Annotated in this window: 60 protein-coding genes, 1 tRNA gene and 2 pseudogenes (1 of these 63 only partly in view); 30 read left to right on the top strand and 33 right to left on the bottom strand. The window is 41.9% G+C overall.

Features of this window, described 5'->3' with window-relative positions; all coding sequences use genetic code 11:
* Positions 1-1,966, bottom strand: partial view of a bifunctional 23S rRNA (guanine(2069)-N(7))-methyltransferase RlmK/23S rRNA (guanine(2445)-N(2))-methyltransferase RlmL gene (gene rlmKL, locus CU053_RS01600; RefSeq protein WP_233263306.1) — the 5' portion only. The gene continues 242 nt to the left of window position 1, outside the view; 1,966 of the gene's 2,208 nt are visible here — the first part of the coding sequence; the start codon lies at positions 1,964-1,966; the stop codon falls past the left edge of the window.
* A gap of 202 nt (positions 1,967-2,168) precedes the next feature.
* On the opposite strand from rlmKL, the gene CU053_RS01595 reads away from it, so the two are divergent.
* The 10 genes and pseudogenes from CU053_RS01595 to CU053_RS01550 all read left to right on the top strand — a co-directional run bounded on the left by CU053_RS01595 (position 2,169) and on the right by CU053_RS01550 (position 10,298).
* Positions 2,169-3,305, top strand: coding sequence for an aminotransferase class I/II-fold pyridoxal phosphate-dependent enzyme (locus CU053_RS01595; RefSeq protein WP_100550570.1), 1,137 nt, complete (start codon positions 2,169-2,171; stop codon positions 3,303-3,305).
* Positions 3,293-4,079, top strand: a pseudogene (locus CU053_RS01590) (amidohydrolase). Before CU053_RS01595 ends, CU053_RS01590 begins: the two are co-directional and overlap by 13 nt.
* A 207-nt stretch (positions 4,080-4,286) precedes the next feature.
* On the top strand, positions 4,287-4,523 hold the full coding sequence (gene rpmB, locus CU053_RS01585; protein ID WP_100550571.1) for a 50S ribosomal protein L28: 237 nt from the start codon (positions 4,287-4,289) through the stop codon (positions 4,521-4,523).
* Between the two features lie 29 nt (positions 4,524-4,552).
* Positions 4,553-4,708, top strand: a complete 156-nt coding sequence (rpmG, locus tag CU053_RS01580; RefSeq protein ID WP_100550572.1) for a 50S ribosomal protein L33 — start codon at positions 4,553-4,555, stop codon at positions 4,706-4,708.
* 182 nt (positions 4,709-4,890) lie between these two features.
* Positions 4,891-4,967: transfer RNA gene (locus CU053_RS01575), tRNA-Met, on the top strand.
* 106 nt (positions 4,968-5,073) lie between these two features.
* Positions 5,074-5,538, top strand: a complete 465-nt coding sequence (gene rimP, locus CU053_RS01570; protein WP_100550573.1) for a ribosome maturation factor RimP — start codon at positions 5,074-5,076, stop codon at positions 5,536-5,538.
* 28 nt (positions 5,539-5,566) lie between these two features.
* Positions 5,567-7,048: a transcription termination factor NusA gene (nusA, locus tag CU053_RS01565; RefSeq protein WP_100550574.1), complete on the top strand. Its 1,482-nt coding sequence runs from the start codon at positions 5,567-5,569 to the stop codon at positions 7,046-7,048.
* A 10-nt stretch (positions 7,049-7,058) separates the two neighbouring features.
* The gene (gene infB, locus CU053_RS01560) at positions 7,059-9,734 is read left to right on the top strand and encodes a translation initiation factor IF-2 (protein ID WP_100550575.1); all 2,676 of its coding nucleotides are present in this window, start codon (positions 7,059-7,061) and stop codon (positions 9,732-9,734) included.
* Positions 9,735-9,736: 2 nt separating this feature from the next.
* Positions 9,737-10,147 (top strand): 30S ribosome-binding factor RbfA, encoded by a 411-nt coding sequence (gene rbfA / locus CU053_RS01555; RefSeq protein ID WP_100550576.1) that lies wholly within the window; start codon positions 9,737-9,739, stop codon positions 10,145-10,147.
* Positions 10,140-10,298, top strand: coding sequence for a PD-(D/E)XK nuclease domain-containing protein (locus CU053_RS01550; RefSeq protein ID WP_158106918.1), 159 nt, complete (start codon positions 10,140-10,142; stop codon positions 10,296-10,298). The genes rbfA and CU053_RS01550 overlap by 8 nt, the downstream gene beginning before the upstream one ends.
* Before the next feature lie 91 nt (positions 10,299-10,389).
* On the opposite strand, the gene CU053_RS01545 is transcribed toward CU053_RS01550, so the two are convergent.
* The 24 genes from CU053_RS01545 to CU053_RS01430 form a co-directional block, all read right to left on the bottom strand.
* On the bottom strand, positions 10,390-10,938 hold the full coding sequence (locus CU053_RS01545) for an HlyD family efflux transporter periplasmic adaptor subunit (protein WP_267901792.1): 549 nt from the start codon (positions 10,936-10,938) through the stop codon (positions 10,390-10,392).
* A 424-nt stretch (positions 10,939-11,362) separates the two neighbouring features.
* Complete coding sequence (locus CU053_RS01540) at positions 11,363-12,970, bottom strand: site-2 protease family protein (protein ID WP_158106917.1); 1,608 nt, start codon at positions 12,968-12,970, stop codon at positions 11,363-11,365.
* 15 nt (positions 12,971-12,985) lie between these two features.
* Positions 12,986-14,323 (bottom strand): efflux RND transporter periplasmic adaptor subunit, encoded by a 1,338-nt coding sequence (locus CU053_RS01535; RefSeq protein ID WP_158106916.1) that lies wholly within the window; start codon positions 14,321-14,323, stop codon positions 12,986-12,988.
* Positions 14,324-14,325: 2 nt separating this feature from the next.
* The gene (locus tag CU053_RS01530) at positions 14,326-15,381 is read right to left on the bottom strand and encodes an efflux RND transporter periplasmic adaptor subunit (protein WP_100550581.1); all 1,056 of its coding nucleotides are present in this window, start codon (positions 15,379-15,381) and stop codon (positions 14,326-14,328) included.
* 96 nt (positions 15,382-15,477) lie between these two features.
* Positions 15,478-16,677 carry a cell division protein FtsZ gene (gene ftsZ, locus CU053_RS01525; RefSeq protein ID WP_100550582.1) on the bottom strand — a complete coding sequence of 400 codons (1,200 nt, stop codon included), beginning with the start codon at positions 16,675-16,677 and terminating at the stop codon, positions 15,478-15,480.
* Positions 16,678-16,721: 44 nt separating this feature from the next.
* A complete protein-coding gene (gene ftsA, locus CU053_RS01520; protein WP_100550583.1) occupies positions 16,722-17,957 on the bottom strand; it encodes a cell division protein FtsA in 1,236 nt (411 codons plus the stop codon).
* Between the two features lie 381 nt (positions 17,958-18,338).
* Entirely contained in the window at positions 18,339-19,073 is a 735-nt protein-coding gene (locus tag CU053_RS01515; protein ID WP_100550584.1) for a cell division protein FtsQ/DivIB, read from the bottom strand.
* Complete coding sequence (locus CU053_RS01510; RefSeq protein ID WP_100550585.1) at positions 19,070-19,978, bottom strand: D-alanine--D-alanine ligase; 909 nt, start codon at positions 19,976-19,978, stop codon at positions 19,070-19,072. Before CU053_RS01510 ends, CU053_RS01515 begins: the two co-directional genes overlap by 4 nt.
* 17 nt (positions 19,979-19,995) lie before the next feature.
* The gene (gene gltX, locus CU053_RS01505; RefSeq protein ID WP_100550586.1) at positions 19,996-21,423 is read right to left on the bottom strand and encodes a glutamate--tRNA ligase; all 1,428 of its coding nucleotides are present in this window, start codon (positions 21,421-21,423) and stop codon (positions 19,996-19,998) included.
* Between the two features lie 50 nt (positions 21,424-21,473).
* Positions 21,474-22,286, bottom strand: a complete 813-nt coding sequence (locus CU053_RS01500; RefSeq protein WP_100550587.1) for a hypothetical protein — start codon at positions 22,284-22,286, stop codon at positions 21,474-21,476.
* Positions 22,287-22,311: 25 nt separating this feature from the next.
* Complete coding sequence (gene gmk, locus CU053_RS01495; RefSeq protein ID WP_100550588.1) at positions 22,312-22,902, bottom strand: guanylate kinase; 591 nt, start codon at positions 22,900-22,902, stop codon at positions 22,312-22,314.
* Positions 22,903-23,796, bottom strand: coding sequence for a UTP--glucose-1-phosphate uridylyltransferase GalU (galU, locus tag CU053_RS01490; RefSeq protein ID WP_100550589.1), 894 nt, complete (start codon positions 23,794-23,796; stop codon positions 22,903-22,905).
* 17 nt (positions 23,797-23,813) lie between these two features.
* Positions 23,814-24,557 carry a lysophospholipid acyltransferase family protein gene (locus tag CU053_RS01485; protein WP_100550590.1) on the bottom strand — a complete coding sequence of 248 codons (744 nt, stop codon included), beginning with the start codon at positions 24,555-24,557 and terminating at the stop codon, positions 23,814-23,816.
* The gene (gmhB, locus tag CU053_RS01480; RefSeq protein ID WP_100550591.1) at positions 24,554-25,105 is read right to left on the bottom strand and encodes a D-glycero-beta-D-manno-heptose 1,7-bisphosphate 7-phosphatase; all 552 of its coding nucleotides are present in this window, start codon (positions 25,103-25,105) and stop codon (positions 24,554-24,556) included. Before gmhB ends, CU053_RS01485 begins: the two co-directional genes overlap by 4 nt.
* A 20-nt stretch (positions 25,106-25,125) precedes the next feature.
* The gene (gene fdxA / locus CU053_RS01475) at positions 25,126-25,449 is read right to left on the bottom strand and encodes a ferredoxin FdxA (RefSeq protein ID WP_100550592.1); all 324 of its coding nucleotides are present in this window, start codon (positions 25,447-25,449) and stop codon (positions 25,126-25,128) included.
* A gap of 86 nt (positions 25,450-25,535) precedes the next feature.
* Positions 25,536-26,369, bottom strand: coding sequence for a hypothetical protein (locus CU053_RS01470; RefSeq protein ID WP_158106915.1), 834 nt, complete (start codon positions 26,367-26,369; stop codon positions 25,536-25,538).
* 10 nt (positions 26,370-26,379) lie between these two features.
* Positions 26,380-27,204: a type I methionyl aminopeptidase gene (gene map, locus CU053_RS01465; protein ID WP_100550594.1), complete on the bottom strand. Its 825-nt coding sequence runs from the start codon at positions 27,202-27,204 to the stop codon at positions 26,380-26,382.
* A 147-nt stretch (positions 27,205-27,351) separates the two neighbouring features.
* Entirely contained in the window at positions 27,352-29,277 is a 1,926-nt protein-coding gene (locus CU053_RS01460; RefSeq protein WP_100550595.1) for a lytic transglycosylase domain-containing protein, read from the bottom strand.
* Positions 29,278-29,528: 251 nt separating this feature from the next.
* The gene (locus CU053_RS01455) at positions 29,529-29,780 is read right to left on the bottom strand and encodes a DUF2442 domain-containing protein (protein WP_100550596.1); all 252 of its coding nucleotides are present in this window, start codon (positions 29,778-29,780) and stop codon (positions 29,529-29,531) included.
* Positions 29,761-29,997, bottom strand: a complete 237-nt coding sequence (locus CU053_RS01450; protein WP_100550597.1) for a DUF4160 domain-containing protein — start codon at positions 29,995-29,997, stop codon at positions 29,761-29,763. Before CU053_RS01450 ends, CU053_RS01455 begins: the two co-directional genes overlap by 20 nt.
* Before the next feature lie 121 nt (positions 29,998-30,118).
* Positions 30,119-30,853 (bottom strand): glutathione peroxidase, encoded by a 735-nt coding sequence (locus CU053_RS01445; protein WP_100550598.1) that lies wholly within the window; start codon positions 30,851-30,853, stop codon positions 30,119-30,121.
* 282 nt (positions 30,854-31,135) lie between these two features.
* Positions 31,136-32,101: a methionyl-tRNA formyltransferase gene (gene fmt / locus CU053_RS01440; protein WP_100550599.1), complete on the bottom strand. Its 966-nt coding sequence runs from the start codon at positions 32,099-32,101 to the stop codon at positions 31,136-31,138.
* Positions 32,102-32,116: 15 nt separating this feature from the next.
* A complete protein-coding gene (gene fvfA, locus CU053_RS01435; RefSeq protein WP_100550600.1) occupies positions 32,117-32,533 on the bottom strand; it encodes a Francisella virulence factor A in 417 nt (138 codons plus the stop codon).
* Positions 32,534-32,614: 81 nt separating this feature from the next.
* Positions 32,615-33,616: a FecCD family ABC transporter permease gene (locus CU053_RS01430; protein ID WP_100550601.1), complete on the bottom strand. Its 1,002-nt coding sequence runs from the start codon at positions 33,614-33,616 to the stop codon at positions 32,615-32,617.
* 130 nt (positions 33,617-33,746) lie between these two features.
* On the opposite strand from CU053_RS01430, the gene minC reads away from it, so the two are divergent.
* From minC to CU053_RS01380, 10 genes are all read left to right on the top strand, one after another.
* The gene (gene minC / locus CU053_RS01425; protein WP_100550602.1) at positions 33,747-34,430 is read left to right on the top strand and encodes a septum site-determining protein MinC; all 684 of its coding nucleotides are present in this window, start codon (positions 33,747-33,749) and stop codon (positions 34,428-34,430) included.
* 58 nt (positions 34,431-34,488) lie between these two features.
* The gene (gene minD, locus CU053_RS01420; RefSeq protein WP_407643786.1) at positions 34,489-35,343 is read left to right on the top strand and encodes a septum site-determining protein MinD; all 855 of its coding nucleotides are present in this window, start codon (positions 34,489-34,491) and stop codon (positions 35,341-35,343) included.
* A 1-nt stretch (position 35,344) separates the two neighbouring features.
* Positions 35,345-35,644: a cell division topological specificity factor MinE gene (gene minE / locus CU053_RS01415; RefSeq protein ID WP_100550603.1), complete on the top strand. Its 300-nt coding sequence runs from the start codon at positions 35,345-35,347 to the stop codon at positions 35,642-35,644.
* A gap of 11 nt (positions 35,645-35,655) precedes the next feature.
* Positions 35,656-36,441, top strand: coding sequence for an ABC transporter ATP-binding protein (locus tag CU053_RS01410; RefSeq protein WP_199244173.1), 786 nt, complete (start codon positions 35,656-35,658; stop codon positions 36,439-36,441).
* A gap of 10 nt (positions 36,442-36,451) precedes the next feature.
* Positions 36,452-37,222, top strand: a complete 771-nt coding sequence (mlaE, locus tag CU053_RS01405) for a lipid asymmetry maintenance ABC transporter permease subunit MlaE (RefSeq protein ID WP_100550605.1) — start codon at positions 36,452-36,454, stop codon at positions 37,220-37,222.
* Between the two features lie 7 nt (positions 37,223-37,229).
* A complete protein-coding gene (gene mlaD / locus CU053_RS01400) occupies positions 37,230-37,727 on the top strand; it encodes an outer membrane lipid asymmetry maintenance protein MlaD (protein WP_100550606.1) in 498 nt (165 codons plus the stop codon).
* Complete coding sequence (locus CU053_RS01395; RefSeq protein ID WP_100550607.1) at positions 37,724-38,479, top strand: MlaC/ttg2D family ABC transporter substrate-binding protein; 756 nt, start codon at positions 37,724-37,726, stop codon at positions 38,477-38,479. The genes mlaD and CU053_RS01395 overlap by 4 nt, the downstream gene beginning before the upstream one ends.
* On the top strand, positions 38,451-38,771 hold the full coding sequence (locus CU053_RS01390) for an STAS domain-containing protein (protein ID WP_158106914.1): 321 nt from the start codon (positions 38,451-38,453) through the stop codon (positions 38,769-38,771). The genes CU053_RS01395 and CU053_RS01390 overlap by 29 nt, the downstream gene beginning before the upstream one ends.
* A 15-nt stretch (positions 38,772-38,786) precedes the next feature.
* Entirely contained in the window at positions 38,787-39,047 is a 261-nt protein-coding gene (locus CU053_RS01385) for a BolA family protein (protein ID WP_100550609.1), read from the top strand.
* 90 nt (positions 39,048-39,137) lie between these two features.
* Positions 39,138-39,572 carry an MAPEG family protein gene (locus tag CU053_RS01380; protein WP_100550610.1) on the top strand — a complete coding sequence of 145 codons (435 nt, stop codon included), beginning with the start codon at positions 39,138-39,140 and terminating at the stop codon, positions 39,570-39,572.
* A gap of 28 nt (positions 39,573-39,600) precedes the next feature.
* On the opposite strand, the gene CU053_RS01375 is transcribed toward CU053_RS01380, so the two are convergent.
* Positions 39,601-39,927: a helix-turn-helix domain-containing protein gene (locus CU053_RS01375; protein ID WP_100550611.1), complete on the bottom strand. Its 327-nt coding sequence runs from the start codon at positions 39,925-39,927 to the stop codon at positions 39,601-39,603.
* A 582-nt stretch (positions 39,928-40,509) separates the two neighbouring features.
* Here CU053_RS01375 and rpsA point away from each other — a divergent pair.
* The 3 genes from rpsA to CU053_RS01360 all read left to right on the top strand — a co-directional run bounded on the left by rpsA (position 40,510) and on the right by CU053_RS01360 (position 44,088).
* Entirely contained in the window at positions 40,510-42,171 is a 1,662-nt protein-coding gene (gene rpsA / locus CU053_RS01370; protein WP_100550612.1) for a 30S ribosomal protein S1, read from the top strand.
* A 312-nt stretch (positions 42,172-42,483) separates the two neighbouring features.
* Positions 42,484-42,804, top strand: coding sequence for a TusE/DsrC/DsvC family sulfur relay protein (locus tag CU053_RS01365; protein WP_100550613.1), 321 nt, complete (start codon positions 42,484-42,486; stop codon positions 42,802-42,804).
* Positions 42,805-44,088 carry an MATE family efflux transporter gene (locus CU053_RS01360; RefSeq protein ID WP_233263304.1) on the top strand — a complete coding sequence of 428 codons (1,284 nt, stop codon included), beginning with the start codon at positions 42,805-42,807 and terminating at the stop codon, positions 44,086-44,088. It begins immediately after the preceding gene.
* A gap of 44 nt (positions 44,089-44,132) precedes the next feature.
* Here CU053_RS01360 and CU053_RS01355 read toward each other — a convergent pair whose 3' ends face one another.
* The 3 genes from CU053_RS01355 to CU053_RS01345 all read right to left on the bottom strand — a co-directional run bounded on the left by CU053_RS01355 (position 44,133) and on the right by CU053_RS01345 (position 47,103).
* Positions 44,133-45,377 carry a dicarboxylate/amino acid:cation symporter gene (locus tag CU053_RS01355; protein WP_100550614.1) on the bottom strand — a complete coding sequence of 415 codons (1,245 nt, stop codon included), beginning with the start codon at positions 45,375-45,377 and terminating at the stop codon, positions 44,133-44,135.
* A gap of 96 nt (positions 45,378-45,473) precedes the next feature.
* Positions 45,474-46,220, bottom strand: coding sequence for a class I SAM-dependent methyltransferase (locus CU053_RS01350; RefSeq protein ID WP_158106913.1), 747 nt, complete (start codon positions 46,218-46,220; stop codon positions 45,474-45,476).
* A gap of 1 nt (position 46,221) precedes the next feature.
* A complete protein-coding gene (locus tag CU053_RS01345) occupies positions 46,222-47,103 on the bottom strand; it encodes a tyrosine recombinase (protein WP_100550616.1) in 882 nt (293 codons plus the stop codon).
* Between the two features lie 41 nt (positions 47,104-47,144).
* On the opposite strand from CU053_RS01345, the gene CU053_RS01340 reads away from it, so the two are divergent.
* A complete protein-coding gene (locus CU053_RS01340; protein WP_100550617.1) occupies positions 47,145-47,828 on the top strand; it encodes a thiamine diphosphokinase in 684 nt (227 codons plus the stop codon).
* A gap of 28 nt (positions 47,829-47,856) precedes the next feature.
* On the opposite strand, the gene asnS is transcribed toward CU053_RS01340, so the two are convergent.
* A complete protein-coding gene (gene asnS, locus CU053_RS01335) occupies positions 47,857-49,260 on the bottom strand; it encodes an asparagine--tRNA ligase (protein WP_100550618.1) in 1,404 nt (467 codons plus the stop codon).
* A gap of 199 nt (positions 49,261-49,459) precedes the next feature.
* On the opposite strand from asnS, the gene glyQ reads away from it, so the two are divergent.
* Positions 49,460-50,350 (top strand): glycine--tRNA ligase subunit alpha, encoded by an 891-nt coding sequence (glyQ, locus tag CU053_RS01330; protein ID WP_100550619.1) that lies wholly within the window; start codon positions 49,460-49,462, stop codon positions 50,348-50,350.
* Positions 50,351-50,367: 17 nt separating this feature from the next.
* On the opposite strand, the gene CU053_RS01325 is transcribed toward glyQ, so the two are convergent.
* Positions 50,368-50,553 (bottom strand): CBU_0585 family protein, encoded by a 186-nt coding sequence (locus CU053_RS01325; RefSeq protein WP_100550620.1) that lies wholly within the window; start codon positions 50,551-50,553, stop codon positions 50,368-50,370.
* Positions 50,554-50,892: 339 nt separating this feature from the next.
* Here CU053_RS01325 and CU053_RS01320 point away from each other — a divergent pair, with 339 nt between their 5' ends.
* On the top strand, positions 50,893-52,302 hold the full coding sequence (locus CU053_RS01320; protein ID WP_233263303.1) for a potassium transporter TrkG: 1,410 nt from the start codon (positions 50,893-50,895) through the stop codon (positions 52,300-52,302).
* Here CU053_RS01320 and CU053_RS01315 read toward each other — a convergent pair whose 3' ends face one another.
* Positions 52,303-53,343, bottom strand: a complete 1,041-nt coding sequence (locus tag CU053_RS01315) for a type IV pilus twitching motility protein PilT (RefSeq protein WP_100550622.1) — start codon at positions 53,341-53,343, stop codon at positions 52,303-52,305.
* Between the two features lie 46 nt (positions 53,344-53,389).
* Here CU053_RS01315 and CU053_RS01310 point away from each other — a divergent pair, with 46 nt between their 5' ends.
* From CU053_RS01310 to CU053_RS01295, 4 genes and pseudogenes are all read left to right on the top strand, one after another.
* Entirely contained in the window at positions 53,390-54,085 is a 696-nt protein-coding gene (locus CU053_RS01310; protein WP_100550623.1) for a YggS family pyridoxal phosphate-dependent enzyme, read from the top strand.
* A gap of 11 nt (positions 54,086-54,096) precedes the next feature.
* On the top strand, positions 54,097-54,762 hold the full coding sequence (locus tag CU053_RS01305; protein WP_158106911.1) for an SGNH/GDSL hydrolase family protein: 666 nt from the start codon (positions 54,097-54,099) through the stop codon (positions 54,760-54,762).
* A gap of 104 nt (positions 54,763-54,866) precedes the next feature.
* Positions 54,867-56,147 (top strand): annotated as a pseudogene (locus CU053_RS01300) (IS256-like element IS4502 family transposase).
* The gene (locus CU053_RS01295; protein WP_100551244.1) at positions 56,137-56,643 is read left to right on the top strand and encodes an SGNH/GDSL hydrolase family protein; all 507 of its coding nucleotides are present in this window, start codon (positions 56,137-56,139) and stop codon (positions 56,641-56,643) included. The pseudogene CU053_RS01300 and the gene CU053_RS01295 overlap by 11 nt, the downstream one beginning before the upstream one ends.
* A gap of 38 nt (positions 56,644-56,681) precedes the next feature.
* Here CU053_RS01295 and CU053_RS01290 read toward each other — a convergent pair whose 3' ends face one another.
* On the bottom strand, positions 56,682-57,539 hold the full coding sequence (locus CU053_RS01290; RefSeq protein ID WP_100551243.1) for an SPOR domain-containing protein: 858 nt from the start codon (positions 57,537-57,539) through the stop codon (positions 56,682-56,684).
* Positions 57,540-57,671 lie beyond the last annotated feature (132 nt).

The following is a 57,671-nucleotide window of genomic DNA, read 5'->3' as shown; positions in this document are numbered from 1 at the left end:
TACGCTTTGAATTGGAGAAGGTTGGGGGATCTAAAAAGATCACATCAAATGTTTTAGCAGATTTCACCGCTTCTTTTAACCATGACAAACAATCTGCCTGAATAAATATATGTTGATTCAGATCAAGCTTATTAAGGGTAAAGTTACGTTTTCCCCACTCTAAATACGTTTTTGACATATCAACGCTGATCGTTTTAGCACCCTGCAATGCGGCTTCAACGCTCGCGCTGCAGGTATAAGCAAACAGATTCAGCAAAGTTTTATACTGTGATGACTTCGCAATAATCTGACGCATTTTGCGGTGATCTAAAAATAAACCTGTATCTAGATAATCATCAAAATTTACATAGAACAAGGCGCCATATTCTTTGACTACATGAAATGTATTCGTCGTCGCCCGCTTTTCATATTGGTTTACCCCCCTTTGACGTTGTCTTATCTTCAGATGAATATGGTCATACTTTACCTTAAGTACTTCTGCAACATGATAAATGGCTTGTAACAAGCGCTTTTGTGCCAGCTTCTCATCAACACCTTTACCCATCTGATATTCCTGTATGTGCACATGGGTATTATACAAATCAATCGCTACAGCATATTCTGGCAAATCAGCATCATAAACGCGGTAGCACTCCAAATCCTGCTGTTTCGCCCATTTCTGTAATTGTTGATAATTCTTCGTCAGGCGATTCTTAAATGCCTCATGAGCGTCATCCTGTAAAATAGCATTAGCTGCCTGACGCTTTAGTTTTTGTGTAGGTGATTCACGTTTCATTACCCATTCATCACTTACTTCAAACTGGTATAGCACCGTTTCCAGCGCGCCGTTGAAAAATTTATTTTGCTTGTTTGATCTTAATCCCAGAGCTTTTACAGATTCGCTTGCGGCACTAAAAATCGCAACACGCCAACCTGTAAATGCTTCGATTAAAGCCTTGCCAAAACATCTAAATAAATGGTTTAACTTTTCGGGTTGTGCGTGGTATAAGCGCTCGCCATAAGGTGGATTAGTAAGTATCAAACCCGTTTTAACACCAGGCTTATTCGTTAAATCTCTGATATCCTGGCATGCCAATTCAATATAATCACTTAATCCAGCCGCCTGAATATTTTGCCTGGCCTTATGCAATATTTCTTCATCGTAATCATAACCAACCAGTTTAATCTTCTGTCTTTGCGAACCTTCCATCTGCTGCGCGTGTGTATCTGTTTTCAGCTGTTGCCACAAGCTTGCATTAAAATCATGCCAGTGCGTAAAACAGAAGGTTTCACGTCGCAAGTTTGGCGCAATCTGATATGCCATCATCGCAGCTTCAATTAAAATAGTCCCAGAGCCACACATAGGATCAAGCAACACAGGCTCATCAGTTTGCAGCATATCAAGCCAGCCACTTTTAATGAGTAACGCCGAAGCCAGTGTTTCTTTTAAGGGCGCTTCTCCTTGTCCCAAGCGATAACCTCTTTTATGCAAGCTCTCGCCGGTAAGGGATAAATAACTCATCATCATCCCTTTTTGAAAGTGAATCGCAATCACAATATCTGGGTTATCAAGACTCACATCAGGTCTAACCTCCATTTGATCGCGGAAATAGTCAACAATGGCATCCTTGGCTTTTTGAGCCGCAAACTGAGTATTATTAAAGGCGCTATGTTTGCCTGAAACTTCTATTTTTATGGATTTTTCCACAGCAAAATAGCTGCTCCATGGCAAAGCATAGAGCTCATTATAAAAGTCCTCAGAACTTTCAAATTTGGCACTGTGTAATTTTCGATGTACCTGGTTCGCCAGTCTCGACCATAAGCACACTTTGTAGGCAACACCCAGGCTTGCCACAAATTCAACACCAGAAAGCTTCTCGTGAGCCTCTGTAACACCGAGCATTAAAAGCTCTTCTTTCAGTAAAAGCTCGATGCCTTTGGCACAGTTTGCAAAAAATATGAGGAGGGAATCTTGCTCAGTTGTCAAAGAAGAATTCATCTGAAATTATCATGCACATAAAATTGAATCTGCGGATTATATCACTGCTTAATCGGTTTACGTGAGTTAATTTTGATTGGATGCCAAATGAGTACTAGCGATCTCATGAGTGCCATGCCCGAAAACTCCATAGTAGTTCGCATAAATTTGCTTTATGCTATGAACCACAAGCACTTCACCCTAACGATTCATGATGAATTTTAAGCCTTATATCAACACTGCACCATCCATTTTTGGCAAAATGTCTGCCATTGCTAAAGCGCATAATGCGATTAACTTCACCCAGGGCGCCCCTGACTTTAAAACACCAGATTGGCTAATGGAACGCCTTGAATACTACACAAGATCTGGATTTAACCAATATGCGCCAATTCCAGGAACCCTTAGCTTACGAAAAGCTATAGCACAGAAGATTAAGGCGTGCTATGACATCACAACAGTTCCAGAGGACAATGTTTCAATATGTTCAGGCGCCATTGAAGCAATATTTGCCCTTATCAGTGCAGTGATTAACAAGGGCGATGAAGTCATCTATTTTGATCCCGCTTTTGATGCGTATCCTGCCATTGTGGCATTCAATCAGGGAGTTAGCCGTCGCATCCCTGTACAGGAAAATGCCGACATTAACCTTGAACTTTTAGCGCAGAGCATCAACGATAAAACAAAATTAATCATTCTCAATTCACCCCACAACCCCATGGGCGGAGTCATTACTCATGCACAATATCAAGCCATTGCACACCTGATCAGGGGCAAAGATATTCTCGTTTTAAGCGACGAAGTGTACGAGCATATATATGCTGGCGAATCATACACCAGTGCCTTACAAATTCCTGGTTTAAAAGACAAGCTGATTGTCGTGCAGTCCTTAGGTAAAACATACAACCTGACTGGTTGGCGTTTAGGCGCCTGTATTGCCCCTAAACAAATTATAACTACCATTAATGCAGTCAAGCAATTTACAAGCTTTGGCGCACCTCACCCAATGCAGTTGGCGTTAGCCGATGGGATAAATGCACATCCTGAGTATTGGCAAGAATTACCTAAGCTTTATCAAACACAACAGCAAAAACTCGTCGACGGTTTATCTAGCAGCCGCTTTAAGCTCCTTCCCTGGTCAGGATCACCTTTTCAAATTCTTGACTATAGTGCGGTTTCAAATGAAGATGACTTTACATTTTGCCAACGCTTAATCCAGGAATATGGCGTTGGTCTTGTGCCGATTTCGTCACTATACGAAACACCAAAACAAGGCTTGGTACGCTTATGTTTTGCAAAGTATGATGATGCGTTATTAGAAGGGGTAAAGCGATTATGTCAAGTTTAAAAGTAGCAGTGATTCAATCAGATCTCGCCTGGGAAGATAAAACAGCAAATTATGCACATTTTGAGAAAGTGATTAGCAGCATAAACCCTTGCGATTTAATCGTATTACCCGAAATGTTTAACGTTGGTTTCACTCCCAATCTGGCAATTGCGGTCACTGATCAAAATGAGATCATCACCTGGCTTATGCAGCAAGCACAAGCTAAAAATGCGGCAGTCACTGGCAGTGTCGTTGTTTTAAATGATGCCCAAAAACCTGTTAATCGCCTTTATTTTTATCACGCCAGGAGGTGGCATATGGCATTATGATAAATGCCACTTATTTGTTTTATCCGATGAACACAAATTGCTCGATGCGGGCAATAAACGTGTGATCGTCACCTATAAAAATTTCAGAATTCTGCTGAGCATCTGCTTTGATCTACGTTTTCCCGTCTTTAATTGCAATAATAATGACCATGATCTCTTACTCAACGTTGCCAGTTGGCCAAGTAAACGACGCAAGCACTGGGGTTCACTTTTAGTTGCACGCGCTATTGAAAATCAAGTGTATGTTGTTGGATGTAACCGCGTTGGCACAGATGGTTTAGGATTTGATTACAGTGGCGACAGTCTATGCGTTCATTTCGACGGTGAGATCATGGCGAAGCTTCCACCTAAAACCCAAGGTGTGCTGTGTCATGAGTTTGATAAGCAAGCCTTAAATGAATATCGTGCTAAATTCCAGGTGCTCGCCTCACAAGATAAATACTCACTCCAACTCAACCAAGTCTAAATATCCCAAACTTAGCAATTGTAAGCTACCACTGTTGGTGCTAGAATGCGCGACGAATTGTCACGATCTGGCAGCTTGGTGCTTTTTGTGGAAAAAGTATGATATAGATTCCGATTGCCTTTGCGTCGTTTTTTTGCTATAAAGTTGCCCCTTGAGAATTTAACAATTATAACTATTTTAATTTACAGCAATTGACTGGAGGATAACATGTCTAGAGTTTGTATGGTCACAGGCAAACGCCCACTAACGGGCAATAAAGTGTCGCACGCGCAAAATAAAACCAAGCGTCGCTTCTTACCTAACTTACATTCACACCGTTTTTGGGTTGAAAGTGAAAACTGCTATGTTCGTTTACGTGTAAGCTCAAAAGGTATGCGCATTATCGATAAAAAAGGGATCGATTTTGTTCTGGCTGATCTTCGTGCCCGCAACGTAAAATTCTAATTCATTTAACAGTTTAGGAGTAAATTAACATGCGTGATAAAATCAAATTAGTTTCAAGTGCAGGCACCGGTCATTTTTATACAACGACCAAAAATAAGCGCACCATGCCAAACAAAATGGAAATCAAAAAGTTTGACCCCGTTGCTCGCCAGCACGTGCTTTACAAGGAAGCCAAAATTAAATAACCATTGAATTAGACTATTCTCTATTTATTATAACCCACACTATCGTTTCATCTTTTGCAATACGCCCCACACAATGCGTCATTATGAGCAAAGCTATTGTCAATGCCCAAAATAAATCTATTAAAAACCCAAACTTTGGTGTTGCAATTTAGGAAATAGTTGTTAATATGTGTCGCAGTTGACGCGGGGTGGAGCAGCCTGGTAGCTCGTCGGGCTCATAACCCGAAGGTCGTTGGTTCGAATCCAGCCCCCGCTACCAACCAAAATGATTTTAAAAGATTGCGGGCCCTCATGGGCCCTTTTGTTTTGCTGAATAAAAGGGACTCATCGTAGTCCTTTTTTTATATCCCAAGGGGTGTATTGGAATGTTAATTGACCAGTTAAAAGAGCTTATTGCGCCAGAAGTGGAGAGCCTTGGCTTTATTTTATGGGGTATTGAAATGGATGCCTATTCCACAGATACCGGCAGAATGACCTTACGCATATTCATCGATCATGAAGAAGGTGTTTCTATTGATGACTGCCAGGAAGTAAGTCAGGCAGTAAGTGCAATTCTAGACGTCGAGGATCCCATTAGCACGCCTTACGCTTTGGAAGTTTCTTCCCCTGGGATTAATCGCCGTGTATTTAATGTGACACAAGCGAAAGCTTTAGAAGGCTTTGAGGTGAAAGTGCAACTGCATCACGCAACAGAGAATAATCGTCGCCGATTTAAAGGGGTTATCCTATCAGTTGAGAATGAACAGATTTTAGTTAAAACGGAAGAAAGTGAAGAAATTCGTTTTGACTTCCATAACGTTGAGAAAATGCGCGTTGTGCCAAAGTTTTAATCATTTAGTTTCGATATAGGTGAGGGTTATGAGTAAAGAATTACTGTTAGTTATTGAAAGTGTTGCAAATGAGAAAGAAGTCTCAAGAGATTTGCTGTTTCTAGCGATGGAAGAAGCGTTGGCAATGGCAACTAAAAAACGCTTTGAAGAAGGGGCAAAGATCGTCGTCAGGATTGATCGCAAAACAGGAGAATATGAGACATTTCGGCAATGGCAGATCGTAGGAGAGGATCACGAAATTGAAAATTATGCCGCTGAACTTTACGTCGATGTAGCACAGGAAAAAGGTCATAAGGTTAGTGTGGGCGACATACTGGAAGAACCTGTTGAATCTGTTGAATTTGGACGTATTGCCGCGATGACTGCTAAGCAGATCATTATGCAAAAAGTGCGTGATGAAGAACGCCGCCTCATGGTATCAAGATTTCGCGACAAGGTTGGCAAGATCGTTTATGGTGAAGTTAAACGCGCAACACGTGATTTCTTAATTATTGACTTAGGCAATGATGCGGAAGGCGTGTTACCAAGAAAAGAGCTGTTGCCAAAAGAAAATTATCGCTTAAATGATAAGTTGCGTGCGTGTATTTTGCGTATTGATGATGATATTAAAGGTCATCAAATTATTCTGTCACGCGCGAATAAAAGAATGTTGCACGCACTCTTGATCCTTGAGGTTCCCGAAGTTGCAGAAGAGCTGATGGACATCGTGGGCATTGCACGCGACCCAGGGTCTCGCGCCAAAGTAGCGGTTAAATCCAATGATAAACGCATTGATCCTGTGGGTGCCTGTGTGGGGATGCGTGGCTCACGCATCCAGGCGATTACCAATGAATTGCAAGGCGAACGTGTTGACATTGTTCTATGGGATGATAACCCTGCACAATTTGTGATTAATGCGCTATCCCCCGCTGAGGTGACTTCGATTGTCCAGGATGAAGATAAGCAATCGATGCAGGTAGCAGTCAAAGAAGATCAGTTATCGCAAGCCATTGGTAAAAATGGACAAAACGTACGCTTAGCGACAGCGCTCACTGGCTGGCATATTAATGTTATTGCCAACACCCTCGCAGAAAAGGCACAACAGGAAGAAGAGCAAAAAAACATGCGACTATTTATGGAGTCGCTAGATATTGACCAGGACATTGCAGAAGTGCTGATTGAAGAAGGTTTCACCAGTCTTGAAGAGGTTGCCTATGTTGCCCGCGAAGAAATGCTTGAAATAGAAGGCTTTGACAATGAAATTTGTGAAGAACTCCAGGCGCGTGCGAAAACGGCATTGATTTCACAGGCATTGGCTGCTAATAAGCCTGCAGAAGACCTGCTTGCGATGGACGGCATGACCGAAGCATGGGCAAACACTTTAGCAAAAAAAGATGTGATTACGATGGATGATCTGGCTGAGTTAGCAGTGGATGATTTACGTGAAATTATTTCCATTTCCGAAGAACAAGCTGCAGCATTGATTATGACTGCGCGTGCACCTTGGTTTGAGAAGGATAATGAGAAGTAGGAGAAATGTGATGGCAGAGATAACGGTGGCGCAATTAGCCAAATTAATTAAAATTGATGAAAACGTGTTATTGGAGAAATTTGAGCAATCTGGAGTCCATAAAAAAAGCATTAACGCTCTGGTTAGTGATGCTGAAAAAAACCAGTTGTTAAGCTTTATTCAAGGAGGTACTACAGAGAAGAAATCAGCAGTTACCTTACAAAGAAAAACAACGAAACAGTTAAAAGTTGCGGGTAATCGCAAGGTCAACATTGAGGTGCGTAAGAAGAAAACCTTGATTGCACCAACAGCCAAAGAAGGATCTGATGTCCATGACAAGGCTCTAGAGTTCGAAGCTTCCACAACAGATGAATCAGTAACTCATGTCGCGGTAAAACATAACAAACCTTATGAACCTTTAGCGAAGGAAGCCATAGAAACTAAATGGAACGATGACCAGTCATTATCCGTATCAGGATTTACAAATGCAGAAGATGTGGCAAAAGTCGATAAGATAACACCTGAAAATAAACCTATTCCTAAGCCCAAGAAACCAGTCAAGGAAAAATCCGTAGTCTCTTCTGGATCCGAAGAACAGTCTAGTGGCAAGGTTGAGATAAAAATGACAACTAAACCCAAAAACAGTGGTTTCAACATTACGTCAAGACCAGAGCCAGTAGTTACCGAAAAAGAAAATATAGGGGACGGCGAGGTCAAAAGCGCACACAAAAAAGTGCTGGAAAAACCCAAGAAAAAGGTAGACGAGGAAGAAGAAGAGGCTTCACGTAAGTCACAGAAAAAAGTGAAATCAACCACAAGCAAGAAATCGTCACGCACCATCTACTCCGCTGAAGATGATGATGAAGGCTTCTCTCGTAAATCATTAAAGCCTAAGAAGTTGCAGCTTAATAAAGTGAAAACTCAGCAGTTTACCAAACCCGTAGAAAAAGAAACCCGACAAGTGGTTATTTTTGAAGGGATTACGGTCAACGAGCTTGCACAAAAAATCGCAGTTAAGGCGGCCGAGCTCATTAAAGTGCTTTTCAAAATGGGCGTGATGGCAACTATTAACCAGCCTCTGGATCAAGAAACAGCCATTTTAATTGTCGAAGAGTTTGGACATGAATATACCTTGCATAAAGAAGATACTTTAGAGGGAACCGTAATTGTTGATTCCTCTAATCAGGAATTGATGCCAAGAGCCCCTGTCGTGACGATTATGGGACACGTCGACCATGGCAAGACCTCGCTGCTGGATTATATTCGCAAGACTCGTGTGGCAGTTGGTGAAGCAGGTGGGATTACTCAGCATATTGGTGCTTACTCAGTAACAACTGCAAAAGGGCAGATTACTTTTCTTGACACCCCAGGACATGAAGCGTTCACGGCAATGCGCGCACGCGGAGCAGGGAGTACTGATATAGTCGTACTGGTCGTTGCCGCAGATGACGGGGTGATGCCGCAAACAAAAGAAGCCATTCAACATGCGCGTGCCGCAGGAGTTCCAATTGTGGTTGCCGTCAACAAAATGGATAAACCAGAAGCTGATCCAGATCGTGTCAAAACGGAGTTATCCCAGCTGGATGTAATTTCTGAGGCATGGGGAGGAGATACAATGTTTGCTCATGTCTCAGCTAAGTCTGGTCAGGGGATTGATGAGCTGTTGGATGCGGTGTTACTGCAAGCCGAGGTACTTGAACTTAGAGCGGTCAATAAAGGCTTTGCCAAAGGTGTTGTCCTTGAATCACGCCTGGATAAAGGGCGTGGCGCTGTCGCTTCTGTCTTAGTGCAAAGTGGTGAACTAAAGCAGGGTGATATTATCTTGTGCGGAACAGAATATGGTCGTATTCGCATGATGATGGATGATCTTGGTCAAAAAATTAATACCGCAACACCTTCAATGCCTGTCGAGATTTTAGGACTCTCAGGCGTCCCTAATGCAGGGGATGAAATGGTTGCTGTGAAAGATGAGAAAACGGCGCGTGAGGTTGCTGAGCACAGATCACAAAAGAAAAAAGAGGAGCGTTTGAAACAACAGCAAGCAGGTAAACTATCAAGCTTGTTTGATCGGATGGGTGAGTCTACTGGCGAACGTCAAACACTAAACGTCATTGTCAAAGCGGACGTTCAGGGTTCAGTTGAGGCGATTCGTGAATCATTAATTAAGCTATCAAATGATGAGGTCAAAGTGGATGTTATTGCCGCGGGTATCGGTGGGATTACCATCTCTGATGTATCTTTGGCAGTTGCATCCCAAGCTGTGCTGTTTGGGTTTAACGTACGAGCTGACGCTACGGCTAGAAAACAAGCAGAAACCGACAGCATTGAACTTCGTTACTATAGCATTATTTATGATCTTATCGATGATGTGAAACAAGCAATGTCAGGGATGTTATCTCCTGAACTTAGAGAACAGATTATTGGGGTTGCTGAAGTGCGGGATGTGTTTAGATCTTCCAAGTTTGGTGCAATTGCAGGCTGCATGGTAATTGATGGCGTCATTAAGCGTCATAACCCAATTCGCGTGCTGCGTGATCAGGTCGTTATTTATGAAGGGTCATTAGAGTCTTTGAAACGATTTAAAGATGATGCGTCTGAAGTAAAAAAGGGTCTGGAGTGCGGTATCGGGGTCAAAAACTACAATGATGTCAAAGCAGGGGATCAGATCGAAGTATTTGAAACGATTGAAATTAAAAGAGAGATGTAACCATGGCAACTAGTTCACGTGTTGAGCGTGTTGGTGATGAAATTCAGAAGATAATCGTGTCTTTGTTATCAACGAAAATACGCGATCCTCGCTTACAATGGATTTCCATTACCGGTGTTGAAGTATCAAAAGATCTCTCTTATGCCAAGGTATTTTTTTCCTCACTAAATACTGAAATAAACCCCGAGCAAATGATCAAAGCATTTGATGCTGCCAAGGGTTTTTTTCGCAGTGCTTTGGCCAGGGAATTACGCTTACGTGTCGCTCCAGACCTGCGATTTTTTTATGATGATTCGCTGGCATATGGGAACAAAATGAATTCATTGATTGAGAAAGCGCGCAATGAAGATGCACAATTTATTCAACATGATGAGTCCAATACAGATGATCATCAGGATAATGAGGATGAGTAAGTTGGGTGATGCTAAAAGTGCCATACAACAGATTAAAGACAAAAACTATGCGGAAAAATACTTTAGCAGCAATAAACCTGTTTATTTGATCGGCATAAGCTTCGACTCACATGCGCGTAATGTGGTTGATTTAGTGTCTGAGTCGTTTTGATGCGTAGGGGTGAAAAATATTTTGCCCCTACAATGTGATTAGTGAATTTAAATGTTAAATTTTTAATGCTAAATGCTGAGTGCCACGAGTTTTAAAATCCGCTTTCCTTGACAAAAAAGATTAAAATATGTCGCGTGATATAGGAAGCTATCGATATGCTATCAACTGTAATAAATGCTTTGCCACGCACCACATTTTCCAGGGGATAGCCCATAGGGGGACTCACTTTGAGAGAAATAATAAAGGTATTGATATTTGGGATAATTTGCTGCTCACTATTTTGCGTTACAGCAATACTGCCACCTAAGTTTGAAGCGTGATAAGCGCCAAGGGGAGCCGAAGATCTGATAAAACGATTTTCGGCGTGGTCTTGATTTAAGGTATAAAGCTCGTTGACATTGTGCTTTGATAGATTTGAAATACCGACCTGAAGGTTCGGAAGATCAATATTTTCGGGAATAAACTGACCTTGTTGATCCTCCTGCAATCTCTCATAGTCAGCACTACTTGGATAAGCATGCAAAATAACCGTATCTTTATTCACCAGTATCATCATCGCCTGGCGTTTTTTAACCCAGGCATTGGGACGCATATCTTCTGAAAGCGACTCAATGACACCAGAAAAGGGGGCTTTGACTATAAGACTTGCCTTTTTCTCACGAAGATATTGAAGCTCCGTTTGATTATATCTTAGGGTGCTTTTGAGTGTTTCCTGCTGTTGTAAATCTTTCTGAAAATGAGCAATATTGCGTAATTGCCATTGTACTTCTTCGATCTGATTAGGGTGCCTCGGGCCTCATGATAGATTTTGTATATCCATACACAAAATCGAATCGGCTATCCTCGGCGGTATAAATTTTGCCCGGGCCGTCCGCCTCCTCGGCATGTCCTCACAAATTCGCTACGCTCATTCCGAACGGACAACACTCCTCCGATTCTACTCTACGCCTTGGGTAAAAGCTGTTTCACAGACTTCGCTCTGGCGCCTGCCGTCCGCCTCCTCGGCATGTCCTCACAAATTCGCTACGCTCATTCCGAACGGACAACACTCCTCCGATTCTACTCTACGCCTTGGGTAAAAGCTGTTTCACAGACTTCGCTCTGGCGCCTTCGGCACGTCGCTTGCTGATCAACAGCGCAAGGCTACCCGGGTCTACTCGCCCTCGCGTTCCGCTCTCCATGGCTCGCAGCGACCGTGTTTTTTGAATCCTAAAGTCAAGCTCAGGGGATTCAAGGATTACTAAGACATCGCCTGCTTTAACTTGTTGCCCTTTTTTTACTCTAACGGTTTTTACTTTGGCAGGGAGCTCACTAAAGAGCGTCTGGCTTTGATAGGATAGTGTGGCAGGCATGCTGACGGTGGATTGCCATGGAATAAACAACACACCCAGGAGTACAACGAGAGTCACGCTTAAAATAACGGTATTTCGGTTTAAACGAACGTTCGCGCGCATGTCATACCACACCTTAAGCTCACGACAGATAGGCAGCAAAATGAAATAGATGATTTCAATCGCAAATAGAACGATGCCGAGCATCTTAAAGAATAAATAGTAAACCAGGATAGCAATACTCAAAAAAAGTACAAATCGATAAATAAGTGTAGCGACGGCGTATAGCATCAAAATTTTTTGCTTATGTGCTGTGAAGGCTTCTGGTGCTGGATCTTTGAAGCCGAACAAAAGTTTACGTAAACGCCAGCGCATAAGCGCAAAGCTTCTGGTTTGCAAATTACGCATGGATAAAAGATCAGAGAGAACATGATAGCCATCAAAGCGTAAAAACGGACTGATGTTAATGAGCAGCGTGGTTAAAAGGCTATAGGTAGCAAGAAAAAAACAGATACTTTTTAATGCCCCATCAGGTAAGAAAAGCCACAACCAGATAGCGATGATAGCGATATACACTTCCATCATAATACCCGCCAGAGCTATGGTAATGCGCTCTTTAGGGGATTTGATCTGCCAGCTTTCCTGGGTATCGGTATAAAGCATGGGAAACATGACAAGAAAAGCCACCCCCATGGAGGGAATATTAAGCCCATATTTCTTACTCATGAGCGCATGCCCAAACTCATGAAAACTCTTGGCGCACACCAAGGCAATGGCATAGAGCAAAATATATTTAAAGGATAAAAATGCAAAGAAGGTATGGGTAAACTGTGTCCACTCTCTCATTAAAAGGATAAGCCCCATAAGCGCAAAAAAAAGCATGATCAATGCAAAGCTTTTCGTAAAAATAAAGCGCGTATACGGGTAGATTCTATCTAAAAAGTCGTTCGGATGCACAAGGGGAATCCTGAAAAATAAATAATTTTTCGCGAGATACAGGAAAAAATTCAGTTGCTTACCATGCTGCTTTTGATAGAGCTTTTGCATAGTTTCCACATTTTGCTCAATAAGACAATTTGTCGACAAAAAATGCAATATTTTTACCAAATCTTCTTCTGTTGCCTCTACCAATGATTCCTTTTTAAGCTTGATGAGAAACTCAGTTGGTGCAATGGCTTGCCAATGCCTCAATATTTCATATTCCTTCCAACCCAAATGAAAAAACTGAGCGCTGACTTTGTCGTGAATGATCCAGGTGGGTCCACCATTAAAATCCTGTCCTCCTTCTTGCAGATGAATATCCTCACGCAATGGGGGAAGAAAGGGTGGTAATTTATTCATACTGACTAACATGGTCTACCACCCCGTAAATTGCCTGAAACTACTGATTGGCTTTCTAAACAAGTAATAAAACAGACTGACATTATTCCCGATGATTTTTGCCGTTCCCTGGCTACCAATGCGCGGAGCACTTTGATTTCGGTCAATACTGGCAATGATTTGGTAAGCCAAAATGTTGGAATTCACGATCGCTGCCTCAAAGCTGCTGTATTCAATCGTACCCAAAACAGGGTTTAAGGGATCAGCATTTAAAAATAGTTTCACCTTGTCACCTGGGTGGAAAAAAATAGCGTGATCCACTGGCAGCGATATCTCAATTTCGACTCTATTACTATCTGCGATCTGCATGATATTTTCACCTGTTGACACGGGTTTGCCTATCCATCTGTTTTTATTATCAAGTACAATAATTCCTGCAACTTCAGCTTTGACATCGGCTTCCTGCAGCAGATGGCTTGTGTAATCGACCTCCAGTTCCTTTTCACTGATTTGTGCCTGCAATACCTTGATTTCTGCGCGTTTTTTCACGTCCTCAAAACCACTTTGAATTGCCGTTTTATACTTGGCAACCGCGGTGGCAAGCTCACGCTTAGCAAGCTCACTAGCGTTCTTAAGATCACGCTTATCCATACTAAAGAGTAAATCCCCCGCAACAACCGTTTGGTCGGGGAATACCTCTATTTTTTCAATCACCCCCTCCATAGGAACTGTGACAATAAAGGGATCCTTGGCAATAATGGAAGCTGGAGCAACTGTCGTCTCTGGCACCCTGACCAGCATCAATAGCAATGCGATCAATACGACCGCCCAGACAATGGCACGTTTCAAGGTGAAATAAAACAGCAGTTTATGCACAAGCTTACTTGGATGAGACAGCCTTTGCCAGCTTTCCTGGTACGCCTCAACAAGCCACTCCAGCTGTTTGGTGGTTTGTTCATTAAACCCATCTGTTGAGGAAAGAATCATGCCACCTGAGATGCGTTGATGACGGTCTTTAAAAAAATACAGCAGTAGCTTGTCACTCAAATTATCAGGCCAAAGCTCCGCCAATTTATCCGACACCTCACTGTGTTTAATGATTAGGGTGTCGCTGGTGGTTTTATATGATTTCAGGATCAGCGAAATAAAATGATCGAATTTAATCTGATAGTCACTATGGCGATCAAGCTGTGTTACCCCCGAAACGGATAGCACATGCGGATGATCCCAGTGATTGACTGACCACACGATGGCTCGATCATAGTCGATAACTGATTTGGTTTGATGACTGATAAAGAAGGCAAGCTCACGAAGTTTTTTAATTTTATTCAGCGCCTGCTGTATGGATAATAAGTTCAGCAAAACATCCTGCACGATCATGATCCTTTCGTATTTGTCATTAAATCGGAATTGATATGCGCTTCACTCACTGAAGTTATGCACTTTTGCTGGTTTTGAAGACTACCCCGTCCGCTTTGCGTCCACCCCTTCACCAGTGAAGGGGAATTAAGCGACACGCATTCCCCAAATTCCCCTTCACTGGTGAAGGGGTGCCGAGCCTGCGAGGCGGGGTAGTGCAGCGAAAGTGGGTAGCTCCAATCATTAACTACCGACATAATATCCTGAGGTAGCAAAGAACTCATTATACCTGGACTTTTAGCTGATTCGTTAATTGGAGAATTAACTTCAAATTGCGCAACACCACTCATTCCTGCAAAAAGCCCTGTATTATTTTGCAGCCTGCCATAAATTAAGGCAGATTGACTGGCAGGATCAATACGATCGACAATTTGTGTGACGACTCCATGAAAGGTCTTGTCTAGGCTAAACTCATCAAGGTGCAACTGGAAAGAAGAGCCAATATGGATGTCCTTCAGCCAAATAGAAGGGACATAGATTTCCACTTCCAAGGACTGATTGTTCACAATCGTCAGTAGCGGATCCCCTATTTTTACCGTCTCATGCGCATTAACCTCTTGTACAATGGTCTCACCATCATAAGGGGCTGTCAGTTTGCATTGCTTTTCTTTGAATTGTAATAAGCGCACTTGTGCTATATTACGTTCATGCTCACCTTCTGCCTTAGCCACTTCCAGATTACTCGCCGAATTCAACTTCCTCAAATCCTTGGTGCTTTTTAACACCGCTTCACTCAACTTGAAATCCGCTTTGGCTTTATCCAGCTCTAACTGTATTTCTTCACAGTCAAATGCGATCAACACATCGCCTTTTTTAAAAGTTTCTCCTGGACGAAAGAAGATATTCTCAATGCTGCTTGCTAGTTTGCTCGAAAGCGTTGCTTCATTGACTGCGGTAAGGGATGCGTAAGCACTAAAATTTTTTTCATCTGCCGTGAGGAGGTTCGCAGCAGAAATTGAGAGCGGCAGAAAACCTACAGCACAGAGGATGAATGGGAGAACACGTGTCATCATTGGAAACCTCCTTGTTAATGTTTTTTGTTACTGGAGTTGCGTACTTTTACTGCACTACCGCTCGGAGGAGGCTACTGCACTACAGCAAAATAACCTCTAATCTGCTTTGCGACGCAAGAAAGTTGGGATGTCCAAATATTCACCACTCGCTTCAGCAGTCGTTTTTTGCTCTTTGTCATTCTCTAACACTTCCATTGAAGGCGCTTGGCGCTTTAATATGTTAGATGAATTAAAAGGACTGTTTTCACCAATTTTTGGCTGTTGCTGAAATGAGACGGGTTGGCGTGAATACGGGCTTGCTGCTTTGTGAATACCACCAGCCAAAGCCACCTTGTCCACATTTGTTTCAAGACCTGTAACCACAATAGTGACACGTAGCTCATCTGACATCTCTGAATCGATGACCGTACCAACAACAACCGTCGCTTGATCTGAGGTGAAGGCTTTGATCACATCACCCACTTCTTCAAACTCACCAATTGACATATCCATGCCTGCAGTGATATTGACAAGCACACCTTCTGCCCATGCCAAATTTACATCCTCTAATAATGGGCTTGCCACTGCCGCTTCTGCCGCTTGACGCGCGCGATTTTCACCTGTCGCTGTCGCTGTTCCCATCATCGCAACGCCCATGGCTGACATCACCGTTCTGACATCAGCAAAGTCTACGTTGATAAGACCTGGACGTGTAATTAATTCAGCAATTCCCTGAACCGCACCTTGAAGCACACCATTGGCTGCTTTAAAGGCGTCAAGAAGGCTGATGTTTTTACCTAAAACACTCAATAATTTAGCATTAGGAATAGTGATCAAAGAATCCACACTTTGTGATAACTCACTAATGCCATACTCGGCCAGTTGCATTCTACGGCGCCCTTCAAAAGGAAAAGGCTTAGTAACGACTGCAACGGTTAAAATACCCATCTCTTTGGCAACTTCAGCGATAATTGGAGCTGCTCCTGTGCCTGTACCACCACCCATTCCAGCCGTAATAAACACCATATCCGCACCTTCTAGTGCCTGTTGAATACGCGAACGATCTTCCTGAGCCGCACGTTTACCAACTTCAGGATTAGCGCCCGCACCAAGTCCTTTTGTCAGTTCAGTACCAATTTGAATCACATGACGTGCACTGGAATTTTTAAGGGCTTGGGAGTCAGTATTGGCACAAATAAACTCAACTCCTTCAATATTTTGCGATAACATGTGTTCAACCGCATTACCGCCACCGCCACCAACACCAATAACCTTGATCACCGCGTTATCTGTTAGCGATTCTGAAATTTCAAACATCTAAAATTACTCCTTTACTGTAATATTTAAGCTTTAAATCTAAACTAAAAGTGCTTGCCAAACCAGCCTTTCATCTTGCTCCACATGCCTGATGTTTCGACCACATCATCGTAGGCAAGCTGCCCTTCTTCCAGCTGCATATGACTATATTTTATTAATCCCACACCTGTAGAGTGTACGGGGTTATGTAACACATCCTGAACGCCTGTAATATTAGTTGGTCCACCAATGCGCACAGGAACTTTAAAAATCTCTTCCGCCAGCTGCGCAATACCCTTCATTTTGGCGGCTCCCCCAGTTAAAACAATCCCTGCCGAAATCGCTTCCAGCAGATTATTTTTATCTAAGGCTTCATAGACAATGCCAAACAGCTCTTCAGTTCTGGCTTCAATCACGCCCGCTAAAGTTTGCAAAGGTACGCGTCGCGCCAAACGATCTGCAAGACCTGGAATTTCAATCGCATCATCTGATTTCACAAGATTACTCATTGAGCAGCCATACTGAATTTTAATCCGCTCAGCCGTATCGGTTGCCACACGTAGCGCATGGGCAATATCACTCGTAATCTGACTTCCTGCGATCGGAATAACCGAAGTGTGTTTGATCGCACCTTCAACAAAAACAGCCACATCAGTTGTGCCGCCACCGATGTCGATCAAGCATACACCGAGCTCTTTCTCGTCATCTGTCAGTACGGCATAGCTTGAAGCAAGCTGCTCCAGTACAATATCCTGCACCTTAATACCACAACGGTTGACACATTTTTTAATGTTTTGGGTGGCGCTTGATGAAGCCGTAACCATGTGCACCTTAGCTTCCAAACGGACCCCTGACATCCCCAACGGCTCTTTTATGCCATTGTGATTATCAATCATAAAGTCTTGATATAGAATGTGTAAAATCTCCTGATCCGCGGGCATCGGCACGGCCTTTGCTGAATCGATCACTCGATCCAAATCTTGCTGAGAAACTTCTGAACTCTCAATCGCCACCACCCCGTGCGAGTCAAAACTACGGATATGGCTTCCTGCGATTCCAATATAGGCTTCTTTGATATTAAATCCACACACATCCTCCGCCTCTTGAGCCGCTTTTTGAATCGCTTTCACAGTAGCATCAATGTTGACAATCACACCCTTTTTGAGCCCCTTTGAAGGTTGTGTGCCAATCCCAATAATATTGATCTGCTCATCTTCATTGACTTCAGCAACCAGAGCAACAACTTTCGAGGTTCCGATATCAATGGCACACAGTATCTTTTTTTCCACGATTCCAGACATATTCTAAATACTCATTTTCCTGTTTTAGCATTGCACTATAGGTTTTGCACACGCTTGTTTTTCAATCAGAAAACACAGTAGGACTGGAAAAACAGTCATTTTCTACTTGGTTCAACGATCTAAAAACGACAACGACGCCACCCTGCCCCAAGGTTTTAATAAACTGCGCCCACTGTACCATAAATTCAATAAAACTGAATCTTGCTTACACCGTAAACTTGATATTTTTTGGCTTTACCAGGATTTCCACCTCAAAGGGCGTATTTAATACGCCCCTGCGTTTATTGGCATGGGAAAATAATTCTCCCAAGCGTGTCGGTGTGAGTAATCAGTGTCACACCGACAGCTCACACTTAGTGATAGACAGAAACTCTATCAAAGCTATTTTTTTACACTTGCAGTATTCCTGTTTTCCACGCCATCAGGCGCAAAACCAACGGCAAAACCACTATGATAGCGCATGTCTACACTCATTAGTTTTTGCCCTTTTGGAACTTCTATATTTTGGTAGTTGCTTAGCAAGTCACTCAACTTATTTTCTACATCCACATCGCCTAACCATACCTTTACACCTGTATTTAAACCGACTTGCCATTGATTCCCCTGATACTTGATGTCCATCAGCTCAAAACGATTCTGCCTGGCGATCTTTGCTAAGACCTGGTACTTGTCAGCAATAATCGCTTTATTTTCCTCATCTCCAGAAAATATGGGCAATGCGGTCTTGGCAGTAAAGTATTTGGGTGCGATGATCTCACCATTCTCCAATAAAATCTGGCTCTGAGAATTCCAATAAGCTTTGGGTTGATATTCTGTTAGTTCAAGCGTCAGTTGATCTGGCCATTTTTTTTGGACCTTTATCGCTTTAATTCCAGGATAGGTCTTCAGTGCCGACTCAACCTCACTCACTCTGAGCTCCCACCAGGTTTCCTGTTGAAATGGCTTAATTAAGTTGATAATTTGGGGTTTGGAAATATAATCCAGCTCTCCTTTAGTCAGAATGTTCACCTTTTGCAGATGCACGCTACTTTCCTTAAAGATGTAACGCACTCCTGCCAATGGAAGCACGACCATGAGGACAAGACACGTGATCTTTAGATATAACCTGAGCTTCATAGAGAACTTTCGAGTATTTTTAGCACCAGGGTTTCAAAATCCCAACCATATTGCTGTGCAGCCTTTGGGACTAAACTTAAATTTGTCATCCCAGGCACCGTATTAACCTCGATCAAGTAAAGCTTATTTTGTGGCGATAACATGAAATCCACTCTCCCCCAACCACGGCAACCAACGATGTTAAAAGCCTTTAATGCAATTGCTTGAGTCTCTTCTTCGAATGCTTCACTAATTCCACTGGGGCAGTGATAACAAGTCCCTGCTTCCTTAGTATATTTTGCCTCGTAGGTATAAAACTCAAGCTTCGGCTCAATCCAGATCGATGGCAGCGCTATCCCATTAACAATAGATACTGTTAGCTCTTTTCCCGTAATCCATTCTTCTGCCATTACCTCACCATATTGGCAGGCATCCAGGTATGCCGCTTCAAGCTCATCTTGACTCTTTACCTTATGCGTCCCAACACTGGATCCCTGACTTGTGGGCTTAATTGCCAGTGGAAATTTAAGTCCTGAAATATCAAGTCTTTGATCAATAATTTTTGCTTTCGGGGTGAGTAGCCCCTCTATCTGCCAAAGCTTCTTGGTTTTTATTTTATCCATCGTCAGCGCACAAGCTAAGGCATTGGCACCGGTATAGGGAATCTCTAATTCATGCAATAACGCCTGCACATGACCATTTTCACCGTCACCCCCATGAAGCATAATCAAACAGCGATCGACATTTGCCATGAGCAGTTTTGTCACCAGGGCTTTGCCTGAGGCATCAATCGCTATCACCTCAACACCTGCTTTTTCTAAAGCAGCAATTACTGCTGCTCCCGAACGCAGTGATACTTCGCGCTCAGCAGAGTTTCCGCCGTATAGCACAGCCACTTTCCCAAACTTATGTTTTAAATCAGACATGCAATTGCTCCTAGTATTTATTGTTCTTTGCATTGAATAAAATCAAGAGCTTTTTGCAAACGTTCGATCACCCTGTGCTTCCCTAACCATTTTAAGGTAATACCAATATCTGGCGATTGCCCTGAACCCGTCACGGCAACACGCACAGGCATCCCGACTTTGCCCATCCCTAGATTTAATTCAGTAGCAACATCTTTAAGTACCATGTGAAGCACATGCTCATCCTGCCACTGTTCAGTGGTTAATAGTTCGCACTTATTATTGACTGTTTTTAGCACTATAATCGCCTCTTGTGAGAGATGCTTGAGCGACGCCTTTTCATCATAGGTGTCAAAATCCTGATAGAAATAAACAGATTGCTGTACGAGTTCTTTTAATGTTTTTACCTTTTCTGCCATCACTGGAATAAGCGTTTCAAGCGCGGGACCATGACTGATGTCCAGTCCCGCTTGTACAAAATGGTAAGTTAAATGTTTAGCAATCTCTTCAGCAGGCAAGTGACGCAGATAATATTGATTTAGCCAATTGAGTTTTTCTGTGTTAAATGCGGAGGCTGAGGCATTAATATCATCCAATTCAAAATACTTCAGGATCTCCTCCATGCTAAAGACTTCCTGATCACCATGCGACCAACCTAGGCGAATAAGATAGTTAATCAAGGCCTCTGGCAAATAACCTTCTTCTTTGTATTGCATGACACTTACCGCACCATGGCGCTTTGACAGTTTTTTACCGTCATCTCCCAAAATCATCGGCACATGAGCAAACACGGGAATCTCAGCAGATAAGGCATGATATAAATTGATTTGCCTTGGGGTATTATTAACATGATCATCTCCACGCACAACATGCGTGATTTGCATATCAATATCATCAACAACCACACAAAAATTATAGGTTGGCGCGCTATCTGTGCGTTGAATAATTAAATCATCAAGCTCAGCATTCGCAATGCTGATCTCACCCTTGACTGCATCACGCCAGGTGACCACACCATTTTCTGGATTTTTAAAACGAATAACGTGTGGCATGGAAGGTTCTTGCTCATTCACAGATAAATGACGGCAATGTCGATCATAGCGAGGCTTTTCTTTGTTTGCCATCTGCGACTCTCGTAATGCCTCTAAACGTTCGCGCGAACAGTAGCAGCGATAGGCTTTATTTTGCTGCAATAATTGCTCGATGACTTCCTTGTAACGCGCAAAATGCTGTGTTTGATAATAAGGCACATCATCGGCATAAAGACCGAGCCAATCCATGCCATCTAGAATTGCTTGTACGGCTTCTGGTGTCGAGCGCTCAAGATCCGTGTCTTCAATTCTTAACACAAACTCACCATGGTTTTTGCGTGCATATACCCATGAAAATAATGCCGTTCGTGCACCACCGACATGCAAGTACCCCGTAGGACTTGGAGCAAAACGGGTTTTTACTTTTCTAGTCACAATAGTTATCTACCTTTAAGTTTATTCTCTGAAAAATGCAGTTTTATCTATTAGAAAATAAACTTGAACTGCACACCACTTTCTAACGTATTATTCTCGGGTTCCACCCAATTTCCGGTATTGCCCGTTGAAGTCTCTGAGGTTTGCATCTTCCAGTATTTAACATACGGGCCGACAAGCCACGCCCAACCTCCCTGATCACGCCCCAATAACACATAAGCATTAGCCCCCCAGCCCTCACGCTGGTCATTAGTAACCCCACCATCGACACTCGAATATTGAACGCCTTGAATCAATCCATCAAACTCAACCCTTGACTGCAACATAAATTTATTCTTACGCCAATCAAAGTCGACCCCTATGGGGATATAAAAGTAATTGGAAATCCTTTTATATCCCCCAGAAGTACCTGATGTGTCATTGTCTAGAAAACGGTACCCCAAGCCAACAAAAGGAGTTAAATTTACCCCTACACCTTGCCAGGAGAAAACATAACCAATTTTGGGTGAAACACCTAAAATGTAGCTATCGTCATTACTCATCTGAAACGGCTCTCCATTTTGGAGGAATCCATCATATTTACCATTGACAAAGGCAAGCTCGCCATCAACGATTAAAGTAACACGATTGCGATCGATGTATTGATAAGCACCATCCAGGCGAAAGCTCACTCCCTTGATATTCATGTACTTTTGCCCTTGCGGCGTATGAATCTTGGGCTCTTCATATTTGTAATAGCCAATCGCGGGAGAAATAGAAATTAATGAGCAACCCACCTTGTCTATTCCACATACTTCATAACTGTTTGCCACTGAAAATGACAATGCTGAAAATATCAGTGTCTTCTTGATTTTTTTGATCATCGCGAACCTTCTTAATTTGTTTGTTTCACAGTTGGAACCCTATATTGGATTTTAACTTTTGCACACGAAAACATGCTCTCAAATCCTTTAAGGCTTCCTCAAAGTCATCATTGATAATGACATAATCATATTCTTTGGCGTGAGAAGCTTCACTTTTGGCAGCCGCCATTCGTCTTGCGATAACCTCTTGTGAATCTTGTCCACGCTCTAACAAACGTTCACGCAACGCCGCTAACGAAGGGGGCATAATAAAAATACTCACACAGTTCTCTTTAAAAACTTTGCGAGCCTGCTTTGCACCTTGCCAATCGATTTCCAAGATAACATCTAAACCCTTTTCTGTTAGTTCCGAAACGGATGCTTTGGAGGTTCCATAGTAGTGATCAAAAACCCTGGCATATTCGATAAACGCATCTTCGGCAATCAGTTTCTCAAACTCAGTATTGGAGACAAAGTGATAGTGCACGCCCTCAAGCTCTTGCAAACGAGGTTTACGCGTAGTGTGCGACACACTCACGGCAATATCCTTCTGTATTTTCACCAATGCCTTAAGCAACGAAGTTTTTCCAGCACCTGAAGGTGCCGAAACAACATAAACCACCCCTGTTGTACTCATCTATTTCTGACTCTCTGTTTTATTTCCTTTTTCCGTGCTTAACATCGCCTGAACATGAGTCATAAACTTTTGTCCAAACAGCTTATCTCGAGTTGCCATCTCAAAATTAGCAATCAAAAAACCTAGTTTGTCACCACAATCATAGCGTGTACCCTTGAAGTTATGCGCCACTAGACGCTGGGTTTCAATCAATTTAGCAAGAGCATCGGTAAGTTGAATTTCGCCTCCTGCTCCTTTTGGAATGGTTTCCAAATAACCAAAAATTTCACCAGGCAGAATATAACGCCCAACAACAGCACTCGTTGATGGAGCTTTTTCAGGGGATGGCTTTTCAATAATCGCCTCAATGCTCTGATCCGCTCGTGTTTTAACGATGCCATAAGATCCCGTGTCTTTTCTTGGCACCTCTTGCACCGCAATTACACCACATTTTTGATAATAATATTGACGCATGAGCTGTGATAACGCCCCCTCACCATTGATGTTATCAATTAAGTCATCTGCCAATAGTACAGCAAACGGTTCATTCCCAACCAGGGGCTTGGCACATAGCACCGCGTGTCCCAAGCCAAGCGCTTCCCTTTGTCTGATATACGCACAGTTGACCCCTGCAGGTAGAATATTACGTACAGACTCCAGAAGATCAAGCTTTCCTTTTTGTTCGAGGTGATACTCCAATTCAAAGTTCTTGTCAAAGTGATCTTCAATCGCACGCTTATGGGTACTCGTCACAAAAATCAACTCATTAATACCCGCTTCAATCGCTTCTTCTACAGCATATTGAATCAACGGCTTATCAACAACTGTCAGCATTTCTTTAGGGGATGCTTTAGTAGCGGGTAAAAAACGCGTGCCAAACCCTGCCACAGGAAACACGGCCTTAGTAATCTTCATCAACTTACTCCTTAAAACTAGCCACCAATAGATTTAACTTTGTCATTAATCCACTGATAACAGTGTTCATTTAATTCATCTATCCCAAGCTCACTCGGTGAAATCGCAGGTCCAAATGACAAAGTCACCACCCCAGGCTTGATCAATCCCGCCTTATTTGGCCAAAACCTCCCTGAGTTATGTGCAACGGGAACTATCATCGCTCCTGTCGATTTTGCTAAGGTAATCGCTGTTTTATAAAACTTTGGATACGATTTGACAGGTACGCGTGTTCCTTCAGGAAAGATTACAATACTTAACCCTGATTGCAAACGCGCTTTCCCCATCTGCAATACTTTTTTAAAAGACTTCAGACTTTGTTTGCGATCAATCGGAATACTATCTACCGCTTTAAGCCCATGCCCAAACACTGGCACGCCTAGTAACTCCTCCTTTAAAACAAAACAGATATTATGTAACATTCCATGAAAAACAACTGTTTCCCAAGAAGATTGATGCTTACAAACATATACACATGGCTCACTCAGCAAATTCTCTTTACCTTCTACCTTTACTCGAAGCCATAAAAAAATGACTAGCCCTGAGCGTATGAGTACAGACCAGACTTTTGCAGGAATAAGTTTCACCCTGATCGGCAACCTAAGCACTCCCAGCATAACCGTTACTGAGGCTAAGACAATGGTCAATATCGCCATATACACCACAAAAATAATTTGGCGCACCCATAAAACACTATGCCACAAAAGGCGCACTAACTTCATACGATCGACTCCACAAACTGCTGTAAACTATCAAATACCATGATCTTAGCTAACTCATGCTGATGCTGCGCCAATGTTTTTAATCCTTTACCCGTTTTAACCAGTACAGGCGTGCAATTTGCTCTTAATGCTGCCTGAACATCCTTAAAACTATCACCAACAAAATATACTTCTGGTGTTAGTGCAATATTGAGCTTCTGACTGATTTCTTGAAGCATCCCAATCCCAGGCTTTCGACAATCACACTGATCATCTGGGGCATGAGGACAACAGGCAATGTGACAAATAGCATCTGCGTCTTCAGCCAGTAACTGATAAAGCTTCTGGTGCATTTGATGTAAATCAAAAAGGTCAAATAAACCTCGCGCAATTCCTGACTGATTCGTTGCAATTGCCACTTTAATTTCATTTTGTTTGAGTTTCTTTAGCGCCTCTATACTGCCTGCAATTGGCTGCCATTCGTCAACTGATTTAATATAGTCATCCGAGTCTTCATTAATAACACCATCTCGATCCAATATGACTAATTGGGGTTTTGCCAGCTCCATTACATTTCCGACTTTACAAATTACTTGATCAAATATTGGCGTTTCTCTTTAACCTCGCGCCATTTGTCCGCATCTTCTGGCGGATCACACTTCTCGGTGATATTGTCCCACACTTGCGACAACTCGCGATTAAGCTCAACAAACTCTAACTGATCTTCGGGTAATTCATCCTCTGAGTAAATAGCATTAACAGGACACTCAGGCTCACATAACGCACAATCAATACACTCATCAGGGTTAATAACCAGCATGTTCTCACCCTCATAGAAACAATCAACCGGGCAAACTTCAACACAATCCCCAAATTTACACTTAATACAACTCTCGGTTACTACAAACGGCATATATTCGATACCTTTAGACTCATCAAAACGTCAATATTCTAACACTTACCAAGTCTTTTAAAAGACCTAACTCCAGTAATTCACATTCATTCCTGCAACTTTTGCAGGACATATGCCAACTCTTTTGAAATAACAAAATTATTTCGCACTAACAGGCTGATCGTTTTGGTCTCGAATTGATCCAAAAACCAGTATTTTGTAGCAAAATCATAAACCGCATTGGCACGTAAGTACATGCTGTTCACTCCTTTTTGAAACTCTTTTTCCAGCTTATGCTTTGGCGGAAGTTTGACCACAATACTCTGCCTTTGCACATCATACACAGCACAGCATTCAGTATTAAGAAGCGTTATTTGTGTTTGATAATCCCTCATTTGTGCAGGTTTCTGCTGAATAGCTTCCTCGTCGATGCGATGATTTTTTTGCGTCTGTGCTTTCTGCAATTGCTGCTGCAAAAGATAATTTTGCTCCTTTAGCACTTTTTGATCTTCGATTAACTGTTGCAACCTTGCCTGCATACCATAAAAATTTACTTCTAAATGATCATTTTTTTGACGAATTTTCTTAAGTTGTAATTCACATTGATACACCTTGAGTTTAATGGCTTCATCGACATGAGCTTGAAGTTTTTCCTTCAAATTCAGCGCTACCTGTTTATGTTCATGCAACGCGCAAGACAATAACACCCGATCGATCACGGCACCTAAGCCCTGGACAGGAGTTTCGGTGGTTTTAATCACTTCTTTTTTAGCAACTTCACGCGCTTTATCAGGGTTTTCTTTGTACAGCAACACCTTATCTGTCACATCAAAAAAGGAATAATGCCTGTCCAGGAATTTACGCACTTTGGCAATGCTAATCTCCTGACCATCACGTTTTAGCATTTGACAAACTTCATTGACTTGGTGTTGGCTTAGCATAATTGACGACCTAAATAGATTCATCTTGGCGCTTTGTTAATACTTCAACGCCAATTTCTGTGATTGCCAAAGTATGTTCCCACTGAGCGGATAGACTCTTATCCTTGGTCACGGCAGTCCAGCCATCACGCAATATAGTGACATGTTTTTTACCCGCATTAATCATCGGCTCAATCGTAAAAGTCATCCCAGGTTTTAACACAGTTTGCAAACATTTATGCTCATGAGGCAACTTGGAAACATAGTGAAGCACCTGTGGTTCTTCGTGGAACGCCTGACCAATGCCATGACCACAAAACACTTCAACCACCGAGAAATTATGCGACTTTGCATGTTTCTCTATAGCGTTTGCAACATCTAGTAGCTTATTTCCAGGTTTAACTACTTCAATTCCCCTCATCAGGCACTCATAAGTAACATCGGTTAGACGCTGCGCCAATATCGAAGCCTTATCCCGCCCGCCCACAAAAAACATTTTACTCGTATCTCCATGAAAGCCATCTTTGATAACCGTCACATCGATATTGATAATATCCCCAGCTTTAAGCTTTTTATCCGAGGGAATTCCATGGCAGACCACGTGATTTATCGACGTGCAAATTGACTTAGGGAAGCCTCGATACTTCAAAGGTGCAGGAATTGCGGCTTGCTCATTAACGATGTAATCATGACAGATTTTATCCAATGCTTCGGTGGTTACTCCCGGAACAACATGTTGCCCTATCATCTCCAGCACATCAGCAGCTAAACGGCCTGCAACGCGCATTTTTTCTATCTGTTCGGGTGTTTTCAAAATTATATTATTCATTCGCCTATTACTTTTGAGTAAATTCATTATTGAGTCACAAAGGTCACATTGTACATGTATTAACACGAGCTTTTCCATGCAAAGAATGTCCTAAGGTGAAATTTAACGATAACAACTCCTCCGCAACGCCCTGGGCAGATTTAATCTCCCTAATTCGCCGTCAGCGCCTTTTTGTTAGGTTTTATCTTTCCGTGACACACCTTGCATCACCTGCGCCAATCGGAATTTCTTATTTCCTAATATCACCTGATTATAAATCACCAAATTACGCAAGATATTTTTGACGTACTGCCGCGTCTCAGCAAATGGCATAACTTCAATCCACTGATCAGCGGTAAGTTCATGTTCAGGCAACCATTTTGCTACATTGCCTTGTCCTGCATTATATGCTGCCATGCTTACAATTAAATTATTATTGAATAATTTATCCATGAAATTTAGATTTGCAGCACCTAACATAATCACCTTATCGGGTTGATATAAGTCACCTTCTTTGTAGTCAAGACGGTATTTTTTTGCCAAAAATTCAGCCGTTGTCGGCAATAACTGCATGAGTCCTGTCGCACTAGCCGATGAGGTACCATGCACGCGAAATGCAGACTCCTGGCGCATCATGGAAATAATCACCGCCGGTTTGATGGCAAACTCCTTTGCCGCCTTTTCAATATCTCCCCAAAACGCTAATGGATACAAACCCCAAAGATCATCGCTTGCACCTGCATTAGCGTAAGCACTTGTTGATATTTGATAGACTTTCCTTTGGGCAGCAAGCGTGGCAATAGCTAACTTTTCACCTAGGGTAAAACCATTGAGACTAAAGCGCCAAAGTGCATAAGACAAGCCATATTTCCCAATCTGGTATAAATCAAAAATCTGCAAAACGGTCTGATTTTTGCCAACCTCATCCGTTGTTTTCTTATCTGTCCTTGCCGCTTGATTACTCAGGGCATAGGATACGCCTAACTCATCTGCCGCTAAAAAACCGTAATAACTTGTCTGTTTAGCCAGTTCGGTTAATATCGGTTGTGCTTTCGTATTTTCTTTTAATCCTTGATAGCTTTTTGCCTGCCAGTAACACCACTCATCTGCGCCTTTGAGGTTACTAGGAAGCTCGTCATACCAGGTTAAATACTGCTGATAATCTCTCCAATAAATCGCCGTTCTTAAACGCCACTGCCATAATAAACTTGAAGCGTACTCGTTTTCAATCTTATCCAGCCATTGTATGGCTTGCTTGTCGTGTGATCTTGCATAGGCAATGGCAACTTCTGCATTGACAAGGTTTATCGTCTTCTTCTCTAATAGATGCTTTTGTTTAAACTTGAGCCAAAGATTTTCAGCATAAGGCGTATCCTTAGCTGATAGATTTGCCATCACACTCAGCATTGCCGCTGAAAAACCATTCATTTTATAATACCGTAACGTCCAATCACCCATATACTTATTAGGATTTTGAGTGGTCTTAAGCCATAGCGCATAAAAGCCTTGGAGCTCTTTATTTTGTGTTTTAGTGATCCATTTCACCGCTTGTTCCACATAACCAGAGCTTGCCAAAGCATAGGCTTTTAAACGAATTTGTTGCTCAGCTAAGTGAGCTTCTTTCCCCCAGATTGATTCAAACTCATTACATGCTTGAGGCAAGCGCGCACGTGATAACCATAGCTCCGTAAATTCGCTCACTGCTATGCTTTTTTGCCCAATAGCATACTCAGCTTGTACCACATAACATTTTCCATTAAATCCCAGATTGTTATCGTAATAATGTAAAAAATTTTGCCAATCTTGCTTTTTAAGATAAAAATTTGCCAGATCTTCTTTCAACTGTTTCGCCCAGAAAGTTCCTTTATTTTGCGTCAAATAGCTGTCGATTGTTTCCTGTTTAAAATGATCAGGATCAAGTGAAATTTCCTGATATTGTAAGAAAGGATATAACGGCGCTTTAGCCAATTTCGCTTTCACCTGATAATAAGCTTGATAATCCCTCTTTACTAAAAGGCTCTCTGCTTTCTGATAATTGCTGAGTTCAACCTTATCCATGGCATAGCTTGTTGAAAAAAGCACGACAGATGAGACAAGCAACGCTAATCTTCTAAATCGCATAAATCACACAGGTCCAAAGTATAGGTAAACGATGCTTCATTTAATAAGAAATATGCCACAAACTCAATAACGATCATGTCCTTTGCACTAAAAAGCATTACAATAGCACACCTTGGTCTCACCTCTATTCAATAATGCTCATTTTATACTCCGCTTTGATGAAGCGCCGTATTTATGACATTCAGAGCCCTAGTTGACGCCTTTGTCGCCACGATTATTCATAGCAACGAATTAAAATATATTTTAGGCATCTAAGCAACCGATAGGGAAATGCCTTTAAGAAATCCATTAACACTTAAATCCTCATCCAAATCTGTCCAATGAATACCCCTACCTCCAGCGATCAGTCGATAATTAAGGAGTTGCTCTTTTGTTGCATTTTCAAGCTTAGGGTACCACATCAGAGGAACGATAATAGTGCGAGCGTCCTTCAATCTAACAATCAACTCATCATCCGTAAATGAAACGTTATCCGCTATTGCTTCATGATGTAAAATATTCATACCACTTCTCCAAAAATACTCTCTTGTTCTCAACCACCATTTGTTTAATTTTATTTAATTCATGCGTAGTAAAACCATATGAACTAGCAAGTCGTACATCTACCAACCAAAATTTAGCCTCCTTATCCTCTCTTTCAACATGAATATGGGCAGGTTCATCGCTCTCATTACTGTAAAAGAAAAATCGATATGAACCAATTTTAAGCACAGTAGGCATGGAAATTCATGGTCTCAAGATTATTTAACTCGATTCTAGAGACTGTTAAAAGCTAAGTCAAAGACAAATTATCGATAACAGACCCAGTCTCCCAACATTTGTATGAATGAATAATCCACCTTCACTTACGTGCATAATACATCTCCAAATCATCCGTACCCCCAATATGCTGTCCATCAATATAGATTTGCGGCACGGTTTGTTTGCCTGTTAATGCTTTAACCGTGCGCATTGAAGCTCCCTGCCCCAGGATGACCTCATCATATACTTGCCCGTTATCTGCAAGTAATGTCTTTGCCCTTTGGCAATGCGGACATCCTGGTTTGGTGAAAATCGTCACCTCTTTTGGCAGCCTGGCATTAGGAGCAACATACTTGAGCATGGTGTCGGCATCAGAGACTTCAAATGGGTCACCTGGTTTATTGGGCTCAATAAACATCTTAGCGATGACACCATCTTTAACAAGCATCGCATAGCGCCATGAGCGCTTACCAAAGCCTAAATCAGCCTTATTGACAAGTAGACCCATTTTCTCGGTAAACTCACCGTTCCCATCTGGAATAAAAGTAATGTTTTCCACCTTTTGCTCTTTTTTCCAGGCATTCATGACAAAGGTATCATTGACGGATATACACACAATCGCATCAATTCCATGCTGTTTAAATACGGGGAATAGCTCATTGTAACGAGGCACATGTGAAGACGAGCACGTTGGCGTAAACGCACCAGGCAACGAAAATACAATCACATTTTTGCCTTTGAAAATATCACCGCTTGTCACATCCTTCCACTGCCCATCTTGCATCGTTTTGAAGGTTACCGCTGGCACTGTCTGTTTTTCTAGATTCTTAAACATTTTATTACTCCTGTGTTTATTTTAAGTTATTAGGATCAACTGTTAGCTGACTGCAATTACGTACTTTTGCACTTCTGAACACCCCGCCTCGCAAGCCTGGTCACTCTAGAGAGTCAGGCTTGCGAGGCACCCCTCTTGGAAAGAGGGGAATTTTCCGACCAGTTGTTGCCAGATTCCTCTCTTTTCAAGAGGGGGCGAAAAGCGCCCGAAAGAAGCAAATAGTTTCGCTTCTTTAGCTTTGAGCGCCACAAGCCTTATTTTTGATGATTACACTTCCAAACTTTATGTTATTTCTACTATAACACTACCTTTCAGATAACTTAAATCCCTGCCATTTAAAATATTCTCCACTGACAGCATTTTTTTCCCTGAAAACTGGAGCGCGGCAATATTGATTACCCCATCTACGGCTTGAACTTTTATCCCTTCTTTATCCACAGCTAAAACTTCACCAGACCTAGCGTTGACGGTGTTAGCAAGGATGCTAATATCTGCGATTTTTACCATTTCATTGTTAAGCCTTATGTATGCACTTGGCCAAGGGGTAAGTGCGCGTACTTTGCAGTCAATCAAACGGCAAGTGTTGTTAAAATCAATCAAACCCTCTTCTTTACTCAGCTTATGCGCATAGGTCTCACCTTTTGGCTGTGGTGTAGGGATAAGCTTACTCTCAGCAACTTTTTGAAGCACTGTGCACACAGCTGGAATAGATAATTCTGCCAGGCGATGATGTAAGCTCAGACTCGTGTCTGTTTCTAGAATTGGCGTTTCTGCGACATGCAGAATATCACCCGTGTCTAAACCCTCATCCATTTGCATGATCGTGACCCCAGTTTTATCATCCCCTGCCTCGATTGCACGTTGAATGGGGGCTGCTCCTCGCCATTTTGGTAAGAGTGACACATGGATATTGATGCAGCCATGTTTTGGTGCGTTTAAAACAGCTTTGGGCAATAACAGACCATAGGCAAGAACAACCATAATATCGGCTTTTAAATTCACTAATGCCGCAACTGCCTCTGGCTCTTTTTTAAAGGATGCAGGCTGAAAAACAGGAATCTCATGCGCCAATGCACACAATTTAACTGGGGAACTTTCCAGCTTTTTACCGCGCCCCTTGGCGCGATCTGGCTGGGTAAACACACCAACGATATTATAATTCTGGTCAATGAGTGCTTTCAAAACTTCAGCTGAAATATCAGGGGTTCCTGCAAATACGATGCGTAATGATTTTGCTTTATTTTGCATGCGGATAAATACTGATTAACGATAGGCGTAAGCATAAAGATTGGCACCATCTAACGGTCCTGTATTACCCGAAGCCACACAATTACCCATGACTTTTGTCGCACCATATTGAGCCGCTAAGGCTTTTGCTTTTTGCACATTTTGCTCACAAGCTACCTGAATTTCTTCCTTTGTAGTGTAATGTGTATCACTACGAATAATGCCAATCGGAGATTCACTGAAATTATTGACAGGCACAGCTTTGCGCAGATTCATATCTTCTGAGGCATAAAACTGAACTTCTTCAGGCTTTACTGGACTGTAAACTTCTTCGGTTTGCGGCAAATAAACAGCATGTGCCTCATAGTTTGTTTTGGGGACAATTGCCCAAAAAAAGCCAATAACGGCAATTAAAATCCCTGCATAAATAATATTTTGTTGTAAACGACTCATGTAAATTAACGGTCTAAATTTAAATTAATGGCTATCATAGCACAGTCATCTTATGACAATCCATGCTGTTTATTGCCCTATTTAACGACCAAGCGTTCTAATGACTAAAAAGATCAAAAATGGGGCTCCAATTAATGCCGTAATAATACCGACAGGAATAACCATCGGATAAAGGATGTTTTGTGATAAAAACTGACTGATGAGCATCAATATCGCGCCCCACAGGAAACTGGTAATCAACAGGTATTTCATTTTGTTAGTGCCAATACACATTCTTGCCACATGGGGCGCAACAAGCCCTAAGAAAGCAACGGGTCCTGCAATGGAAACAATAGCAGCGACCAGGAATGCCAAAAAAACAACCAATAAAATCAGTAACTGCTTCACATCAAGCCCCATCATCGCGGCTTCTGTCTCTCCAAGACTCAATAGATCAAAAGCTTGATGCTGATGAAAGGTAAAGGTACAAAACACAAGAGTAACCATGCCAAGTATCAACACTTGCAACCAGCTGACATTAACAAAACCACCAAACTGCCATAATGTCATTTGCTGTAGTGTTTGCGCGTCGCTAAAACTCATTACCAGAGCCGTCAACGCACTAAACCCTGCCGACACTCCAACGCCGAGCAAAATAACTACAGCAATATTGGCAAGCCTATCCTGAATGGCAATAACCAATAAAAACAGGATTAATACCATCAATGCACCAACAACACAAGCCGTAAAGAACAACAGATAGGAATACTCAAATACGCTCTTAAAATAACCAGGTAAAACAAATAAAAGAGCTAATCCAACAAACTGGCTGCCTGACGAGATGCCAAGAATACTGGCATCAGCAAGCGGGTTGCGTAGTACCAGCTGTAAAACAGCACCGCTGACACCGAGCCCTCCACCGACCAAAATAGCTGCGCACCAGATAACAAGCTGATACTGCCAAAATATTTGGCTTGCGAGCTCAATTGTCAAATTCGATACTTTTGCATAAGAAAACCAGGCGATACCCATGAGCAGAATGACTAATCCTAAAAGTAATCCAATATTAAGACCAACTATTTTTTTTGTTTTATCACGCAACACACCCTCACCTTAATTCGTAGATTTATCACACAAAGACACCAATTAACCTTGCCAATTCTAAGGATATTCGTTATAAACTCGATACGTTTTCAATAATACCGATTGTATTTAAATTAACAAGGGAAACAAGATGCCTGCAGCGTTTCAAATCAAGGGAAGTCTATTTACGCTAAGCGTATTGCAAATCCTAAGTAAGGATCTTGATGACATTGAAAAACAAATCACGACCAAAATCAAACAGGCACCACAATTTTTTAATAATACACCGATGGTGGTTGAGCTTAATGCGTTAGCAACTGAACTGACACTCGAGTTTATAGAGAACCTAACAGCCGTGTTAAAAAAACATACCTTGCTTCCTGTTGGCTTCCGACTACTCGATAACAACTTAGCTGAAATACTTCAAACAAAAGGTTTTCCTATTTTCAAAGAAGGTAAAAATATGCCTGCTCCTGTGACTCCAGCCAATAAGGTTTCGACCTCACAGCATAAGATTATCGAGACCCGTGTGCGCTCAGGACAGCAGGTTATTTCACAACAGGGAGATCTTATTGTGCTATCTTCTGTAAGCTCTGGCGCTGAACTTTTAGCCAGTGGTAACATCCATGTCTATGGCACCTTAAGAGGACGCGCAATTGCGGGTCTTGATGGTGACACCAATGCTCGAATTTTTTGTCATAAACTCGAAGCAGATCTTGTATCAATTGCAGGCCAATATAAGATATTTGAAGAACCAGTACAGGCGCTTGGAAATGACAATAACGGCTATCAAATTCAGCTAAAAGACGGTACAATCATGATCGGCTTAATCTGATCAAGCTTAAAACACGCTCCACTTAGAACAATAACCATTGAATCAAGGACTAAACACCGTGAGTAAAGATTCTAAACAAACTAACTCAAATCCAAAACCACGTGCAACGACCGTGGTCATTACCTCTGGTAAAGGAGGAGTCGGGAAAACTACCACAAGCGCCGCAATTTCATTAGCTTTAGCCATGAAAGGTTTCAAGACAGTTGTCATCGACTTTGATGTCGGTCTTAGAAATCTTGATCTTGTCATGGGCTGTGAACGCCGCGTTGTTTATGATCTTATCAGTTTGATCAATAAAGAATCCAACATTAACCAGACGCTGATTAAAGACAAACGTTCAGAAAATCTCTATATTCTTCCTGCCTCACAAACCCGTGACAAAGACGCACTAACTGAATCAGGTCTAGAGGAAATCATGGCAGAGTTGCAGCAAAAATTTGATTACATTATCTGTGACTCCCCAGCAGGGATTGAAAAAGGAGCCTTAATGGCGATGCACCATGCTGATAAAGCCATTGTTGTCACCAACCCCGAAGTCTCCTCGGTAAGAGATTCTGATCGTATTATTGGCGTGCTGGCAAGTAAGACCAAAAAAGCCAAAGAAAAAGGTGAGTCTGTGGAGGCAAAACTCCTGATCACACGCTATGATCCACATCGCGTAAGCCAGGGAGAAATGCTGTCTTTAGATGATGTCAAAGATGTATTGTCAATTCCACTTTTAGGTGTTATCCCAGAATCAAAGACTGTCCTTCAAGCATCAAACTCTGGCACACCCGTTACTGCTTATCAGGACACTGAGGCCAGTCAGGCTTATATCGATGCCATTGATCGCTTTTTAGGTCACGACAGACCACTTCGCTTTATCAGCGCAGAAAAACCAAGCTTTCTAAAACGCTTATTTGGAGGGAAATAACATGGGATTGTTTGATTACTTCAAAGCAAAACGACCAGAGAAAAATAGTGCACATATTGCTAGAGAGCGCTTACAAATCATTGTTGCCCATCAGCGTAGTGAACTCAATCATGATAACCCAAAATCTGAGTTCATCAAGAAACTACAGGGGGAAATTGTGGCAGTATTAAAGAAATATGTTCACATAGCACCTGAGGACATTAAAATTGAGCTTGACGATCATGGTGATTGCTCCGTGCTTGAACTTAATGTCACCATTCCCGAAGAAAATAAACATTTAACCAAACAGATGAATGCCTGATGTCTGAACAAATTTCTGCTGCCAACTTTAAAAATGTCTCGTTTTACCGCGGCTCAAAATGCATTTATAGCAATTTAAACTGTACAATTCCCAAGGGTAAAATAACGGCAATACTTGGACCTTCTGGCACGGGGAAAACAACGCTTTTACACCTTATTGGCAAATTAATCAAAGCCAATAGCGGTCAGATTAAAGTGCTCAATCAAGATCTTACCGCGTTAAATAAAAAAGCGCTCTTGGCATTACGCAAAAAGATGGGCGTTTTATTCCAATCAGGTGCGCTTTTCACCCAGCTATCTGTTTTTGACAATGTTGCCTTCCCACTAAGGCAGAATAGTAAACTCAGTGAGCCTCTCATTCATAACCTGGTGCTGATGAAGTTACAAGCAGTTGGCTTACGCGGGACAACTCAAATGATGCCAAGCGAATTATCAGGAGGCATGGCAAGACGTGTAGCTCTTGCGCGCGCGATGGCACTTGACCCTGAACTTATGCTTTATGACGAGCCTTTCACTGGTCAGGATCCTATTTCCTTAAAAGTCATTTTGACTTTAATCAAAAAACTCAATGACGCACTCCATATGACTTCTGTCATTGTCTCCCACGATATTGCCGAAGTGATGGGCATTGCTGATCATGTGATTATCATTGCCAATCAACAAGCGATAATTGAAGGGTCTCCCAAAGAGATCAAAAACAGCCAGGATCCATTTGTAGCACAGTTTTTATCTGGCTCTGTTAATGGTCCTGTTGCCTTTGATTATCCCGCGCCTGATTTTGTCACTTCGTTGAAATAAGGAAAAACGTATGCTCAATCCGCTACAACTGCTTGGTCGGTTCACTTTAAATGCCCTAACTAATCTGGGGCAATCCATCTTGCTGGCACTGGAGATTATTTTTGGTCGAAGCAGCACTCGGGGAATCATTGATCAAACCTATCATGTTGGCATTAATTCCGTCTTGATTATCCTTGTTTCAGGTCTATTTATTGGCTTTGTATTATCCCTTCAGGGTTTTTACACCTTAGCCAAATTCAGTGCCGAATCGGCACTTGGTCCCATGGTTGCATTAAGTATTATTCGCGAGCTAGGTCCTGTGGTCACTGCCTTGTTGTTTGCAGGACGCGCAGGAAGTGCCTTGACCTCTGAAGTCGGTCTTATGAAAGCAACTGAGCAACTTGCCAGCTTAAATATGATGGGCGTAGATCCCGTGCGCTTTATCCTGGCACCTCGCTTTTGGGCGTGCGTTTTAAGCGTCCCTATTCTTAATTTAATTTTCTGCACTATCTCTATTTGGGGAGGTTATCTCATTGGAGTGAAGCTCCTGGGGCTTTTTGGTGGCACATTTTGGGGAAATATGCAGGCTTCCGTGTTGTTTTATGATGATGTACTCAACGGGGTACTCAAAAGTCTGGTCTTTGGTATTGCGATTGCTGTCATCTCACTTTATCAAGGCTATAGCTGTCACGCCAACTCTGCTGGTATCGCAGAGGCGACCACCAAAACGGTGGTCTATTCCTCTTTAGTAATTTTAGGTCTGGATTTTCTCATGACCGCGTTAATGTTCAAAGGAGTCTAAATAAACCATGTACAAAAAATCTTATGAGCTACTCGTGGGCATGTTTGTCCTAGCGGGTATTATTGCACTTATTTTTATGGCACTGAAAGTCAGCGGATTATCGCTCTCTGGGCTTAGCAATAATAGCTATCAGGTTAATGCACAGTTTCAAAATATTGGCAGCCTGCGTCCAGGTGCGGCAGTTCGCATTGCTGGGGTTGAAATTGGAAAGGTCGAATCGATCTCACTAAACCAAAGCTATAATGGTTTTATTGCGAATGCGCTTATTAATATTGACAAAAAATATGACAAGATTCCTAGCAGCTATGGTGCTGCAATTGATACCAGTGGTATTTTAGGGGATAGTTTTATCGCCCTGCACCCTTCTAATATTGATCTTCCTGACTTATATGACAGTAAATATTTACACAATGGCAGCACAATTGAGTTGTCGAATACCTCTTCAGCGATTAACCTTAATTCACTGATTAACACCTTTGTTTCTGGATCTGGAGATAAGAAATGATGTCAAAAGAAAAGGTATTCGGTCTTTTAAATGGCATTTTTTTAATCAGCGTGGTTCAATTAAGCTTTGCCAGTGAGTCTATTTCAACAAGCGATCATTCCCAATCTCAAGCAGCCAAGCCCTCAGAAATCAAGTCAATACAGAGCAATACCGACAAGCAGATCGATTTGTCTGATCCAGTACAATTATTACAAAATTCCATCGTTGATACACAAAAAACACTTATTCAAAACAAAGATCAGTTAAAGAAGGATCCACGGACTCTCGTTCAGCTGATTGATACGAGAGTTATGCCACTTTTGGCCAGTGATATTATTGCCCAGCTTTTAGTTGGTAAAACTCGGTGGCAAACGGCAACTGAGGCTGAGCAGCAAAAGTTTATCACTGAAATCACACAAATGCTTGCTTATTCCTATATTGAAAATATTGCCCAAGCAGGAAACTATGCTATTCAAATTTTCCCCTTTAGTAATGACTCCTGGAAAGAACAACGACTTGTGGTTGTCACCGGAAAGATTACCAATCTGCAAAATAACTCAGCCTCTGATATGAGCATAAAAATGCTTAAAACTAGCGTTAGAAAATCATCGCTTAACACCAACCCACAATGGAAAATTTATGATTTATCGGTTGCTGGGGTTAGCATATTGGATAATTTCAAAGCACAATTTCAAGACTACAAAACCCTTAAAGACATCAACCTTGCCATCGAAAAGAAAAACCATGAGCTTATCAGTAAAAAATCCCAATAACTGGCGTTTAAGTGGTGATTTAACATTTGCCACAGTGATGCGTGTTGACGCGCAGCTAAAGACTGCGCTAAAAGAAAATGCGCCGATAGAGTGGTTGTCTATTGATCTTTCGAACCTTGAGCAAATTGATAGCGCTGGAATTTCACTTCTGCTGAATACCATTCATCATTGCAAACTGCATAATATCAAACTGCAGCTTGTGCAATTAAACTCAGAAAACGCTCATCAGCTCCTTATAATTCACGGTTTGGGGGATATATTTTCTGATTTTTTAGCTACTGAAATCAACTAACACGAGAAATGTAATATGAATACGACTGAGCTCAAAACGATCATTGAAAATAAACTTGGCAGCAACACCATCGCAATGATTGCAAGTGATGATAATATCCACTTTGATGCGATTATCATTAGTGATTTATTCAATGGGATCTTAAGCAAAGTCAAACAGCAACAAATAGTTTATGCGGTCATCAATGACTATATTGCTTCTGGCGAGCTTCATGCGATTGCGATGAAAACCCACACCCCAGAACAGTGGGCTCAGTTGAGTGTTAGTAAGCAATAAAATCGGCTTTAACAACATCTTTACCCATGATGGCATATTGCGTCAAAGCCATAGAATCTGGTTTACTAAAAAAACAGGAGCAACTTAAAGATGTCGACAATCACATGGTCAATCCCAGTTATTGTAATGATGATCCTCACCATCATCAGCGTTTTTATTACTTTATTCAGTCGGATACAGGCCATACGAAAAGATAAAATCTCGCTTGATGATCTACGTTCAATGGACTTCTACAAAAAGGAGCACCCCTGGCTTGAAATCACCTCAAGGCACCTGGACAACCTGTTTCAAATGCCTGTCTTATTTTATATCTGCTTTATCATTATCCTGCTAACCCCCGCACTGATGAAAATACATTATTTTTTAGTGCTTGGCTGGCTGTTTGTAAGCTTTCGGATTATCAACTCAATCATCCACTTAAGCACGAACAATCTGAGTCTGCGCCTTTGCTCTTTTTTAGTATCAACTGCGTGTTTATTTACGATGATTTTAATGTTGCTGTTTGAACTGCTAAAACTTCATTAGCACCCTTTGATAAAAAGAAAAAGAAATTTTAATTTTCACACTTAACCTTAAAATATTGATGATGGATCGACCATGGACGATATAAAACATTATAGGTATTAAAGGATACTGCATTTAAGCTCGACTGATACAGCGTCTCATAAGCCTTTTCTGCATTAATTTCTGTCGGACCCAGCAGCTCTATATTGTACTTACGACACCACTTGCGCACGGTCGTCGTTTTAAAACCAAATTTACCAGCAACATCTTCGTAGCTTAATCCCTCGCTAGAGTAGCTTCTTAATACTTCTTCTGCCGAACGACCATACTTTTTCGATAAGATAATTTCAAAGCTTTGAGAATATTGATTTGCCATTTTTAACACTCCTTACTCCATTTAAACATTATGTCCATCTCTACCTTCCTAATCTAAACCTTAGTCAGCTTTATGACCAGGATCCGATACTTTGTAATTTACACTTTCGCCTATTGATAACCAAAGCCGAGGCATTCGTCAAGCAATTCAGGCTAAACAATAGATTATCCCTTTACTTTTGCTTAATAAACAAGCAGCCCCGTAAACCCCTGCTTTCTGGTTCATTTTCATTTTCAAAATAAGCATCAAATACTCGTTGCGCAATGTAATCATGAGCTATTAACTTTTGCCTAAAGTCATTCATGCTTGTTTCACCTTTTTGTGCCGCATCGCAATACATTTGCCATAATGCTTTGACGGATGCACGACTTTATGATTACTTTAACTCACTTTCATCCAAAGCAAACATAAATTAAAGTTTTAACCATTTTTTTGCACAAAACAAAAACAAGCAATTGAAAACCCCCTCATAATCCTATAGAATTTCGCCACCTTCTAGGCTGAGTTTATGCAGTTTACCAGTGAATGTATCAAACTCGATGTATAACTAACCACTGGCTTAAGATATATTGGAAATAAACCATGATTGAAAATTTTAAAGACCTGTTTGAAGCTTCACTGAAAGAAACAGAAATGCGCGTTGGCAAAATCATCAAGGCGACTGTCGTTGCGATTGATCGCGAATTTGCCTGGGTTGATGCAGGTTTAAAATCAGAATCCATTGTTTCACTTGATCAATTTAAAAATAATCGAGGGGAGATTGAAGTTCAAGTAGGCGATCAAGTAGATGTTGTGCTTGATGCACTTGATAACAGCTACGGCGAAACACGTCTATCTCGCGAGAAGGCAAAACGCATCGAAGTCTGGGATGCACTTGAAAAAGCGTGCAATGATCAAGATACCGTGCTTGGTCGCATCACTAACCACGTTCGCGGTGGTTACACTGTTGAAGTTGAAGGCTTACGTGCTTTCTTACCAGGATCTTTGATAGACGTTCGCCCATTGCGTGACGTCTCTCACCTGGAAGATAAAGACATTGAGCTCAAAATTGTCAAGCTTGATACTAAACGCAACAATATCGTTGTTTCTCGGCGCGCAGTCATCGAAGCTGAGTCACAAGAAGATCGCGAAGCACTATTTGAAAAATTAAGTGAAGGTTCGGTCGTTAAAGGTGTCATTAAAAATATCACTGACTTTGGTGCGTTTGTTGACCTTGGCGGTATTGACGGTTTGTTACACATCACAGATATGTCTTGGAGCCGCATTAAGCATCCAAGTGATATGTTGGCACTGGGTGATGAAATCGACGTTAAAATCATTAAGTTTGATAATGAGAAGGGACGTATCTCTCTTGGTATCAAACAACTTGGCGAAGATCCATGGGCAAGTGTTGCTGCAGAACTTACTGTTGGCACCAAACTGATGGGTAAAATCACTAATATTACTGACTACGGCTGCTTTGTTAAACTTAAAGAAGGTATTGAAGGTCTGGTCCACACGTCTGAGATGGACTGGACAAACAAAAACGCCAACCCTCATAAGTTAGTTTCACTTGGTCAAGAAGTTGAAGTTATGGTGCTTGAAGTTGAGCCCTCACGCCATCGCATTTCTCTTGGCATGAAGCAATGTATCATCAACCCATGGCAAGCATTTGCAAATACTCATAAGCCAGGCGACAAAGTAAAAGGCAAGATTCGTTCTATCACTGATTTCGGTATTTTCATTGGTTTAGATGGTCATATTGATGGTCTTGTTCACATCTCTGATGTTTCATGGAACAAGCCTGAAGACATTGTTAAACAACTGAAAAAAGGTGAAGACATAGAAGCGGTTATGTTATCGGTTGATATCGAACGTGAACGGATTGCACTAGGCATCAAACAGCTTTCTGGCGACCCTTTCACCCAATATACTGCCACAAATGACAAAGGCGCTAAAGTGACTGGTGTCGTTACCTCTGTACAACAAAATGGGGCAACGGTTGAGTTAGCTCCAGAAGTTGAAGGGTTTATTCGTGTTGCTGATATTTCACGTGAACACGTTGAGGACGCGCGTCATGAGCTTAAAGTGGGTCAAGAAATTCATGCCCGCATCAGCAATATTGACACAAAACGCCGCAGTATCAACCTTTCAATCAAAGGCTTGGATGAGGACACTGAGAAAGCAGCTAAATCCAGCTACAAAGCCGAACAAATGGCGCCAACAACTATTGGTGACTTGATCAAAGAAAAGCTCAATAAATAAACTTGTGTACTCCGCAAGGATTCATTTGGGTTGGAATAGCAAAGGAATGCCAGGTTGCTCGTTCCCACGCTCCCGCGTGGGAATATACCTGATTGCCATGCTGTACAAGTCTCCATTGCTCGCTCGGCTTAGACAAAGTATCCGCCCAAAACAAGCAAGCTACCATCAAAAACCTTGATGAAATCAAAGGTTCTGATGGTGCTTTTTCACAAAGTGGGTGGAAAGATGGTCACCGCCTAAATTTTAGCTTCACTATCCCTCTTAAATTCTCTACCATAGCCCGATTATATGATTATATAAAACCGCTTACCCATGGAAAACATAGAAACACTTATCGATACCCATGGTTTTCTCAAAGACTATCGACAATGGTCACCTGAAATTGCGCTATTTTTTGCCAGACAGGAGCACATCGAATTAACCCAAGCGCATTGGCAGATTATCTATTTTTTACGCAAATACTATGAAGTGCATCAAAGCTCCCCTGCCATTCGACTACTGGTAAAATCACTCAAGGAGCAACATGGCAGCGACATAGGCAACAGCCTGTATCTGCAAAGCCTCTTTCCCATATCACCAGCCGTTCAGGCTGCGAAAATTGCAGGGTTACCGAAACCAAAAAGGTGTATTTAAATGGGTAAATTAGCGCAACTTAAGGCATTGGCTAAAAACGAGATTTTAGTAAAGTCCCTGGCAACGATGTTTATCCAGGGCTTAGGGCAAATGACGGCATTTGCTTCAGCAATTTTACTTGCTCACTACCTATCTGTTACCGAATATGGTCAATACATGTTTGGCGTGACGATTGCCACCATTTCTGCTGTGATTGCCACTCTCGGTGCCGATGGCATTTTGGCGCGCAGCTGGGGCTGGTCTGAAAAAAGTGGACGCTCGCGCATGATTGAAGTATTTCATCTGCATAACTGGTTTTGGCGTCGCGGCATATTATTGCTGAGCTTTGCCGCTGTACTTTGCTTTGGCTATATTTATTTATTCGATCCAAACGCAAGTTTTATTGAGGTCTTTGCATTTTTATTTGCCTTACCATTTTTTATCGCAAATCTATTGCAGTCATTTTATATTGCCAATAAAAAAGTAATTTATGCCAATTTAATTCAATTTATTATGCGGCTGATTATGTTGAGCATCATTGGGGTTTTTCTATTGATACAGATTTCAACCACCCCATTATTAGTCGCCTCAATGTTTAGTGCAATTGCCATATATATGCTGATTCTGTGGTTAAAGATCAGTGTTAAATATGGATTTAACAGCAACAAACCAGAAGGCAGTAATACCGCCTTCATGCTGTTAAAGTGGGGAAATCTCCTCTTAAGTCAAATTGATATCGTTTTACTTAAAATATTTTCCAGCAACGAAAATATCGCCTATTATGCGGTTGCCTTGCAACTGAGTGCACTTATTGTGTTTGTGCTTAATGCGGTCAGCTCCAACATCATGGCACAAGTCGCTAATGATTATAAAGTACTTGACAGGGGCGCCTTCCAGCACAAAATTACCGGCTATACGCGAATTATCTGTGCTTTATCCGCATTAGGCATGATTGCCCTTATTGCTGCTGGTTATTGGATCACCCTGCTGTATGGTCAGACCTATACGCAAGCTTATTCACTTTTTTGTATACTGATGATCGGGCAAGCCGTCAATGTTCTGTGTGGTAGTGTTTTTACCATCCTTAACATGGCAGGATTTGAGAAAACCACTTGTCGGGTTTTTTATATTGCACTCATAATTAATATTGTTCTCGGCGTTATTCTGATTCCAAACTTAAATGCTTATGGCGTCGCCATTGCTTCCGCTGTTGCAATGATTTTCTGGAACATTGTTTTAACCCATATGGTGATTAAAAAGATTGGCATTAATCCAACGATTTTTACTTTCATGCAAAAGCAATAATTGAACTTGCTCTTTTCCATTTTTCCATAGTTGGACTCTGCCGATTAGGCGTTATAGATCTGCCGATTTATCTGTTTCTCATTATTGGCAACCACTGCGGTGACGGATACATCCCCCGTGACATTGACTGCCGTTCTTACCATATCCAGAATGCGGTCAATTCCGATAATAAGCGCTATCCCCTCAACAGGTAAACCAACCTGGGTTAATACCAGAGTGAGTGTAATCAAACCAATACCTGGAACCCCTGCCGTGCCAATTGAGCTTAGTGTGGCGGTTAGGATTACGGTAAGATAGGCGCTTAGACTTAGATCAATATTGTACACATGTGCAATGAATACCGTTGCAACCCCTTGCATAATTGCCGTGCCATCCATGTTAATCGTGGCACCCAATGGAATGGTAAATCCTGCAATCTTGTTGTCAATCCCGATACTTTTTTCAGCCGTCTCAAGTGTCAACGGTAAAGTAGCATTGCTACTTGCGGTGGAAAAGGCAAACAGTTGCACAGGCAACATTTTCTTGAAAAATGTGATGGGGTTTAATTTAGCAAACACCCCAACTAAAATGCCATTGGTGACAAACAGATGAAGAAACAGCACGATCAATACCGTAGCAAAATAACCCAAAACATAGATAAATTTATCCAGATCAGTGGTGATCACAAGCCTGGCAATTAAGGCAAAAACCCCATATGGTGTTAGGGCCATGACAATACTCACCAGTGACATGATCACTTCATTTAAATCATCAAACCAATGTTTAATTCGCGCACCCGAGTCTTTGGCAAAATTGATCGCAAGACCAAATAGAAGTGCAAATACGATGATTTGCAACATATGCCCTTTTGCCAGTGAATCTACTGGATTAGCCGTAAATAAGCTTAAAATGGTTTGCATAAAGCTTTGTGCGGGTGCTGCGTTGAAGTTTAAGTTTTCGGTGGAAATATTGGCACCTTTGCCGATTTGAAATAATAAGGAAATCACAATCGCCAAAGCAATTGCAATAGCTGTGGTCAGAATATAAATAGCAATCGTTTTGCCGCCAATACGCCCAAGGCTTTTGGGATCGGCTACATTGCTGGCCCCGCAGATAATGGATACCAATACCAATGGCACCACAAGCATCTTCATCAAAGTCACAAACACCGTGCCAGCAAGGTGTAAAATGCCATCACTGATATAGGAATCAATCCAGCCAACATTGGCAAAAGGATGAAAAATTAAACCCACAATAACGCCAAGCGCCATCCCCATTAAAATGTTACGAGTAAGCTTTTTGCTTGTCATGGTTACACTCCTGTCATGTTCTTGAATACTTGCCCATTTTCACAGACGCACAAAACTACTATAGAGCAAAAGACCTGACATTCAAGAAGAGAAAACTCAGGGCAAAGCATAAATATCAAATCGACTGCTTTTTCCTATGACTTGACTACCTGGCTTTTCAATACTAAGAAATATACCCAATCGTGGGCGTTTAACGACGATTTTCTTAGGCTGCAATGCTTTTGCCCTTTCCCACAGGCTTTGATTATTATGATCATCTATCCCAACAAGTTCGTGTAAAAGCTGCATATTCTTTTTGACTTTAGCGCTTTTAGCGCGTTCAGGAAACATGGGATCAAGGTAAATGACATCATAACCTGCGGATAGCAGGTTGTCGTTGGCGGCACCTGAGTTGGCAAAATTCACCTGTATTTGATTGGCAATCGGGGCTAGTTTTGGTTCTGCAACTGCGCGCTTTAAACCATCCAGCAGTAACAAAAAAACATATGGATTGCTTTCAATAGCAGTAACTCTGTGCCCACGAGCGGCAATACAAAAGCTATCCTGTCCTAAACCTGCTGTCATATCTAAAACATACAGTGGCTGCTTGCTTTTTCCTTCGATAGCTTTGATTAGGTCAAGCCTGGCAGTATTTGCTTTAATCCGATTTTGAATATCAGCGCTATTGAAGTCAACGGCAAGTGATAAGCGGGAATGTGTATGCTTCAAGGTAAGCTGGTTATCAACATAACAAAGATAAAAGCCATTGTCAGGGATATTACTGCACACTTGGATATGACTATCTTGCGGCGGTTCTAAAGTAATTGGCTGATGAGCTTCCTTAACAAAGTGTATGGTATACATTCTATTTTTTTCTTCTAGCACGTGGATGGGTCTGATCATAAACTTGAGCTAACTGCTGGAAGTCAAGATGTGTATAGATTTGTGTGGTCGAAATATCGCTATGTCCGAGTAGGGTTTGCACGGCAACAAGATCCCTGGATGACTCCAGTAAATGACTGGCAAAAGCGTGTCTTAACATGTGCGGATGAATGTGTTTCGGTGCATGAATCTGCGCAAATTTCTCGAAGCGTTTTTGAATACTGCGCACGTGTATTGGTGCGCCTTTAAGGGTCGTAAAAATATAATCATGATCGCAATTGAGTAAACTACGGACATTCAGCCATTTGTTTAACGCCAGAATTGCTTTGCTGCCGATGGGGACAATACGCTCCTTGTTACCTTTGCCCACTACGCGCAATATTTTTTGTGAAATATCCATCTGGGCAAATCTTAATTTTGCAAGCTCATTCAGGCGTAGACCACTGCTATAAATCAATTCGAGCATTGCCAGATCGCAAATCTCTAAACTGTCGTCTGTTTGATAGTCTAAGAGGCTTTGCATTTGATCGACATCTAGGGTTTTGGGTAGCTTTTTTGCAGCCTTAGGCGCTTTAATGCCATGAGAAGGATTGCTATCTACTGCACCATTGTTGACAAAGTAACAAAAGCACGATTTAAGCGTGCTTAGTTTACGTTGGATAGACCTGGCTGAAAGACCGTGACTGTGCAGCGTTTTTAGCCACAACTTGATGTCTTTGTTACTGCTTTGCATTAGTGTTTTCTTATGTTTGGCGAGAAAGTCACAAAATTGAGATAGATCGCGTTCATATGCACTAATTGTAAGTTCAGCGTAATTACGCTCAAATTTCAGGTAGTTTATAAACAGTCCAAATTGATGATCCATCAGATTTATTATTTTTTTGTGCTTGCCGTGAGTATATACTCATGCGCGTACTAAAAAAAGCGAGTTTTCATATGGTGGAAAAAGCAATTTTGTTTATCAATGGTGAGATAGATCTTGATTTTTGTGAGCATTATATCCGACAGCATTTATCTGATCTGCCCATCTATTGCGCTGATGGGGCGTTTAATCAGCTAAAACACTCCAAGTTTCTTATGAAGCAGATCAGGCTTGTGATTGGTGACGGAGATTCAATTAAAAGTGCGGAGCTTAGAGAAGTGCCATATCAGCAAGATGAAGATCAAAACTCGACAGATTTTGAAAAGTCATTAGTCTTTCTGGCGAAAGAAGGTTATACAACGCTGTTTTTATTTGGTTTTGGCGGCAGGGAAATGGACCACTATCTTGGCAATTTATCCACGTTGTTCGCTTACCAGCAGCAGTTTGATTTTACGATCATTGATCGCCATGGTATGTCGCAAATTTTGCCAAGAAAACTGCAATTAAAAAATGTTAAAGGAAAGATGATTTCAATTGTTCCCCTTTTTGAGCTGACCTCTTTGACCCTCAAAGGATGTGCATTTGATTTAAATCAATATACATTACGTTTCGCTGAACAGGTTGGGACGCGTAATCACGCCATTGCCCAATGTGTCTCTATTGAATATGAAAAGGGTAATGGCCTGGTATTTGTCTCTCATGGAAAATATCATCGATTTGATGAGTGACTGATTAAGGTTTTGCTGAATAGTGGCGTTAAAACTTCGCATTTCCTGGCGTACGCGGAAACGGGATGACATCGCGAATGTTTGGCACGCCAGTGATATAGCCCAACAGGCGCTCAAAACCAAGACCAAAGCCGCAATGGGGTACGGTACCATAGCGACGTAGATCGCGATACCAGTATAAGCCTTCAGCATCGACCCCGGTTTCAGCGATACGCTGATCCAGTATTTCAAGGCGCTCCTCGCGCTGGCTGCCACCGATAATTTCACCGATGCCTGGCACCAGAACATCCATTGCAGCAACGGTTTTTCCATCACCATTCAAGCGCATATAAAATGCCTTAATATCTTTAGGGTAATTCATCAATACAACGGGGGACTTAAAGTGCTCTTCACATAAATAGCGCTCATGCTCAGATTGCAGATCCAAGCCCCATTCAACGGAGTATTCAAATTTTTTGCCACAGGTTTTTAAAATCTCAATTGCATCGGTGTACTCAACGCGGATAAAATTATTATTAACAACAGAGTCAAGTTTGTCTAACAGCCCTTTTTCCATAAACTGATCAAAGAATTGCAGATCATCCTGGCGTTCACTCATTACTGTTTTAATGACAGACTTCAAAAGCTTCTCAGCTAAGTCAGCATCGTCGCTTAAGCTGGCAAAAGCAAACTCAGGTTCCACCATCCAAAACTCAGCCAAATGGCGTGACGTGTTGGAGTTTTCAGCACGAAAGGTTGGACCAAAAGTGTAAACTTTTGATAAAGCCATGCAGTAAGTTTCAACATTGAGTTGCCCTGAAACCGTAAGAAAAGTTTCGCGACCAAAAAAATCCTGAGTATAATCAATTTCTCCCTTGTCATCTTTAGGCAGGTTTAATTGATCAAGTGTAGATACGCGAAAAAGCTCGCCCGCACCCTCACAATCATTAGAGGTTAAAATAGGCGTGTTCACCCAGAAGAAACCTTCAGCATGAAAGAAATTATGAATGGCATGAGCCAAGGTGTGACGCATGCGTGAAACAGCACCAATCAGATTGGTGCGAACGCGCAAATGTGCATGTTCTCGAAGGTATTCCATCGTATGGCGTTTTGGGGATACAGGATATGTTTCAGGATTATCGATCCAGCCATGAACAATAACGTTGTCCGCTTGAATTTCAACGTTTTGACCTTTGCCTTGAGACGCCACCAATGTCCCTGTAACTTCAATGGCGCAATCTTTGGTCAGACCTAAAATTTCTGATTGATAGTTGGCTAAACTGCTTTCAGCAATTGCCTGAATGGGGTCAAAGCAAGAGCCATCGTGAATAGCTAAAAAAGAAATGCCAGCCTTGGAGTCACGACGACTCCTAAGCCAACCCCTGACCGTAACCTTTTGCCCGATAAGCATGGGTGTCGTAAAAAGTGTTTTTGCGGTATGCGTTTGTACCATGGTGATTATTACCTGCTCTTTTATTTAACGTGAGTTCGACATAGTCATCTCATTCTCGCAGGCGATTATAACGAGATTTCAGGATAAGCGGTAGAATTAAGATGGCAACCTGGCGTAAAGCACAGGATAAACACTACAAAACCAACGTCAATGAGTATATACTCTAGCGCAACTTTGATGTGTTAAATGTGGATAAACGATGACACTCACGTTTCAAGATATTATTTTTAAACTACAACAGTATTGGGCTGAAAAGGGCTGTATGATCGTGCAACCTTTGGACATGGAAGTGGGAGCAGGAACGTTTCATCCAGCGACCTTTTTGCGTGCCATTGGTCCTGAGAACTGGAATGCAGCCTACGTACAGCCATCGCGTCGCCCAACCGATGGTCGCTACGGTGAGAATCCAAATCGTGGTCAGCATTATTACCAGTTTCAGGTGGTGATGAAACCATCACCCAAAGACTTTCAAGAACTCTATTTAGGCTCACTGCGCATATTAGGCATTGACCCATTGGAACATGATATTCGCTTTGTTGAAGATAATTGGGAATCACCAACTTTGGGAGCCTGGGGCTTAGGCTGGGAGGTGTGGGCTAATGGCATGGAGGTGACTCAATTTACCTATTTTCAACAAGTGGGGGGATTGGAATGTAAACCTGTCACAGGTGAGATTACCTATGGTCTTGAGCGCCTGGCTATGTATTTGCAAAATGTAGATAGCATGTATGACTTATTATGGGCAAACACTGCTATGGGTCCCATTTATTATCGGGATGTATTTCAACAGAATGAGCGTGAAATGTCACAATATAACTTTGAAGAAGCCAATATTGAACACTTGTTCAGCGAATTTGATTTTCTGGAAAAAGAAAGCGTACGCCTACTAGAGAAGGACTTGGCACTTCCTGCCTATGAGATGATGCTAAAGGCTTCGCACACATTTAACCTGTTGGATGCGCGTCACGCAATTTCAGCAACAGAACGCCAGCGCTATATTTTGCGCGTGCGTACCTTATCGCGCGGCATTGCTGAGGTTTACTATAAAACCAGAGAAAACTTAGGATTTCCGATTTTGGCGAATGCATGAAGTAAGGGAGGTGAGTTTTAAATGGTAAAACCATCCGTCTTGCGTGTGAAAATATTCCGATGCTTTTGCGCTTCTTTTTTTTGTGATTTTGAACGCGTTGGAAAGTCGCGATCAAAATCTGCCAGAAAATTTCCTGCGTCACTAACATACTCGCGCTTTTTATTGTTATCAAACAGATGGAGTATTTTAAGAATAATTGACATGGTGACCTAAGTTGTTGTTTCTATTTCGACTGCGATTATACTAGAATGCCTTGAAAAGGCCTATTCCAACAGCGCTCCATCACAAATCATTTTGCGGTGTTTAATTGCGAAGCAGTTTATGAAGATTTTGGCAGATTGGATTGCAGGTAATAGCTGGGACTATTGCCAAAATTCAATCTGCCAAAATCACGTAAAGTGCAAAGCAAGAAATTCTGTAAAATGGTTTGTGATGGGTATAAAAGTAGTGCGTGTTCGAGTATGTGAATCAGATTAAATAATTTTAGGAAAAGACCCTTTATGCGCCCAGGTCCGATATTTAAAGTCTTAGGTATGCTCTTGATGTTTTTTAGTTTAACGATGCTAACGCCGATTGTCGTGAGCTGGATTTATGACGAGCACAATACAGAGCCTTTTATCTTTAGCTTTTTAATTACGCTGATTTCGGGGGTGACATTTTGGGCATTAAGCGCTAAGTCCAGGAAACAATTAACGGTTAAAGATGGTTTTATTGTGGTGATTGCCATATGGTCGGTATTGGGTCTATATGGTGCCATTCCCTATATGCTCTCCAATGGCTTAGATCTAAGCTTCTCTGATGCCGTGTTTGAGTCAATTTCGGGATTTACCACAACAGGAGCTACGGTGATTCACGGGTTGGATGTGCTGCCTAAGAGTCTTTTGTACTATCGCCAGCAGACACAATTACTAGGTGGGATGGGGATTATTATCTTATCGGTCGCTATTTTACCGATGCTGGGTGTCGGAGGAATGCAGCTATATCGCGCAGAAGCTAATGGTCCCTGGAAAGAAAATAAGCTAACGCCACGCATTGCTGATACGGCAAAAGTGTTGTGGGGTGTTTATTTATTGTTGGTGGTGTTATGTATTATCAGTTACAAACTTGGCGGCATGAGCTGGTTTAATGCCGTGTGTTACGCCTACTCAACCGTGAGCACCGCTGGTTTTGCCCCAAGCGATGCGTCAATGGCAGGACAGACGCCACTGGTTTATTCGATCTGTATTTTTTACATGATCATTGGTGGTGCAAGCTTTGCCTTGCATTTCACTGCTTTGCGCAAAATGTCTCTTAAAATATATTGGCGTGATCCTGAATTTAGAGCCTATATCTTTTTTGCTTTTTCAATGATGGTAGTCGTAGTGCTAACGCTTATTTCGCAAGATGCCAGCAAAAACAATGAACGTGCTTTTTGGGATGGCATATTTCAAGTAGCATCCCTGATAACAACAACAGGGTTTACCTCAGATTCAAATTATCATCTGTGGCCTTTATTTCTGCCAATTTTATTAATGATCATAGGACTCGTTGGAGGGTGCGCGGGCTCAAGCTCTGGAGGTCTTAAGATTGTGCGCGCGGTACTCCTAAGAAAACAGGCTTTTCGTGAAGCAAGACGCCTGGTGCACCCAGCAGGCGTATTTCCTATAAAGTTTGGCAATAAAGTCATGTCTGAAAGTGTGATGAGTAGTGTATGGGGGTTTGTCGCGGCGTATTTTATTTTATTTGTTATTTTGTGGCTATGTATGATGGGGGTTGGGGTAGACTCTATAACTGCTTTTTCCGCTGTGGCAGCCAGTATTTCTAATGCAGGACCAGGTCTTGGGCAGGTTGGAGTTAATTACGCCACGTTGCCCGCTGCTGCCCATTGGCTTTTAAACTTTGGAATGCTCTTGGGGCGTTTAGAAGTTTTCACCATTCTGGTGTTATTTACCCCTGATTTTTGGCGGCGCTGATCACTCAAGCGATTGTTGTGATCCATCATATTTTTTAAGCTCAACATCACTAATCACTCCTTGATTAAAAAGCTTTATGAGTGCCTGTTGAAAGGTTTGCATGCCTTTGCTCTGACTGGTTTGTAGTACATTATAAAGCTGAGGAATTTTATTCTCGCGAATTAAATTTCTCACAGCAGTATTAGCAATGAGGATTTCGTGTGCGGCAACTCTGCCACCCTCTTTTTTGCTAATAAGCCTTTGTGCAATGACCGCTTGTAATGACTCGGATAACATTGAACGGATCATTGATTGCTCATCTCCTGGAAATACATTAATGATGCGATCAATGGTCTTAGGTGCAGATGAAGTATGTAGTGTGGCAAAAACCAAGTGCCCTGTTTCTGCGGCTGTAAGAGCCAAACGAATTGTTTCAATATCACGCATTTCCCCTACTAAAATGTAGTCAGGATCTTCGCGAAGAGCAGCACGTAATGCGTTATTAAAGCTTAAAGTATCACGCTTGACCTCCCGTTGATTGATCAGACATTTCTCCGGGATATGCGTAAATTCGATAGGATCCTCAATTGAAATAATATGCCCTTTCTCTGTCTTGTTAATATGATCAATCATAGCTGCCAGAGTCGTGCTTTTGCCACTACCTGTTGGACCTGTGACCACAATCAAGCCATACAGCTGATGCGTCAATTGCTTGAAGATTTCAGGCGCTTTGAGATCCTCCAAACTATGCACGCTTTCAGGAATCAGGCGAAAGACAATCGCAGGACCTCGATCCTGCATAAAGGCATTAACCCTGAAGCGCGAATGAATTTCAGGAGCATGGATGGAGAAATCATATTCCAGTGTTTCCTGAAATTGGTCTAGCTGCTCTGGGTTCATAAGGTCTTTAATAAACATGTGCACCATACCAGCCTGCAGTGGTGTTTGATCGATAGATTCCATGTGTCCATCTATACGCAGCATAGGGAGGACACCGCTTGAAATATGCAAATCCGAGGCTTTTCGACTTACACAAAGCGATAATAATTCCTTTAAGTTCATGCTATGATGTCCCTTTACTTAAAATCCATATTTGAAACTATAGCAGATGAATGATACGCGACAACAACTGCGACAAAATTTAGTCATGACTCAAAAAAAGATAGTTCAGTTTTCACCTCCTCTTTCGCGCCCACCGTTGTTACTAGCAGTGTCTAAAAAACAGAGTATAGAAGCGATAGAGCAAATTTATAACTGTGGGGTAAGGGATTTTGCCGAAAGCTTTGTTCAGGAATCCATGGATAAAATTCCACAGCTGCCACCCGATATCCGTTGGCATTACATTGGCAGAATTCAGTCAAATAAGCTTAAGAAAATTGCGCAATGTTTTCATTGGGTACATACCCTATCCGAGTTAGGACACGCACAAAAATTGCAATGGCATTGTCAGGAACTTTCCAAACAAATGCAGGTTTGCCTACAGATCAATGTTGATATGGAACCGCAAAAATCAGGCATCTCAATCGCACAGATCGGTCAGATTGATGCGCTTGTTGGCTATGTTGGCAACTGCCCTAACCTGGTGTTACGTGGGTTAATGTGTATGCTGCAAGAAAGTGAGGATTACCAGCAGCAAATAACAAGCTTCACTCGCCTGGCAAGCTTAAAAGAAACATTAAATCAAAAATTTAAGCTTAATATGGATCAACTTTCGATGGGGATGAGTGCTGATATGGAAGCCGCAATTGCTGCAGGAAGCACCATAATAAGAGTCGGAAGCGCCATCTTTGGGCAGCGAGAATAAAAGAGGTGCTTATGTTAAAAAGGATTTTTTGGGGTTTATTACTGTCACTGATTGTGGTAATCGTCGTGATTTCACTGCTTAATCGCCAGGCAAAAATGAGATATCCAGCTGTGGCTAAACAATACGCTAATGTGATTGTCTTTGGTGACAGTCTAAGTGATAGTGCGCCAGATGGGCAGAATATGGGTAACAATTATTGGGTGAAGCCTGAGGGCATTGTTAATCAGCTTGGTGCGCCTATTACCAATGAAATTTCGACCCAAAATCCAGTGCGTAAAACCTGGTTGAATTATTTTTTGGTAGAAATGCCGCTTGAAGCAGGCAGTGATTTTTCTAATATCAAAGGCTTGGTGAAAAATGCCGCCTATGCAAAAAATGTTTCTTTTGCCACAGCCTCAGCGGAAACTGGCGACTATTATCTGACGGATACAACATGGGCACGCGACAGCATGGCACAGTGCCAGAATGGTATTGGTGATTACGGTAACTACAACTGCGTTCCTGGAGTACTAAAGCAGTTGCAGCTGTATTTGTCAAACGTTGCTAATAAGCCAAATCCCAATACGCTTTTTATTATCTGGGCTGGAGGAAATGATTTTTATCAAAATATTGTACGCATCGCATCAAGAAATGGACAGGCAATAGCGCATCCGATTGAGAGATATACTCGAATTTAGTGTATGGGCTGGAATATAGTAATCAGCCTTGTTTAGGTGGTGTATTCACTGCAGAATGATAGCATTATTTTGCGTAACAAAACTCTCAAAAGAAGAATACACACATGAGTAAAGATAACGTACTTGATCTTAAAAATACAGTAGATACTGAAGTAAAAGATGCTTTAACTGGGTTGATTAGAGAAGCAGCTAATAAAGCCATTCACGAAGCGATCCTTGTGGAGCTTAAAGAATTTATGGATTCATTGGCAGATTTGAAGCTGGATGACGGGAAACATCAGGTTGTTCGTAACGGTTATCATCCTACGCGAGAGGTTGCAACTGGGGTTGGGAACGTGAAGGTGACAGTGCCTAGTCTAAGGTTAGAGATCGCAAAGGCACAGGTATTCAGTTTCACTCACTGCTGATTCCACCGTATATGAGACGAGCAAAAACGATTGATGAGTTGTTACCCTTGCTGTATTTGCAGGGAATCTCGACGAATCATTTTCAGCAGGCCTTAGCCCCCATACTGGGTGAAAATGCGAAAAATGTATCGGCACAGGTGATTTGTCGATTAAAAGAGACATGGCATGCTGAGCTTGCGTTATGGCGGAGTCGTTCTTTATCGGATAAGCATTATGTTTACTGGTGGGTTGATGGGATTTATTTGACAGCCCGCATGGAAAGTGAAAAAACCTGTATGCTCGTCATTATAGGTGCGACAGTAGATGGGAAGAAAGAGCTTGTTGCATTTGATGATGGTTTTAGAGAAAGCGCGGAGAGTTGGGCAGAGTTATTGCGTGATATCAAGCGCAGAGGATTGGTAGCGGGGCCTGAATTAGCGACGGGTGATGGTGCTATGGGCTTTTGGTCTGCCCTTGAGAAAGAATTCCCTAAAACGCAATGTCAACGTTGCTGGGTCCATAAAACAGCGAACATTCTTAACAAGCTACCTAAAGCTATGCAGTCCAGAGAAAGTCAAATTAGCGTAAAACATGTACATGGCCCCTGGGAAAGAGCAAGCAGAAGAAGCATACAAAGAGTTTGTTGCGACGTATGAGGCCAGGTATCCTAAAGCGGTTGAGTGTCTGACGAAAGATAAAGAAAGAATGTTTACTTTTTACAACTTCCCTGCCGAACATTGGTGTCATATTCGCTCTACGAATCCAATTGAATCAAGCTTTGCAACGATACGACACCGAACCCGACAAGCCAGAGGTTGCTACTCAAGAGAAACGCTACTTTGCGCTTTCTTTAAACTTGCTAGACAGGCTGAGAAAACCTGGTCGAGATTAAGAGGCCATCAGCGACTGGCTGAGGTGATTAATATGGTTAAATTTATTGATGGGATCTCTGAGCATGAAGTAGACAAAATAAAACAGGATAAACAAAATGCCGCTTAAGCCATACACTAAATTTGACAATAACTCTCCGATTGACAATATCGTGCAGGCGGTGAAACTCCTTATGGATAAAGGGGTTCCTGCTTCTCATATCTATGTTTTAAACCTGCCCGACTTTTCAATGGTGCCTGCGCTAACCAACCTGGTGGGTGAACATGTTAAAAATAACTACGCACATCGTGCTGTGCTTACGCTTATTTCGAGCATTTCACAACTGTATAATCTGAATTTGCACATCAATCTCGTATTGCAAACCCTCGGGCGCTTTTCTGCCAATCACATCTTTCCAATTGACCAGCTTTTCCTTGATGTTTATTTTAATAAAGAGCATATTTTACAGAAACTCAGGATCATCCAAAAGGTTGATCTTACCTGTGCTAAGGCAGGGGATTTTCCCTATTGCGCAGGTTTTTTGTTCTACAACGGCATGCACCCAACAACTGTTATTCATCAATATTTAGCAAAGGAACTTATGAGTTATATTCAGCGGACCTAAAGGCATTAAAATCCTCGCGCACCTGTGCTTGCATCATCTTAGCGCGTTGCATCGCTTGTCTGCTCGGGAATTTCCTGCCTATCAACCTCCCGCAAAATACTCCCTGAAATGCCTGCTGCTTCTACTTTGTGCTTTAATACATCGCCATCGCGCTGGGTGTACACGGGTCCCACATCCAGGCGGTACCAGTCCCCCACTTTCTTCAAGCTTGGTTTAAGCCCTGCAAGAATGAGTTTAGCGCGTGTGGCGTTGGCATCACTTAAATTGCGGTAGGAGCCAATTTGCAGCATGTAGGTATAACGATATTGTTTTAACTTTTCAGGGTTAGTATCCACCTGAACTGTTTTATTGGTTAATGTATCATAGAACGTAAAAGTAAGTGGCTGCTGCTGGGTAGCCTTTTTGGATGTTGTCGGAGACTCTTTATTGGTATTGGTATTGCTACTGGTATTGGCACTTTGTGCTGCCGAAAGAGCACCTGATTTTCCCTCATCGCTGTTATTCTTCGCGCTGGGGGTTGCTGTATCGACGGTAACATTACTGGAAGCTTGAGGCACTGCGACAGGAGTGCTCAGCAATTTTTCAGATGTCTGGACCGCTCTTTGCTGATCACTTTTTTGCGCTGGAGGTGCTTGCTGGATAGTGGTCTGTGTCAACGGCGTGACTTGCGCCTTGCTACCGTTCTTGTTGTAAAAACTCATCATAAAAGCGACGATAAGAATCAGTAATAATATGGCTAAAATCACTTTTCTTAGGGCGAACGAAGACGGCTTCGTACTGTCTCTTGGTACCTTATTTTGTGGTCTTGGAGCGACTGTATGGTTTTTTGCAAAATCACGCATTGTAATGAGAACGGCTTGACATTTTCTTAATTGTGGTGGAGATTCTAATGCCATCTTGCCAAAGTATAAAGTATGTTTATCGGTATTTGCACATTTATCTAAATGTTAGCGCCAGCAATACCAGAATTATTTTGCAAGGCTCTTTTATTGCAGAAACAAGTGTCACAAGTTTTGTCGCGAGATTGT

This window comes from Caedibacter taeniospiralis (assembly GCF_002803295.2).
GTDB lineage: Bacteria > Pseudomonadota > Gammaproteobacteria > Francisellales > Francisellaceae > Caedibacter > Caedibacter taeniospiralis.
The sequence above is the reverse complement of the archived record's forward strand: the minus strand, read 5'-3'. Positions and strand labels throughout refer to the sequence as shown.

What these genes read in the sequence shown, in the direction of transcription:
- glyQ (WP_100550619.1), top strand. Translation starts at nt 49,460, where the DNA reads ATGACACTCACGTTTCAAGATATTATTTTTAAACTACAACAGTATTGG.
- minE (WP_100550603.1), top strand. Translation starts at nt 35,345, where the DNA reads ATGGGATTGTTTGATTACTTCAAAGCAAAACGACCAGAGAAAAATAGT.
- CU053_RS01515 (WP_100550584.1), bottom strand. Translation starts at nt 19,073, where the DNA reads ATGAAGCTCAGGTTATATCTAAAGATCACGTGTCTTGTCCTCATGGTC.
- CU053_RS01470 (WP_158106915.1), bottom strand. Translation starts at nt 26,369, where the DNA reads ATGCTAAGCCAACACCAAGTCAATGAAGTTTGTCAAATGCTAAAACGT.
- CU053_RS01365 (WP_100550613.1), top strand. Translation starts at nt 42,484, where the DNA reads ATGGAAAACATAGAAACACTTATCGATACCCATGGTTTTCTCAAAGAC.
- CU053_RS01305 (WP_158106911.1), top strand. Translation starts at nt 54,097, where the DNA reads ATGTTAAAAAGGATTTTTTGGGGTTTATTACTGTCACTGATTGTGGTA.
- rbfA (WP_100550576.1), top strand. Translation starts at nt 9,737, where the DNA reads ATGGCAACTAGTTCACGTGTTGAGCGTGTTGGTGATGAAATTCAGAAG.
- infB (WP_100550575.1), top strand. Translation starts at nt 7,059, where the DNA reads ATGGCAGAGATAACGGTGGCGCAATTAGCCAAATTAATTAAAATTGAT.
- CU053_RS01385 (WP_100550609.1), top strand. Translation starts at nt 38,787, where the DNA reads ATGAATACGACTGAGCTCAAAACGATCATTGAAAATAAACTTGGCAGC.
- CU053_RS01485 (WP_100550590.1), bottom strand. Translation starts at nt 24,557, where the DNA reads ATGAAGTTAGTGCGCCTTTTGTGGCATAGTGTTTTATGGGTGCGCCAA.
- mlaD (WP_100550606.1), top strand. Translation starts at nt 37,230, where the DNA reads ATGTACAAAAAATCTTATGAGCTACTCGTGGGCATGTTTGTCCTAGCG.
- CU053_RS01310 (WP_100550623.1), top strand. Translation starts at nt 53,390, where the DNA reads ATGAATGATACGCGACAACAACTGCGACAAAATTTAGTCATGACTCAA.
- map (WP_100550594.1), bottom strand. Translation starts at nt 27,204, where the DNA reads ATGAATTTACTCAAAAGTAATAGGCGAATGAATAATATAATTTTGAAA.
- rpsA (WP_100550612.1), top strand. Translation starts at nt 40,510, where the DNA reads ATGATTGAAAATTTTAAAGACCTGTTTGAAGCTTCACTGAAAGAAACA.
- CU053_RS01460 (WP_100550595.1), bottom strand. Translation starts at nt 29,277, where the DNA reads ATGCGATTTAGAAGATTAGCGTTGCTTGTCTCATCTGTCGTGCTTTTT.
- CU053_RS01395 (WP_100550607.1), top strand. Translation starts at nt 37,724, where the DNA reads ATGATGTCAAAAGAAAAGGTATTCGGTCTTTTAAATGGCATTTTTTTA.
- CU053_RS01450 (WP_100550597.1), bottom strand. Translation starts at nt 29,997, where the DNA reads ATGCCTACTGTGCTTAAAATTGGTTCATATCGATTTTTCTTTTACAGT.
- minC (WP_100550602.1), top strand. Translation starts at nt 33,747, where the DNA reads ATGCCTGCAGCGTTTCAAATCAAGGGAAGTCTATTTACGCTAAGCGTA.
- CU053_RS01290 (WP_100551243.1), bottom strand. Translation starts at nt 57,539, where the DNA reads ATGGCATTAGAATCTCCACCACAATTAAGAAAATGTCAAGCCGTTCTC.
- CU053_RS01360 (WP_233263304.1), top strand. Translation starts at nt 42,805, where the DNA reads ATGGGTAAATTAGCGCAACTTAAGGCATTGGCTAAAAACGAGATTTTA.
- CU053_RS01375 (WP_100550611.1), bottom strand. Translation starts at nt 39,927, where the DNA reads ATGGCAAATCAATATTCTCAAAGCTTTGAAATTATCTTATCGAAAAAG.
- CU053_RS01445 (WP_100550598.1), bottom strand. Translation starts at nt 30,853, where the DNA reads ATGTTTAAGAATCTAGAAAAACAGACAGTGCCAGCGGTAACCTTCAAA.
- CU053_RS01295 (WP_100551244.1), top strand. Translation starts at nt 56,137, where the DNA reads ATGCCGCTTAAGCCATACACTAAATTTGACAATAACTCTCCGATTGAC.
- CU053_RS01340 (WP_100550617.1), top strand. Translation starts at nt 47,145, where the DNA reads ATGCGCGTACTAAAAAAAGCGAGTTTTCATATGGTGGAAAAAGCAATT.
- rpmG (WP_100550572.1), top strand. Translation starts at nt 4,553, where the DNA reads ATGCGTGATAAAATCAAATTAGTTTCAAGTGCAGGCACCGGTCATTTT.
- rimP (WP_100550573.1), top strand. Translation starts at nt 5,074, where the DNA reads ATGTTAATTGACCAGTTAAAAGAGCTTATTGCGCCAGAAGTGGAGAGC.
- fdxA (WP_100550592.1), bottom strand. Translation starts at nt 25,449, where the DNA reads ATGCCGTTTGTAGTAACCGAGAGTTGTATTAAGTGTAAATTTGGGGAT.
- gmk (WP_100550588.1), bottom strand. Translation starts at nt 22,902, where the DNA reads ATGAGTACAACAGGGGTGGTTTATGTTGTTTCGGCACCTTCAGGTGCT.
- asnS (WP_100550618.1), bottom strand. Translation starts at nt 49,260, where the DNA reads ATGGTACAAACGCATACCGCAAAAACACTTTTTACGACACCCATGCTT.
- CU053_RS01540 (WP_158106917.1), bottom strand. Translation starts at nt 12,970, where the DNA reads ATGAATAAATTACCACCCTTTCTTCCCCCATTGCGTGAGGATATTCAT.
- mlaE (WP_100550605.1), top strand. Translation starts at nt 36,452, where the DNA reads ATGCTCAATCCGCTACAACTGCTTGGTCGGTTCACTTTAAATGCCCTA.
- CU053_RS01455 (WP_100550596.1), bottom strand. Translation starts at nt 29,780, where the DNA reads ATGAATATTTTACATCATGAAGCAATAGCGGATAACGTTTCATTTACG.
- CU053_RS01510 (WP_100550585.1), bottom strand. Translation starts at nt 19,978, where the DNA reads ATGTCTGATTTAAAACATAAGTTTGGGAAAGTGGCTGTGCTATACGGC.
- CU053_RS01320 (WP_233263303.1), top strand. Translation starts at nt 50,893, where the DNA reads ATGTTTTTTAGTTTAACGATGCTAACGCCGATTGTCGTGAGCTGGATT.
- nusA (WP_100550574.1), top strand. Translation starts at nt 5,567, where the DNA reads ATGAGTAAAGAATTACTGTTAGTTATTGAAAGTGTTGCAAATGAGAAA.
- CU053_RS01355 (WP_100550614.1), bottom strand. Translation starts at nt 45,377, where the DNA reads ATGACAAGCAAAAAGCTTACTCGTAACATTTTAATGGGGATGGCGCTT.
- CU053_RS01500 (WP_100550587.1), bottom strand. Translation starts at nt 22,286, where the DNA reads ATGATCAAAAAAATCAAGAAGACACTGATATTTTCAGCATTGTCATTT.
- rpmB (WP_100550571.1), top strand. Translation starts at nt 4,287, where the DNA reads ATGTCTAGAGTTTGTATGGTCACAGGCAAACGCCCACTAACGGGCAAT.
- ftsZ (WP_100550582.1), bottom strand. Translation starts at nt 16,677, where the DNA reads ATGTTTGAAATTTCAGAATCGCTAACAGATAACGCGGTGATCAAGGTT.
- CU053_RS01325 (WP_100550620.1), bottom strand. Translation starts at nt 50,553, where the DNA reads ATGTCAATTATTCTTAAAATACTCCATCTGTTTGATAACAATAAAAAG.
- CU053_RS01350 (WP_158106913.1), bottom strand. Translation starts at nt 46,220, where the DNA reads ATGTATACCATACACTTTGTTAAGGAAGCTCATCAGCCAATTACTTTA.
- ftsA (WP_100550583.1), bottom strand. Translation starts at nt 17,957, where the DNA reads ATGTCTGGAATCGTGGAAAAAAAGATACTGTGTGCCATTGATATCGGA.
- fvfA (WP_100550600.1), bottom strand. Translation starts at nt 32,533, where the DNA reads ATGAGTCGTTTACAACAAAATATTATTTATGCAGGGATTTTAATTGCC.
- galU (WP_100550589.1), bottom strand. Translation starts at nt 23,796, where the DNA reads ATGAAGATTACTAAGGCCGTGTTTCCTGTGGCAGGGTTTGGCACGCGT.
- CU053_RS01390 (WP_158106914.1), top strand. Translation starts at nt 38,451, where the DNA reads ATGAGCTTATCAGTAAAAAATCCCAATAACTGGCGTTTAAGTGGTGAT.
- CU053_RS01550 (WP_158106918.1), top strand. Translation starts at nt 10,140, where the DNA reads ATGAGTAAGTTGGGTGATGCTAAAAGTGCCATACAACAGATTAAAGAC.
- CU053_RS01380 (WP_100550610.1), top strand. Translation starts at nt 39,138, where the DNA reads ATGTCGACAATCACATGGTCAATCCCAGTTATTGTAATGATGATCCTC.
- CU053_RS01345 (WP_100550616.1), bottom strand. Translation starts at nt 47,103, where the DNA reads ATGGATCATCAATTTGGACTGTTTATAAACTACCTGAAATTTGAGCGT.
- CU053_RS01530 (WP_100550581.1), bottom strand. Translation starts at nt 15,381, where the DNA reads ATGATGACACGTGTTCTCCCATTCATCCTCTGTGCTGTAGGTTTTCTG.
- CU053_RS01595 (WP_100550570.1), top strand. Translation starts at nt 2,169, where the DNA reads ATGATGAATTTTAAGCCTTATATCAACACTGCACCATCCATTTTTGGC.
- CU053_RS01315 (WP_100550622.1), bottom strand. Translation starts at nt 53,343, where the DNA reads ATGAACTTAAAGGAATTATTATCGCTTTGTGTAAGTCGAAAAGCCTCG.
- fmt (WP_100550599.1), bottom strand. Translation starts at nt 32,101, where the DNA reads ATGCAAAATAAAGCAAAATCATTACGCATCGTATTTGCAGGAACCCCT.
- gmhB (WP_100550591.1), bottom strand. Translation starts at nt 25,105, where the DNA reads ATGGAGCTGGCAAAACCCCAATTAGTCATATTGGATCGAGATGGTGTT.